Genomic DNA, 57,502 nt, shown 5'->3' with positions numbered 1-57,502 from the left:
TCGATCAGCAACCTATACTTCGATACCCCGCATCATTCCCTGATCCGGACGAGCCTGTCGAAGCCCAAGTACAAGGAGAAGCTTCGGCTGAGGGCTTACGGCGTGACAAGCGGCGACGCGAAGGTGTATCTGGAGATGAAGAAGAAGGTGTTCGGCCTCGTCAACAAACGAAGAACGGGTCTGAAGCTTAGCGAGGCTTACGAGTTCGTGCGGACCGGCAGCAAGCCGGAGCTGCAGCCTTATATGAACAAGCAAGTTCTTGAAGAGATCCATTATTTCCTCAGCCGCTACGAGCTGGAGCCGAAGGTTTATCTCGCTTATGAGCGGAAGGCGATGTTCAGCAAGGCAAGCCGGGATCTGCGCATTACGTTCGACACGAACATTCGGCACCGCCGGCATGACCTGGGGCTAGAGCTTGGCGATCATGGCGAGCTGCTGGATCCCTCGAACAAGTGGCTGATGGAAGTGAAGGCGGAGAACACCGTTCCGCTCTGGCTGTCGCGGCTGCTGTCGGAGCACGGATTGTTCCGCACCAGCTTCTCCAAATACGGCAACGAATACAAGAAGACGGTCAGACACGGCCATGCGCGGCCTTCGCTGCTAGAGCAGACCATGTCGGCCGCTCAGACGACAACACCAACACCATTCATGGAAAGAGAGCGTGTACTCTATGTTTGATTTCGAAACTTTGTTCAACCCGACCACTGCGACAACGACGATGACGCTTGGCAGCTCGATCGTCACGATTCTGATCGCCATCGCCCTTGGCGCCTTAATCAGCTTCACCTATATGAAGACGAACCCGACCGGCTATTCACAAAATTTTACGTTAACGATGGTCATTCTGCCCACGATCGTCGCCATTATTATTCTCCTGATCGGCAGCAATATTGCCCGGGCGTTCAGCTTGGCGGGAGCCTTCTCCATCATCCGGTTCCGAAGCGCGCCCGGCGATCCGAAGGATATCGCGTACGTCCTGTTCACGATGGCGGCCGGCTTGGCCTGCGGCGTAGGGGCGTTCGGCTACGCGGTGCTGTTCACTTTGATCCTTTGCGCGTTGATGTTCGTCCTTAGCAAAACCAACTTCGGAGCGAGAAAGTCGGCTCAGAAGCAGCTGAAAGTGACCATTCCCGAAAGCCTGGGCTACGAAGAAGCGTTCGCCGAAGTATTCGCGACGTTCGGCGTAGCGTATGAGCTCAAGAGGATCCGCACGACCGAGCTGGGCAGCTTGTACGAGCTGGTGTACTACGTAACGCTTGACGCGAACACGAATCAGAAGGATTTCCTTGACGCGATCCGGTGCCGCAACGGCAATCTGGATATATCGCTAACGATGGTTCCCACGGTTGCGGCCGACTATTAAGAAGAGATTGCGAACATGCAAATCAAATTTATTTCCGGAAGGATGATCGATATGAAAACAACAAAAATGAAGCACTTCGCAGGCGTCGTCGCTTTGTGCACCGTGCTGCTGGCTTCGGCCTGCAGCAATGGCGGCAATAATACGGCGGCGACCAGCAACGCGGCGGTCGTAGAGACGGTTTCCGCGGACCAGCAGACGGATGCGGCGACAACGGCGCTGACGATGGACGAGCTCGTGGAGTTCGACGAGGAAGACTACAGCACGGAGTGGAGCGAAGATAGCGCGACGAAGATTGTATTCGACGGCGCGTCGGCCACCGTGACGGGAGCGGGAGCAGCGGCAGGCGATGGCGGTTCGGTGAGCATTACGGAAGCCGGCACGTACGTGCTGAGCGGCAGCCTTAGCGACGGCCAGCTGACGGTGAACGCGCCGGACGGCACGGTGCGACTGGTATTGAACGGCGTAGAGCTGCATCATAACGACAATGCTCCGCTGTATATTTTGGAGGCTGGCAAGGTTGTTATGACGCTGCAGGAAGGCACGGACAATAAGCTGTCGGATGGCGCGGAGTACTCATATGCTGATGCGAACGCCGACGAGCCGAACGCGGCATTGTATAGCAAAGCAGACCTGACCATTAACGGGACAGGCTCGCTGACGGTGGAAGGGAACTTCAATAACGGCATCAACAGCAGAGACGACTTGAAGCTGGTGTCGGGCACGATTACAGTGAAGGCAGTCGATGACGGCCTGCTTGGCAAAGACCGTGTGGCTGCTCTGGAAGGCACGGCGCTTACGGTAGAAGCGGGCGGTGACGGCGTCAAATCGACGAACGCCGAGGAAGAAGGCAAAGGCATTATCGCGATCGGCGGAGGCGTGTTCGATATTACGTCCGGCAACGACGCGCTCCAAGCGGAAACCTCGATGCTGGTGGCAGGCGGCACGTTCTCGCTCGTTACAGGCGGCGGCAGCGTGAACGGCGAGACGCATACCGAGGAGTTCGGCGGAGGCTGGGGCGGAGGCGGTCAAGGCTTCCCTGGAGGAGGAGAGATGCCGGCTGCGCCGGGTACGGGCGATGCGGCAGGCGCCGCAAGCGAAGCAAGCGCTGCGTCCGCGTCGGATGCAGGAGTAACGACAGCGGCGGCGAGCACGACGGACGCGGCGGCAACGACCGCAGAGGCAGCCGAAGAGGAATCGACCAGCGCCAAAGCGCTGAAGGCCGGTAGTGATATTCAAATAGGCGGCGGTACGTTCACGATCGACTCCGCGGACGACTCCGTTCACAGCAATGGCAATCTGACGATCGCGGGCGGCGAATTCTCGCTTACATCCGGCGACGACGGCATTCATGCGGATTCGGCGGTTACGATCGCAGGCGGCAAGATCGATATTACGAAGAGCTACGAAGGCATCGAAGGCTCCGTCATTAAGCTGGCGGGTGGCGAGACCAACGTGACGGCCTCCGACGACGGCGTGAACGTGGGCGGCGGCAACGACGGCTCGTCCGTTAACGGACGAGCCGGGCAGAACACGATTACCGATGGCACGCATATGCTGACCATCAGCGGCGGTACGCATAGCGTAAACGCGAGCGGCGACGGACTGGACTCGAACGGCTCGATCGCAATGAGCGGAGGCACGGTGACCGTAAGCGGTCCGACCAATGCGGGCAACGGCTCGCTCGACTATGACGGCACCTTCGAGATGACGGGCGGCTATCTGATCGCTGCGGGCAGCTCGGGTATGCTGCAGGCGACCTCCGATACGTCGAGTCAGCAATCGGTGCTGATGATGTTCCCGTCGACGCTGGAGGCAGGCACGCTCGTACGCCTCGAGGACGACGAAGGCAATGCGATCGCAACCTTTGCTCCGGCCAAGACGTTCCAGGCGGTGATGATCAGCTCGCCGGACTTGAAGCAAGGCGGCACGTACAAGGTGTTCTCGGGCGGGTCGTCGACCGGCACCGAAACGAACGGCTTGTATGAAGGCGGCGAATACACGGGCGGCACGGAGGTCGTTAGCTTCGAGATCACGAGCGCCGTCACTTGGGTGAACGAGTCGGGCGTAACGACCGCCCAAAGCGGCATGGGCATGGGCGGAGGCGGCCGAGGCGGCATGGGCGGCGGCCAGCGTCCGATGCGAGGCCAAGGTGGTCAGCTGCCGGCGGACGGCACGGCGCCGGGCGCAGGCGACGGCACCGTCCCGGTAGCCCCTCCGGAGGGCGCGGCGGATACGGGCGCTGAGGCGCAATAAACCCAGCACTAAGGAATAGGCTTTAAGGCCATAAGGCTGTCTTCTATGGGAGACAGCCTTGTTTGTTTATTGCAAAGGCAGAAGGGGGAGCATTCGTACAAGTTCGTTTAGCCATTCTTTCGTGGATAAGTGAACCATCTCAGCAAAGCGTCGGCAGGCCCGTTCCAGCCGCGCTTCTCGAGCCAGGCAGCAATCCCGAGACCGGATAACCAGATCAGAACTGCGGTTGCGAACGCCCCGGCGCTGTTAAGCTCGCCTCCCAGTCCGAGGGCGACCGGCGAGAGCAGCAGAATCAGAATCGCTTCTTGATAAATGTAAAAGGTAAGCGACCGTTTGCCGACTGATGCCAGTAAACCCGCCAATTTCGGGGCTGTTCGGCGGGCTGATAAGCTGAACAACGCGATTAGAGCCGAATATCCTAAACCGCCGGCAATGCCGCTCAGAATATGAATAGCTAGAAGCCAGCCGACCAACCCGGATTCCGGTTTCCACATATTTGCGCCGACTAGGGCGTAGGGAAGTGCCCCAATTAGGGATATAAAGATTCCGCCCAAGGCGATCCGCTTCAGCTGAGGGCGGAAGAGATCCGGGCGATCCAGCCACCGTTTACGGGCGGACCAAATTCCGGCGGTTATAATAAGCAGCATCGGAAAGAGAAGCAAATTCATAAGGAGCATGATAGGAAAAGCCATCGCATGCTCGGATGCAAGAAGGAAGTAGGTGTGGGATGGGGTCAGTCCTATGTTCATCTCTTCTCCCGTCAATATCGGATACAACATATTCCAAGCTGGCGGAATAAGGAACAAATAGACGAGACCGGTCATGAATAGAACTCGAATCTGTGTTTTATTCGATTTAAACAGCAGCGAGCCGAGAATTAGCCCGGAAACGCCATACGCGGCAAGGATATCAGCTCCGCCAATAAAGACGAGATGTATAAATCCGAAGATGATCAACAGCCAGGATCGGCGCCGCAACAAGCGTTTCACTTCGACTTCCGGTATGCCTTTATCCAGCTGGCGGGCTGCAACAGACGCCAGCCCATAGCCGAACAATGCAGCGAACATCGGATAAGCCCGGTTATCCACAAATAGCAGGCCGAACAAATTGACGATGTCATCGAGCGCATTCTCGCCCAGTGGACGGGTAAACATAAAATTCTCCGCCGAAAACAAATAGATGGGCGCATGCGCGATCACGATCAACAGGAGCATAAAGCCGCGGCCTAAATCTGGCGCTAGCGATCGATCTTTCCGCGAAACCGGGCCAGGGCCAGTCAATGTGTTGGTTTTTCCGTTACTCAAATGAATTAAACCTCCCGCTAAATATTGATTGACTTAATCAGTCAATAATAATGATAGGTGTGGAAGAGGTTGGATGTCAACTATCAACATAAAAATACCGAAAGGGAGTCATTACGGAATGTAGAGGAATGGGCATTTTCATCTCAAAAATGCCCATGTAACGGGAGGGAGATTCTGTTTCCAGGAATCGCGGATTCAAGTCCTTATTTTTGAATAACCTTGAGCAGCATGCGTATACTCCAATCCAAATTCTGATGCAGCCAGCCCACGTCGTCGGCAATCAATCCGGATAGAATCGTCAAATAGAGATTGGCAAGCTTGTCCGGATCTTCCGCGACGATCTCGCCGCGGCTTTGACCTTCTTTTAGAATGGGCACTAGTAGTAAAACATACTTTTCGCTTGTCTGCATGATCAAGCTCTTCGTCTCTTCGTCCAGATCCGGATGTTTCATGCAGCTTTGAATCATTCGGAACACATCATGGCTCCCTGCGGCAATCGCCGTCCGGGTGAAATGCCCTATTTTCTCAAGAGGTGTCGCGGACGAAGCCCGGACCTCCTCGATTAACTGTTCAGCTCCATCCATCGCCCAGAGCAAGCTGGTCCTCAGCAATTCTTCCTTGGACTCGAAGTAATGGTACATGAGTCCGTGGCTTAAATTAGCAGCTTTGGCGATCATGCTCATCTTCGTGCCCTCGACTCCATATTCCGCGAACACTTTTAGCGAGGCTTTCAATATTTGATCTTTACGTGCCTCTCGTAAGTGCTTGGTTTCCTCTGCTTTGTATCGTGCCATTTTTTTCAGACCCCAATTTATAATGATATATGATCCAGTATAGCATAACGGCCCATGGAGTAGGCTTCATGCAGGCGTGGACCATGAACTACAAAAAAAATCAGGCTATCCGATGTGGACCGCCTGATTGATTCCAGCTAGCTGTTGAGCATAGAAGTACACTGCCCCGATAACCGCTCCATTACGGCGGCCACACAGTCATCCACGGATCTTTCCGCCGTCCGCAACGTAAGATCGGGAGCGATTGGGATCTCGTACGGATCCGAGATGCCGGTGAAAGCCGGTATTTCTCCTCGTCGCGCTTTCCGGTAAAGTCCTTTGACGTCGCGCGCCTCGCAGACCTCGATCGGGCAGTCGACGTAGATTTCCATGAAGCGTGGGAGCTCCGCTCGGGCAAAGTCTCTCATGTCCCGGTAGGGGCTGATCATGGAAACGATGACCGTCACGCCATGACGATTCAATAGGCTGGCAATGTAGACGGCCCGGCGAATGCTCTCGAACCGGTCTTCGCGGCTGAAGCCCAGCGTACCGGCGAATGCGCGCCGCAGCTCGTCGCCGTCGAGCCATTCCAAGCGTTCCCCGCGCCGTCGCAATTCCTCCGCTACCCCGGCGGCAATCGTGCTCTTGCCCGCGCCGGAGAGACCGGTCAGCCAGAGGGTGAGGCCCTGCGACGGGGAAGCTTCATCGATCATCATGACGGCGCACCTCTTTCGGCCGTGCCGCGTTGGTGCATGGATCCGAATGCAACGCTTGTGAGCGCTGCGCCCCGTGACTTCTTCTCGTTGCCGGCTTGAACCGGAATCCGCTCCAACAGCCCGCCTCCATACACGCTCGACAGCTCCAGATGCGGCATATGAATGTAGCCGATATAACAATCGCATACATTCATCCGGCACGCGCGCTTATAAGACAAGCCCTCCAATCCGTCCCGGTACAGGTTGCCGATAATGCCGCGGTCCTTGTAGCAGCGCTTCACCAGTCCCGCGCCTTGCACGTAGAATACGCTGCTGCCTGCGCGGCACTCTTTGCCCAGGCTCTCGTAATCCATCGCATTGATTTCGAAATACGGATCAATGGCCTGCAAGGCGCATCGGTCTTCATCCGAATAATAATTCGGCTGATCCTTGTAGGCGTTCACCCACAAGTAGACGTCGTCCGGCAGCGCGGCCCGCAGGCAGGAGATCGCCGGGATCGCGCTGCGGAGCCCGACGCTGCCGACGCTGAGCGGCACGCCGGCCTCGCGCACCCGCAAGCACTGGGCAAGGAAACGATCCTCCGATACTTGTCCCGGATGGTACGTCGCCCAGAACGCGGCCGTGCCGGGGTTCAGCTCCTTCACGAAATCCAGTCTTGCCGACAAATTCGTCTGAATGGCCACTTTATCGACATGCGCCATATGGGACAGCTCGACCATCGCGTCCCTATACCAGCGGTGGATAAGCGCCTCCCCGTACGGGTTAAAAAATATCGAAAGACGATGCCCCGAGCCCGCTTGCTCCCGAACCCATCCGACGAACCGCTCCGCCTGCTGCCGGTCCTTGGCGAGCGTCTCCGCGCTGTCCTTCGTTTTGCCGAACGGGCAATACGGACAGTCGTAGTTGCAAGAGGAGAGGCTCCCTCGGAAATAAAGCACGGCGTTCATAACACCACGAACCTTTCCATCCGTTCGCGGATCTCGTCCGAGATCAGCCAATCGCCGATCGAATCCGAATAGGCGAGACCCTCCGCAGTAAGCCGAAGCACGCCGTCCTCCACCGTGGCAAGCCCGGACAACGGCAGCATCGACAGCTCGGGGATATCCTCCCACGGCTGCGTCCCGAATCGCGACGCGTAATCCGCGAGCCGCAGCCCTTCGCTATGCAGGAGGGCCTTCAAAATAAACCGCCGCTTCTGCTCCTCCAGACCGAGCACTATGCCGTAGTTGGCCAAGTCGTACCGGTCCGCGGCCACGTAATCCGCGATGATGCTCTCGGTCGCCTTGCGGCTGACGCCGTACCGCGACGCATAATGCACTTCCCGCGTATAGGACCTGGCGCCGCAGCCGAGACCGACCATGCCCTCCTCCTGGCAGCTATAGTCGAGAAGCTTCTTGCCGCTGCCCGACGCGGAAGCCTTCGCGAAGCGCCGCATCGAAGACTGCGCATATCCGCGTTCCGACAGCACCTCGCGCGCCGCGGAATAACAAGCCATGCGAAGATCCGGCTCGCTGCCGATTCGCTCGGGCTTCACGATCGTATGATCGCGGGTGTACAGCGGATAGAGGAAAATTTCCTCCGGTTCGTACTTCAGAGCTTCCACCAGCGAATATAGCCAGCTCTCCACCGACTGGCCTGGCAGGCCGTAGATGAGATCCAGGTTCAGAATCGGGAACGCGTACGATTTCAACAGGTCCAGAGCTTCCCGCACGACCTCGGGCGATTGCGGGCGGTAGATGGCCGCCGCTTCGCCGGCGACGAAGCTTTGGATGCCCATGCTGATCCGGTCGACCCGGGCGGACTTCAGCACATCCAGCTTCTCCGCCGTAATCGTCTCCGGGGAAGCTTCCACGGAAACCGAGACGGACTCGCCGTCCACGCCCATTACGTCGTAAGCAATGCCGAACAAACGCCGGAGCAGCTCCGCGGACAGCAGCGTCGGCGTGCCGCCGCCGATGGCGAACCGGGCATAGGGCTTGCCGGTAATCAGGCCCGCCCATTCCCGGGCTTGCCGCTCGAGCGCGTCGACATAACGAACATGCGCGTCGTCCCGTTTGTCCGGCAGCGTGAACAGGTTGCAGAAGCCGCAGCGGGCGCCGCAGAACGGAATATGCATGTACAGGAAATAGGAAGCCGCCGGCTCCGACTGCCACAGCTCCTTCAGAGACAGAGGGGGATCCAGCTCCCGGTAGGCCGTTTTGTGCGGATAGGAATAGAGATAAGAGCGGTAAGGCTCGGCCGTGATGCGGTTTTTCCATTGGTGAACGTCGTCGGCGGAGATGCCGAAGCGGTCATCGAATTCCATCCGGCTCTCCGAATGCGATATAGGCAAGGTCATGCCGTATCCCTCCTTTCGGAACTTATTGCATGCATCCTCTACAAAATAAACTCCCGATACGGCACGTCCCATACGGTCTCGTGGGCGAGCCGATGCCCGTGGTAGCCGTCTTCGCCGAACGCTTCGCCGTGATCGGAGAAGGCGAGGCAGAAGACCGGGTTTCCGCGTTCGCGGAACGCCTGGAACAACCGTCCCAGCTCCCCGTCGACATAACGAAGGGCGGCTCGCTGGCTTTCCACGGAATCATGGCGCGCTCCCGGCACGTAATGGTGGGACGGGCCGTGGATAGCCGATACGTTCATGAACAGGAACAGCCGCTGATCGGGCGGCGTGCCGTCCAGCACTTTAAGGGCGTGGCTCACCTGATGCTCCGTCGATTTCGGGTTCGTCACGCCGAAGTTCATCCGCCAGTAGCTTTGCTGGAAGTAGCCGGGGAGAACGCGGGCGAGGGGCACTTTTTTGCTGAAAAAAATAACCCCGCCGATACAAACCGTCCGGTACCCTTCGGCCGCAAGCCCCGACACGATATCCGGCGTATCGAACAGCCAGGTGTGAGGATGCGTCTTCATCCCGGTGCGGGCGGAGTGGAACAGCCGAACATGCGTAGACTTATCCGTCGTCGCCGGAGTCGGCAGAAACCCGCCGAAGAAGGCGTGGTGCGCGGCATAGGTGAAGCTGCCCGGCGTGTGCCGCTTCTCCCATGGACCGCTGCCGCATAGATTCGGGCAGTTCGGCTCTTCCAGCACGGCCGCGTCGTAACGAAGAGTGTCCAGCGTAATCATAAGAATGTCGTGCGTGCCGACTATGGCGTTCATGTCTGTCGTCATGTCTGATTCATCCTTTGTCGTGTCTTCCGTTCAAACCGAACAGCGTGCGCATTTCCCATTCATAGGGATCCATGCCTTTATGTTCGACCCCGTAGAGCAGGTCGCCGAACGGGTTGACGTCCGCCACATAGCAGCGGTCCGAGCCCTCGGAGACGAGAACGTCGATGCCTGCCACGGCGGATCGGGGAAAGGCGGCCGCGGCGCTTGCTGCCACATGCTGTACCTGCCGGATAGACTCCTGCGACAGTTCCGCCTGCTCGGGCGGCATGCGCTCGCTGCGCAGGTGCAGGTTCGTAATTGGCGTCGAGCTCACGCGAGCGATGGCATGGCAAGGCTCTCCATCCACGACGAGCTGCCGGATATCGAAGGCCCGGCCTTCGAAGTCCCGTTTGGCGATCCACTGCTCCGCGTAAGCGCCGTGGCGGTACAGCCAGTCGACGATGGCGGCGATGTCGGAGGAGTCGGTATAACGCCTGAGCTTCCCCGCATTATAAAAAGCCGGAGGACGGGCGGCATACCGCTCGATGCCGATCGTCGTCATGGCAATCTCGGCGCCTGTCGTCGGATGGCGCTGGTAGGCGATGACGCCCGACGCGGCGGATCCGGTTGCGAGCTTGATGAAGATGCGGTGCATGCCCGCCTCCTTCATCGCCTCGCGCAGACTGTCGTAATCCCGCGCGCTGTCACTTAGCGGCTTTGGAATGGCGACACCGGCCGCCGCGAGCAGCTGCTGGGTCCGCCGCTTGTCGGTCATCGCCGCGATATCGACGGGGTCGTTCTGCCATTCGGCATCCGGCCGCCACTCGGCCGCTTCGAAGCGCAGCCGCGCGAGCATGCGGCAATAGCCGCGGTACCATTGCGACGGATGGTACAGCCGGCCCGGCGATTCCCGCAGCTGCAGGGCGAACCTCGCGCTCATCGGCTGCGGGTCCGGCAGATGGCCGTACGCATGGAGCTCATCATCGCCGTCATAAGCGGCCGCGTCCGGCGCGCCCAACGCGATAAGCGCCCGCTCGAGCTCGAAGCCGCCGCCCGGCGATTCCATGCGCAGCAGCGGAGCGGCGGCAGGCTCCGGCTGCCGTCTCAGCCAAGACTCCGCCAGCTCCTGCAGCGTTCGTGGACTTTTTAGCAGGTCGGCGTAAGGCGCAATTAGCGCAGGCGGCAAGCCCAGCTTCTCCCTCGCCTTCTGAATGCCATCCGTCCGTTTGTCGCCGGGCACGCCGATGACGATCAGCGGCCTCGCCGCCGTCTTATTCCGTAATGGACGGATAACGCCAGTCTTCGTCGTCATCGGTTTTTTGCTTGTCGCTCACGTCAACCTGCAGCCCGCTCTGCTGCCAGCGCTTCATCATGTCGTCGGACATGTAGTGGTAATGCAGATCAAGCTGCTTCAGCCCTTTGATCCGATCGCTGGCAAGAAGCGCTTCCGCTCCCTCGTCCGTCAGGGTGCCCAGCGACAGGTCGAGCGTCTCGAGCTGCTCCAGAATCGGCGCGTCGGCGACGGCGATCGCGATATCGTCTTGGAGCTCGCTGTTTTTGAGTCCGAGGTATGTAAGGTTAGGGAATCGGCCCGGCTCGATCAGCGGCAGCACATCCTCCAGCCCGCCGTCGAAGCCGTAATCCTCGACGCCGAGATACAGCTCGAGCTTACGCAAATTCGGCAGCCGCGCCCCCGCGATATCGGCCAGCACGGCGCTGCTCAGTCCTCCGGTAATGATGCGCAGCTCCTCCAGCCTGTCGTGCTGCAAGCTGCTGAGGCGCAGCTCGTTCCCGCCCTGGATCGTCAACGATTCCAGCCGAGGGAACGCCTCGAGCAGCGGAGACAGATCGCTTTGCACGATCCACGAAATTTCGCATTCCTCGTAGCTCATTTCGCCGATGAACAGCTTGCGCAGGGCGGGAAAGCTGTCCTTGTGCTGAACCATCGCTTTCACGACATCCTCCGAGCTGTTCTCGTAGGCCTGCCCCCAATCTCCGATGATGAGGCTTGTGATCGCGGCGCTGTCCGAGCCGGCCGCCAGCTTCTCCAGTTCCGTCTCGATGCGTTTGCCTTCTTCATAATCGTCGTAATCGACTTTGAGCTTGATTTCCGCCATGAAGGTTCCCTCCCGCAATAAAAAAAATAAACTGGTACTTCAGCTTAACCCTATCATCTGGAAATAGTTGGCGTCAATTTCTTTAAAGAAGATTAATAGAGCGACTAGATCGGGGCACAATGGTAAAATAAAATTACAATCACACTTATTCATCCGGAGGTCATCCTATGTCCAAAACCATCGTGGAAAAGCTCAATTTGAACAAATTCGGCAAAAAGGCTGTCATATACCGTCCGGAGGGCGAGGATCTGCTCGAGGGACTGGCTTCGTACGACACGGAGCTGGGCGGCGGCAAATACGATCTTATTTTTGCTTTTACGCTCGATATGGGCCAACTGCAGGAGCTGACGAAAAAAGTAACGGAGGGCGACCTGCTGAGCAAAGGCGGCTACTTGTACGCGGCTTATCCGAAGAAGGGCAATAAGGTGTACCCGACCTACATTCATCGGGACGACTTGTTCGCGGGAGTCGGCGCGGACGAAGACGGCTACATAGGAGAGAGCAACGTCAAATTCGCGCGCATGGTCGGACTGAATGACGTGTTTACGGTGGTCGGCTTCAAGGAGGAGGCTCGCAAACGCCAGCCATCGTCGAAGCCGAGCCAATGCGTGGACGATTACCTCGAGATGGTCCCGCAGATCGAGCAGGATTTGCGGAATGTTCCGGAGGTGCTGGCGTTCTACCAGTCTCTGACGCCGGGCTATCGCAAGGATTGGGCCCGTTACGTATACAGCGCCGTGCAGGAGGATACGCGGGAGAAGCGGCGGGAAGAGATGAAGACGGTTCTCGGCGAAGGGTACAAGACCATGGATTTGTATCGCCGCAGAGGCCAATAAACCGATTGAAGGGCGGGTTTCGGGCATGAAGTCGGAGCAAGGATTGGACATGCTGGAGCGGGTACGCGGCATTTGCGCGTCGTTGCCGGAGGTCGAAGAGATCGTCGACGGATTCGGCCATGACGTCATGAAGGTGAGAGGGAAGACGTTCATCATGATGGGCGATGGCGAGGGTAAGGGTCTGCCGGGTTTGCATATCAAGTCGGACAAAGAGCAGCAGTATTTGCTGCTTCAGCAGGGCGGCTATATACGGATGCCGTATCTTGGGCAGCATGGTTGGGTGTCGCTCGACAAGGAGGCGGAGCCGGACTGGGACGAAATCGCCGGCTTGATCCGCACTGCTTATTTGCTTGCCGCGCCGAAGCGGCTGGTGAAGCAGGTGCTGGAGAGCGGACAAGGAGGAGGGAGCGAATGAGTTTGCTCTCTCTTTTGTCATCCGAGGCCGGAGATAAGACGCAGGAGTCCAATGAGCGGGTCGCCGCGCTGTGCCTGGACAACCCTGAGGCGCTTGCCGATATCGCGGCCGGCTTGCTGGCGGTGAAGAAGCCGAAGCTCATAGCGGACTGCGCGGAGGTCATGACCAAAGTAGCGGAGAAGGATGCGCGGCTGGTTGTTCCTTACGCGGAGGAGCTGTTCGGCTTGCTGGGACACCGCGCGACTAAGGTCCGCTGGGAAGCGGCGCATGCCTTGGCTCTCGCTGCATGTCTCATTCCTGCGCGAGTCTTAAGCTCGCTTGCCGGGCTTCGCGAGCTGGTGTCCTCCGACGCCAGCACGATCGTGCGCGATTACACGATCGATATGATCGCGAATGCCGCGAAGGCTGGCGCGGAGGAGGCGAGGCAGGCGCTACCCGCGCTGCGGGAAGCGCTGCTTGTCTGCGAGGGCAAGCATCGAGGCCGTGTGCTGGAGGGGCTTGTCCCTCTTACGGCGGTCGCGCCGGACATCGCGGGCGAGCTCGCGGACATCGCCGGCGCATACACCGGCGATTCGAAGGCGGCCGTACAGAAGGCCGCCAAGAAGCTCGCGAAAGCATGCGGGGCTGTCGGGGTGGCGCCGCGACAGGAATAAGCCGCTAAAACCGGCTTACAGGCTCGAAACCCGCCGCCGCAAGGCCAGTAAGCCGCTAAAACCGGCTTACAGGCTCGAAACCTGCCGCCGTAAGGCCGCTAAGCCGCTAAAACCGGCTTACAGGCTCGAAACCCGCCGCCGCGTGGCCAGTAAGCCGCTAAAACCGGCTTACAGGCTCGAAACCCGCTACCGCAAGGCCAGTAAGCCGCTAAAACCGGCTTACAGGCTCGAAACCCGCCGCCGCAAGGCCAGTAAGCCGCTAAAACCGGCTTACTCCGGCTCATGCGCTTACTATCCTAACCGCCGCGCCTAACCACCTGGGCCTCCCCCAATTTGCAGCCCTCCGCCCCAGCATATCCACTTTTTACATGATTTTTCCTCTAAATATGAAGGTATTCTCTTCCAATTGAGTTATGGTAAAGTTTCTTGGAAGCGTTACCAATAGGTTTGAGGAGGGTTACTGTGTTGAGAAAAGCAAGCCGATTTACCGTACTGATCATGCTCGTGCTCGCGCTATGCCTGCCTACCGCAGCATTTGCCGCTGATGCGCAAAATGAAGTAAAGACGACGCAAGATTACGTGAACGATATGCAGCCAGGGTGGAACCTGGGCAACACGTTCGATGCCGTCGGCGAAGACGAAACCGCATGGGGCAACCCGCGCGTTACGCAAGAATTTATCGAGAACCTCGCGGATCAAGGCTTCAAGAGCATTCGTATTCCGGTTACGTTCGATCAGCGCATGCTGACGGAGGAGCCTTACACGATCGAAGAGGACTTCCTTGATCGCCTCGATCAAGTTATTGAATGGTCGCTGGATGAAGGGCTGTACGTCATGATCAACATCCACCACGACTCGTGGATTTGGCTCGAGAAGGGGATGCATAACGACCACGACGCATCGCTTGCGCGGTTCAAAGCGATTTGGACGCAGCTGGCGGACCGCTACAAGGATATGCCGCAGAAGCTGATGTTCGAGAGCATCAACGAGCCTCGTTTCGAAGGCGAGGATGCAGAGAAGCAGAAGTACATCGACGAGCTCAACACCGCATTCTACAACATCGTAAGAAGCTCGGGCGGCATCAACGACGTGCGCAAAATCGTGCTGCCGACGCTCGACACAGGCTCGGAAACCCACAAGGTGGATGCGCTCTACGACTGGATCAAAGCGCTGGCCAAGCCGGATCCGAACATTATCGCGACGGTGCATTACTACGGCTTCTGGCCGTTCAGCGTGAACATTGCCGGATTCACCACGTTTAACGAGGAGACGCAGAAGGACATCATCACCGTATTCGACCGCGTACACGACAAGTTCGTGAAGAACGGCATTCCGGTCATTATTGGCGAATTCGGCTTGCTCGGCTTCGACACCGACTTGAACGCGATCGAGCAGGGCGAGAAGCTGAAGTTTTTTGAATTCATGATTCATTACGCGCAAGAAAAACAGCTGACCCACATGCTGTGGGATAACGGGCAGCACTTCGGCCGCCAATCGTTCGAGTGGTCGAACCAGCCGTTGTACGAAATGATGAAAGCCAGCTGGTCGGGCCGCTCCGGAACGGCTGACTCGGATTTTATTTACCTGAAGCAAGGCGAAGAAATTGCAGATGTTGTGAAAACGCTTCAATTAAACGGCAATACGTTCGAAGCGCTCGAGCTGAACGGCGAAGAGCTGGAAGCAGGCGCGGACTATGCAGTGGAAGGCGACAAGCTGACCGTCAAAGCAAGCTTGCTCGAGGAACTGGCTTCCACAAGCGGTTTTGGCGAAAAAGCGGAATTGACGGTTGTGTTCAACCAAGGCATGGAATGGACCATCAACGTAATTGAATACGACACGCCTTCTGTTTTCAGCGCGGCTGGAGAAGCAACCGGCTTCGAAATTCCGGCGTTGTTCCGCGGGGACAGCCTGGCAACCATGGAAGCCGTATATACGGACGGCGGCAACGCCGGCCCGCAGAACTGGACATCATTCAAGGAGTTTGCGTACACGTTCACCCCTAACTACGCGAACCAAACGATCCTGCTGAAAGAAAACTTCTTCAAAGAAGTAGAAGAAGGCAAGGAAGTGCAATTGAAGCTTCATTTCTGGAGCGGCGAAGTTCTGGAGTATAAGCTGATTAAGGAAGGTACGTCAGTAACCGGCACCGGAACAACTGCAGGCTCCGCTTCCTTCTCCGATCTCGGGGGCGTGGCATGGGCGCAGGACGGTATTTCGTTCCTGGCCGAGCGCAGCATCGTGCAGGGCGTGGGCGAAGGCATGTTCCAGCCGGAAGGCATGGTCACGCGCGCGGAGTTCATCCAAATGCTGATGAACACGCTGGGTCTGGTGGACGATTCGGCGGTCAGCACCTTCTCTGACGTGAAGGAAGACGCTTGGTATACGGCAGCCGTAGCAAGCGCGGAGAAGCTTGGCATCGTAACGGGCCAAGGCAACGGAAAGTTCGGCGCGAATGCCGAAATTACGCGGCAGGACGCGGCGGTTATGCTGTACCGCGCCATGACGGAGCTGGGCTTTGAAGCGGCGGATGGCGCAGCCGCGGAAGCCTTCGCCGATCAGGATGCGATCAGCGCATATGCCGTCGAAGCCGTAGCTCAAATGCAGCAAGCGGGCATTCTGCAAGGCAAAGGCGGCAGCTTCAAGCCGTTCGACCTCGCATCGCGCGCCGAAGCGGCTGTCATGATCTACCGTTTGTTCGCGGGAATGAACGCTTAATCACTAACGTTTGACTAACAGCGACAGCCAAGGGCGAGGAAGTACGACCCTGGACTGTCGCTGTTTTTTGTTGCTAGCCAAAACAAAGTTCGAATCTCTCCGTTACGGAACTCACAGACCTTATGTGCGGTTAAAATCGCATTTATGGCTTCTTACGGAACCATAGGCCTTTATTCATCCGAGAATGATCCTTGTCCACCGCCGAAACGGTGCAAATAACGGCTCTCAGTTCCATAAAGAGCCACATGCTACCAGAAATCTAGCGAATAACGTCTGCGAGTTCCGTTAGGATAGGTTCCCCTAGCTATCGCTCCTGCGTTGAAGTCGTCCTTCTGCAATCAAATGTGCTTCAACAATCAGTTGCTTCGTTATTTCTGCTTTCTCTCCGACTGGATTAAGAATGCAAACAAAGAATTGACGTGAATATTGGGGATGAGGTAAGAACTCGTTCAATATCGAATAGTCGATGCTTTCTTCCGTCCGTTCAGCAATGAGGTTTTTAAATGTCTGTTTGCTAACTCCAATGTTGAGGCGAAATACGCCTTCTCGATTAAGATTGGACACATGGTCGTAATCATTATCTGATTCAGCGATGGTTACAAACGGCAAGCGCTGATCGTCTCCGACAAAAAAGAACGAATATCCGAAGTTCACTTCTCTGTGCACGTCCTGCAATCCCATAATGAATGCGTCAAAATCCTCCTGCGTCATCGTTCTCCCTCCATCATTTTGGAATTAAACTCGTATTTGCCTGCTTGAACATTTGCCAATATTCTCTCTGTAGTTGCTGCCTCATTCTCAACATAACTAACCCAGATACCAACAAGTTCGGGATTCTTGGAAGGATCAGATGGGAGTTCCTCCATTGGCAAACCCCTCAAGAATTGAATCGATGTTTCTAGTGCAATACGGCGTTTCTGTAAAAGCGCTTCTATTTGCTGTCGTGATAACATGTTCATAAAAGCAATCCCTGCTGAAAACTGCTGAAGGTCAACACTTACAAGTGCCGATTCAAGTAGAGCCATAAATTCGATTTCGCCCTTCTTAGTGACCGTATACTCCTTACGCGATGGACCAGGTTTTACATTGACATCTGAGGTGACGGAGCTTGTCATCCCCTCCGATTCCAGCTTGTCTAAGGCGTGGTAAATGGATCCGGGCTTTACGTTAGTCCAAGTGTCGGCATGCCAGGAAGTGATATCGCTTAAAACGGCATACCCATGACTAGTTCCTCTTCGAAGAATAGAACCTAGAACGAGTAATCTAACAGCGGACATCATTACCTCCCCCTTATTAACTATTCAACTAATCAAACTTGAATAGTGATGCTACATATTATAATTCTATGATCCTCACTAGTCAAATTTGAATAGCTGTTATAAATCGCCAAAATTGAAAGCGACAGCCCCGGACAACCATTGTCCGGAACTGCCGCTTCTTTCATTGGACGGATCTCCGCCTTACGCTATAGAACCGCATGGCTGCTGGAACGCCTTTGATCTCCAGCTTGCCCGCATAGACCAGCTCTCTTACCCGATATTCCAGGTAGGAGTCATTCGTCACCTGCTCGCAATGGCCGAATGCCTGCCCGATCAGCCGGGCCGCCCGGATGAAGCCGTCACTGCCTGCGGGAGGCGTAATACCGTCCAGCGTTTCCAGCAAGTAGTCGTCATAATAATCGGCCGGCACCTCAAGCACCATCCCCTCGCTCCAAATGCGGAGCGCCGCGGCCTTCTCCGACAAGGCCTTCCACTCCTCCGCCAGCCTGGCTCTACCCGATGGGAGCAGAAGACAATCGCTAGGGCTCATGCGAGTTAATGCCTTCTGAAGCGTCTTCGAGGAGAGCTCCCCCGAAGATCTGAAAGATCTTCGGACACGGGCATCGCTGTCCAGCTTCTCGCCTATCTCGGTGGTGTTATAGAGGGACACGGTATTCCCCTTCCCGCCTAGCAAATAAACGGCATGCCGCATACCGGCTTGCTCGAAGGCGTTGCCGCCCGTCCAGACGACCACTTCCGCATGGTCCGGAATGCGCTGAATGCTTCGAAGAAGCTCCTCGTACTCCTCTTCCAAAGAGGCGTAGGCTTCATCAGCCTCTGCAATATGATCGCGAAGCCACTCGTACCTCGCCTGCCGGCCTTGCGGCGAGTCTATTCCCGCGAGCGGTCCTATCGCGTACGGATCGCGAAGTACGATCAGCTTGTGCCGCTCCGACCACCCCAGCTCCTCCAGCGCGTGCTTCATGCTCCCCGCAAAAGAGTCGCCGATGACGACATGCACGTGCGAGCAGTCGGGAACGGGCTCCCAGATGCCGATCTTGTCCGGCAATCCGATTAGCCCGTCATATAACCGAATTAACGGGGCTGTCCCATCCTCCGGCTGCCCCTCCCCTTCCTTAAGACTGCGCACATGCAGCATGGCTAACGCGAGCGCTTGCTTCGCGTCTTCTTCGCTAAGACGGCTAATCGCCTTCTTGATCGCTTGGTGCTCCTTCACCGTCCGTCCTCCCGCATATCCTCGTACCGCCGCAGCAAGCTCGACACATACGCGTCCAGCCGCTCCACCATTAGCCGGGCGGTCAGCCCCGTAACGCCAAGATCGGTCCACCCGGCATACACTTCCGGCTGCCAGAAGGCGAAGTCGATCAACGTGACGAGATCCCAGTAGGGATCGTAGGCGAAAGACTCTTCGGCGTAATGCCGATAACGCTCCAGGAACTCGTCCGCCTGCCGGACGCCATGCAGCAGCGCCAGGTTCACGCGGCAGTGGCCGACGTCGACGCCAGCCGGGCCGATGCAGCCGTTCACCCAATCGACGACGCCGCTTACTTCGCCGTCTTTCCAGAGAACGTTGCAAGGATGATAATCCCGATGGATAAAACGTTTCTCGAAGGCCGGTCGATGCCCGGTCACGATCGCCGAGGCGGTCTTCCACGCTTCCGGTATGCTCGTCCAGCGGGAAGCATCGAGCTTCGACGCGTCGGCATAAGCCCCGAATGTCCACGCGTGATCTTCCGCCTCGATGCCGTGCAGCAGCGCGAGCTCGCGGGCCAGACCGTCCAGCCAGAGGCTCATATCGGCGGGCTCGAGCACCACCCTGCCCTCCAGCCGCGACATCAGCACGGCCGGCATGCCGCTCTGACTGCCGGTTTCGTCATAGGCAAGAAGCGCCGGTGTCCGCCCTCCGCCGGCAAGCAATGCTTTGCGAAGACTCTCCGCCTCCTGGCGCGCAATGTCCGGCTGGCTCTGCAGCCAGTCGGCATTATCGATCTGCCGGAGCACGACATGCCGTTCGTTGCCGTCGGCGAGCAGAGTAATGCCATGGACCACTGAAGAAACGCCGCCCTTCAACCGTTCCGCCGACACTACAGCTGCGCCGGGCTGGATGGAGTCGATCACCCAAGCGGCGGCTTGGTCCGATAAAGTATGGTTACCGGTTGTTGTCACGGAAATCCCTCCTTTTTCCACCATTTGTACCCCATTCCATTCCCCTTCTACATTCACCGCGGCCTCCCCGCAATCCTTGTCCATCCAAACAAAAAAAGCGACCTCCAGCTGCGTTAGCGCTGAAGATCGCTCTATTTTTAAATAAGCTAGATTTTAAACTGGCCGACCATCGTTTTCAGCTGGCTTGCCAGCTCGTTCAAATCAGCCGCCGATTTCGAAATTTCCTCCATCGTCGCCAGCTGCTCCTCCGAGACAGCCGACATTTCCTGGGTTCTGCCGGCGGATGCGTGTGAGATCGAAACGATGTTTTGCATCGAAGCGGTGACCTCTTCGGTTCCGGCCGAGATTTGCTCGGAGGAAGCCGAGATGTCCTGAATCTGTTCCGCGACTTGGTGAACGGAGGCCGCGATCCGACCGAATACGACGCCTGCCTCTTGAATGATGGCCGTGCCGGCCTCCACCTCGCGGTAGCCTCCGTCCATCGCCAGAACCGCTTCCCGGACCGATGCCTGGATTTGCGAAATGATAGCGGCGATCTCCCCGGTCGACTTCTGCGACTGCTCGGCCAGCTTCTTCACTTCGCCGGCCACTACGGCAAAGCCTTTGCCATGCTCGCCCGCTCGCGCGGCCTCGATCGAAGCATTCAGAGAGAGAAGATTCGTCTGCTCGGCGATGCCGCTGATAACCGCGATGATGGCCTCTACTTGCTTGGACTGCTCGCCCAAAGCATGAATGACCCTCGAGGTTTGGCTCGTCGATTCATGAATCGTGTTCATCTGGCGCACGGCTTGTTCGATCGCGCTTCCGCCGTTAATCGCCTCCTGCTCGGCCACCGCCGAATTCTCGGAGACGTCGGAGGCGAACTCGGCAATACGCTGAATGCCGACGGACATCTCCTCCATCGCCCTGCCGGTTTCCTCGGCGCCTTTGAGCTGGGACTCCATGCCGCTCGCGATGTGAGAGACGGCATTGGCGTTCTCCGCGCTCACCGACACGGTCTCCTCCGCCGCCGCGCGCAGCTGGCCGGACGCGGATGCAACCTGATCGGATACATCGACGGTTGTACGGATCATGCCTCTCATCGATTCGGCCATTTGGTTAAAGGATTGACCGACATAGGCCAACTCGTCCTTGGACTCCAGCTTCAGCTGGACGGTCAGATCTCCCGCAGCCATCGCGGAAGCGGCGTCGGCCAGACTCGACACCGCGCGCTTCACGGAATGAGAGAACGCGACGAACAGATACGTCAGAAGGAGCATCGCGACGATGAGAATCGAAGCGTACATAGTCATTTGCCCAGTAAGCTGCTCGATCCGCTGCTCGAACATTTCCGTGAGAAGCGCACTTTGATTGTCGAGAAGCTTATAGGTCGAATCGATGACCGCGCTCGAGACGGCCAGGTAATCGTCGGAAGAAATCGTGATATCATCCGACAGCAGCATCGAGGAATGAAGCTGGTCCAGATAAAGCTCGATCGCGGCGTTCATGTTGTTCAAATCGCTTTGCACCGATTCTTGGCCGGATTCGGTCGAGTTCGATTTTTCAAAGTTGTCTGTGATGCTGGTCAAGGAGGCTTCAATCGAGCCGACCAGCGGGAACAGCTGCTCCTTCTCGCCGGGAGCGAAGAAGCCGCGGGTCGCTGCGCCAATGCCGAGTCCGCGGGCTTTGCCCAGAAGCTCCGTTAATTGCGGAATTTCATCGACGACGTTGTCAACCATATAGTAACGTTGGAGACTCGTGGTCAGCGTCAGCTTGGAATCGTCCGAGGCATCGTGCAGATAATCCAAGATGCCTTCAATCAGCTCGACATGGTTCTCATAGTTTTGCGGGGAGGTGTAGCTCTTGACGCCTTGCTTGATTTCCTCCCATTGCTTCTTCAGCTCGTTCAGCTCTTCCGCATGATAATAATCGGCGGCGTAACCCGACGAGGCTTCTTCGATTGCGGTGATGAAAGCATCGGCTTCCGCCTGTTTGGCAGGCAGCTCTCGCTCTGCGTCCGCATCGCCGCTGATCGCTTTGTTCGCGAGCGCCCGATGCTGCTGAACGGTGCTCATGAAGCCTTTTAGCTCCTGAATGTAGGCAATTCCGTTCTTCCGGCCCTTCGTGTCCTTCAGATCCGCCGTGCTTGTACTGAGCAGCATGTAGCCAAAGGAGCTTAAGGTAAGAAGGATGATCAGTCCGATCACCATAAATTTTTGCGTGTACTTTAGCCTGTTCAGCAGCAGGGCTGCCGGCTTTAGGAAGGCCATGGATAATTTACCGAGCTTCACTATTGTATTCCCCCTGTTGTCATAAAATATGTAGCCAAAGGAGTACATCGGATAGAAGAAGCGGTTATTTTAGCTCGCTGCAGCAGGAAATTATGAGCAGTTACCCGGAAGAAGTATGACAGCTACTTGTCAGATTTAATGGATTATACTAAAGCGCGACAATAAAGGAGGTTGGGCATGAATGATAACAGGGCAAAAGCTGGATTTGGCCAAAATGGATAAGGCCTATTACACCGCTTCGGGCAAGCCGAAAGTCGTTTCGTTTCAGGAGCTGGCCTATTTGTCCATCGAGGGCCAAGGCTCGCCGGACGGTCCGGCGTTTGCGGAATCGACCGAAGCGCTGTATACGGTGGCATACGGCGTGAAATTCCGCTGCAAGGAAGAGGGAAAGGATTTCACCGTAGCCAAGCTCGAGGGCTTGTGGTGGGTCGATTCGGAAGCGTATGGGCTGGATGTGCCAAGAGAGGAATGGCGATGGAGGCTGCTTATTCGGCTCCCCGAATACGTCGACGAAGGTAGGGTGCGGGATGCCAAGGAGCGGGCGGCGGCCAAAAAGAAAGGGCTAGCGCGCGTTCATCAAGTCGAATGGACGAGGCTGCGCGAGGGTCTGTGCGTGCAGATCCTGCACGCTGGTCCTTATTCCGAGGAGCCGAAGACGCTGCGAATCCTGCACGATTTTATGGAAGCGGAAGGGCTTCTCTGGAATGGACCGCATCATGAAGTGTATCTGTCCGACCCGCGCAAAATAACGGATCCGGCCAGAATGAAGACGATTCTGAGGCAGCCGGTTAGGAGGCGGGAAGAGGGCTGACCGTCCGATTGTGTTCCGCCCGCCGCCATGCTATCGTAGACGGGAGTCCTTATCTATTTCGCGGAGGTGGAGCAACAGATGAAAGCGTTGTTTATCGGGGGAACGGGCACGATCAGCTCGGCCATTACGAAGCAGCTGGCGGAGAACGGCTGCGAGCTGTACCTTATCAATCGGGGCAGCCGGAACGAGGCTTTGCCGCCGAACGTGCACATCATTCAAGCCGACATTAACGACGAGGAGCGGGTAGCCCAGCTTATCGAAGGCATGTCGTTCGACGTTGTCGCGGACTTTATCGCGTTCGTGCCGTCCCAGCTCGAGAGGGATTATCGGTTGTTCAAGGACAAGACGAAGCAATTCATGTTCATCAGCTCGGCATCCGCTTATCAGACGCCGCTGTCGGACTATCGGATTACGGAAGGGACGCCGCTGTCTAATCCATGCTGGGAATATTCCCGCAATAAGATCGCGTGCGAGGAATATCTGATCAAGCAGTATCGCGACAACGGCTTCCCGATTACGATCGTCAGGCCCAGCCATACGTACAGCGAACGCTCCATTCCGCTTGGCGTGCATGGCGACAAAGGCTCCTGGCAGGTCGCGAAGCGGATGCTCGAGAATAAGCCGGTTATTATCCACGGCGACGGTACTTCGCTCTGGACGATGACGCATAACAGCGACTTCGCCAAAGGCTTTATCGGACTGATGGGCAATCTGCATGCCATCGGCGAATCCGTACATATTACGTCGGACGAGTCGCTCACCTGGAATCAAATTTACGAAGCGATCGCGTCCGCCCTAGGCGTCAAGCTGAACGCCGTCCATGTCGCGTCCTCTTTCCTGGACGCCTGCAGCCCGTACGACTTCAAGGGCGGCTTGCTCGGGGACAAAGCGAATACCGTCGTGTTCGACAACTCGAAGCTGAAGCGCCTCGTTCCCGAATTCGCGGCGACGACCCGGTTCGACCAGGGCATCAAGCAGACGATCGACCACGTGCTCGCGCATCCGGAGCTCCAGGAGGAGGACCCGGAATTCGACGCCTGGTGCGACAGGGTCATCGGCGCGCTGGAAGCCGCGGCGGCTGCGATTAAGGAATAGCGTGTCATAGGCAACACTCATATGAAAGGTGCAGCCCTCTACATGCTGAGGAGGCTGTGCCTTTCTTTTTGTCTTGGGCAACACCGAAGCATGCGTTGCGGGGCAGGTCGTGTCCGCAAGTTTCTAGTTGCGGTCACGTACACGGTGGCAGTTCAAGTCGCAATCCCAGTTGTATCCGCAGCCCTAGCCCCAGTCCTAGTTGCAATCGTAGTCGCAATCGCATTCGCTGCCCCAACCCCAGCCGCAACGGAACTCAGCGCCCTTATTTCGCGTAAACTCGGCCTTTTTTAAAAGGTAACGGAACGGAGAGCCGTTATTTGCCTGTTTCAATGGTCATTTTGTTGAAATCGTAGGCAATAAAGGCGCTCAGTTCCGCTAGACCCCTAAAAAGCCCCAATCTCCGATGAATAAGGCCTCTCAGTTCCGCAAGCCCCCACCCCCGCCATCCACTTTCCTGTTCTCATCAACTTCCCTGTACTCATCGATATGTCCCCCAAAATTCAAGCTTCCCGCCAATGGCTGCCCGTGCCCCCGGTTTTTGATAAAAAACGATAGTCCAGCATGGAAATCATTTGGTATTCTTAGGTCATGAGCTGCTCTTAACGGAAACGAAGGGATGTGTTGCCCACGAACCACTCGGTTGAGCGCGCGATCGACTATATTGAAGAACGGTTGAATGAACCGTTGCCGCTCGAGCAGATCGCGAAGACGGCGTCCTTATCGCTGCCGCACTTGTACCGGATGTTCTACGCGATGACCGGCCATCCCGTCAAGGAATACATCAGGAAGCGAAGAGTAAGCGAAGCAGCCGTCCTTCTTCGCCATACCGGCTTGCCTGCGATCGATATCGGCTTCCGGTGCGGCTTCGACTCGTATCAGACGTTCATCCAGACCTTCAAACGATATACGGGCATGACGCCCGGCCTGTACCGAAAAGCGGAGCTGGTGTACAGCTTCGAACGCATCTCCCTGTCGGAGCGCGTGGACTACATGGAGAAGCGGGAAGTATCGGAGCGATTCCCCGATGTCAAGGTCGTGCGGCTGGCCGCAAGGCGCGGAGTAAGCAAGGTGTATGCGGCGGAGCAGGAGAAGGGCATCGAAGAGATAGCCTTGCGCTCGGCCGGGGAGGAGCTGGCAAGTCGAGGCATGGATGCTTCCCGGATGGCTTTATTCGGATGGAACGTCGACTCGAATGAGCTGACGGAAGCGCAAGGTTATGAAGTCGCGGTTGTCCCTTCCGACGACGGAGACGAGCTTCTTCCGCTCGATGACGGCTGGCGACCCTGCGAGCTGCCTGGCGGACTGTATGCCGTCACGTATGCGCCTGCGGGAGACGGCGCGGTCATCGAGGCCGCCTGGAACCGGATCGTATCGGAGTGGCTGCCGCAGAGCGCCTTCGAGATGGAACGGCCTTTTTTCCTCGAGGAGTACCAGCAATTTAACGGGAAGATCGCCCGCTTAAAGCTATGTCTCCCCGTCCGGCGGCATGCCCGAATCGAGACGATCCGGTTCGAAGAACGGCAGCCGGAGAGGGCGATCGTCTTTCGCGCCGAGGGAGACGATGGCGTGTCGAAGGCCGATCAGGCTTCCGTCGCATGGCTGGAGCGGAATGGTCTTGCGGACGATGAACGGATCGGCGTCGGGATGAGCTGCGGCTTTCCGCCGGGGGAGGTTACCTATTACGAGGTGATCCTTTTCTTGCCGGACGAAGGGCTACAGCTTATGGAAGGGGAGAGCGTAACCATGCTGGGCGGAGGGTGTTACGCGTGCCTAAGAACGGCGGCAGGGGGATCGATGACCGGCGTGCTGGAGAAGATGCACCGATGGCTCGACACGTCCGCCGATTACGAGCCGGACGGGGAACGGGAATGGCATGTCCGTTACCTGCTGGACGATAGCGAGGATCAGGGAGCATTCGCGGAGTGCAGAGTACCGGTGCGATTGCGCGGGGAGCAGAGGAGATGAAGGCTTGAACCGAAAAACAGCAGGCGATGAAATGCCGGAAAGCTACCGGCCCTTTATGATGCCAAAGGCATTTAAGCTAATTCACGGAGGGAAAACGATGAGCGAGCATTCGCAAGAGCAAGAGGCGGCCGAACGCCGCAGCCCGGTCAAGAACAAAATCGGGAGCGTCTTCATTCCCGTGCGGGATATCGAAAAAGCGAGGAGCTGGTACTGCCGAATCCTTGGGCTGAACGAAGCGGATTGCGCCATTATGAACGGGCATCTGTGCCCGCTGCCGATGCAAGGGACGGGCATCATTCTGGATACGATGCCGGCGTGGGGAGGCCGGGAGCCGGGCGGCGCCCCGTCGATCGAGACGCCAGCTTTCATGCTGTTGACCGAGGACCTGCAGGGCTCGTTGCAGTTCATGAAAGAGCTGGGAGCCGAGCTCGTAACCGAAATCGAGCACGACCACTGGTTTGTTGTGAAGGACCCCGATGGCAACAAGATCATGATCTGCCGCGAGTAAAAATAGATAGAGAGGGGCTGCCCGTTCAGAGTGATGGGCAGCCCTTTCTGTTACAATGGCTTATCCGCCGCCTGCTGCTGCCTGGTAGAGGCGAGCGGCAGGGCGAGAGTCAATGACGTTCCCGCCTCCGTGCTGCGATCGAACGTTAGATCGCCGTGCTGCGCCTGCGCCAGCAGCTTGCTGAACGCGAGGCCGAGACCGAGTCCGCGAGACTCGAGCTTCTTCTTCTCCCCGCGGAAGAACCGTTCGAATACGAGGTTTTGCTCGGACGCGGGGATGCCGACGCCGTTGTCGCAGACCGTGATTTCGGCCGTTCCCTCTTCGTCATGCGCCCTCAGTGTGATTTCGATCTGCAGCGCGCGGTCCGGATGCCGGGCCTGCAGGCTGTTGTTGAGCAGATTGACGATGATTTGCTGGATACGCAGCGAATCGCCTTCGATGTACACCGGCTGCTCGGGAAGCGAGAGCGCCGGCTCGGGAATCAGCTCCCCCTGAAGCAGCCTCCACTGATAGACGATTTCGCCGATGAGAGTGGAAGCGTCTAAGCGATCGTGCTCCAGATGCACGATGCCGGCGGCCAGCGCGTTGTAGTCGAGCAGGTCGGCGACCATTCTCTCCAGCCTAGCCGACTCTTGCAGCGCGATATCGAGAAACTCATCCGCTTCCTCTTGCTGCACCACCTTCTCCCTCACCGCGAAAATAAGTCCCTTCACCGACGTGACCGGCGTCTTCAGCTCATGCGTCAGCCCGGCCAGCATGAAGCTCCGGGAATGCTCCAGCTGCTTCAATCTGCCCGCCATCTCCTTGAAGGAGCGGATGAGCTCGCCGAGCTCGCGTTCCTTGGTCTGGGCGTCGAGCTTGATGTCGTAATGACCTTGACTGATATCGCGGGCGGCGGAGGCTACCATCCGGATCGGGCGCGACAGCTTCTTCGACAGCAAATAAATCGTGAGCCAGCCGAGAGCGGTTAAGCTAACGAGCGCGAGTCCGAATGCCCACCAGACGTCGGTCAGCTTGGTCAGCGGCCGGATCGGCTGCAGAATCGTGACCTGCCCGATCTTCTCCTCGTCATGCGCGATCGGCGCGATAATCGCCTTTATGCCGGGCTCTAGCGCTTTGTCGAGGCTAGCGTTCAGCTTGTAAGGCAGCTCCTCCTGCGTCACCGGATCGGACGCGTACAGCAGCTTGCCCGAGAGATCCGTGACGAGCAGGCAGATACCGGAACCCAGCTGGAAATATTGCGCCCGCTTATTCAGCAGCTTGGTCAAATCCGGCGGCACGACGACCGTGCCGTCCGGCCCGTTCAAGCGGTCGGCGATGTCCTGCGCGAGCACCTCGACGGTCTGCAGCCGACTGTCCATCGTCTGCTGCCTCGTCCACCAGACCGCGGCGGCGGCCAGCACCAGCAGCCCGATGCATAGAATAAAGAAATAACGGGCGGTCCAATAGGATAACAGCGAGGTTTGTTTTTTTAGGCTTCGATCCAAAATTGATACCCCGTTCCCCTTAAAGTCCGTATGTCCCCTTCTTCCGCCGGCCAGTGGGACAGAGCCTGCCGAATCCGCTTGATCGACAGGTCGACCGCGCGGTCGCTCCCCTCGTAATCCGCTCCCCATACATGCTCGAGCAGCTGATCCCGGGTGAAGGTCCGGTTCGGACGCTCCGCAAGGAAGAGCAGCAGCGCCAGATCGCGGGGCATCAGCGTCACTTGAACCCCATTCAGCGTGACATGCTGCGCCTGAAAGTCGATGCCGAGCCTGCCGAACCGCCGCTGCCGCACGCCGTCCGTCCATTGGGAGGGCCTCCGCAGCACGGCTTGCACCCGGGCGACGACCTCCTCGGGGACGAACGGCTTCGGCATATAATCGTCGGCGCCCTGGTTCAATCCGTTCAGCCGGTCATTGATCTCGCTTCGCGCCGTCAGCATGATGACCGGACAGCTGCTCGTTTCTCTGATGCGGCGGAGCACTTCCCAGCCGTCCACATGCGGCAGCATGACGTCGAGCAAGACGAGCGCGGGCGGCGCCTTCGCGAACGAGTCGAGCGCCTGCCGCCCGTCGGCGGCGATGGCGACGCCGAACTGCGCCTTGCGCAAATAGGCGGACAACACGCGGGCAATCGCGGGCTCGTCCTCCACGACGAGTATCGTTTTCATGCGGCAGACGCTCCTTTCCAGGTCAATGTTGCTCCCATTGTAGCAACCCCGGGCATGGGCGGCAATGCCTGTTCGGGTTTATTTTTTTCTCGCGTCTGCCGACATCTGCTCGACACATTGGACAGGTATACTGGGTGCAGCGGATGATCTCCGCGTAGAGAAGCGAACGCATTTGGAGTGGTTTTTATGACAAAGCGGATGCTTCCGAAGCGGTTTTTTCACTGCGTTCCACAAAACAAAGCGGATGCTTCCGAAGCCGTTTTGCTCCACTGCGTTCCACAAAACTTGAGGAGGGAAATAATGAAAAAGAAAACGATCATCGTGTCCGCCGCCATCGCGGTAGTCGTGCTTGGCGGGGCGGGAGCTTATGCAGCTATGAATAATTACTTGGGTAATAACGTCGAAGTGGAATCGGTTATGGCAACGCCTCAGGCGTCCGCGCCGGCGAACGAGTCGGGGACGACCGAAGGAGCGGAGAATGCCCCGGCCACCGCGGCCGTTACGGCGGACCAGCTGAACGGGGCGTGGAATATCGCGTCGGGCTCCAAAGTATATTGGTCGGTTACGACGTCAAAGGAAACGGTCAATTTCGTCAACGAAGCCGTTACGGGCTCGTGGAACGTGGATCTAGGCGACGCTTCGGCCATGACCGGCGAGGGCGTGCTCGACATGACCGCGCTGGACTCCGGCAATGGACAGCGGGACGGCCACGTGAAGGGAGCCGATTTCCTGGCGGTGGATCAATTCCCGCAAGCAACGTTCGCGGCGAAATCGATCAGCGGAGTGCCGACGGAATGGACGGAAGGGGCGGCGGTGCCGATCACGATCGAAGGCACGATGACGGTGAAGGGGATCGATAAGGACGTAACTTTTGAATCGAACGCGATGTACCAAGGCGGCCAGCTGCTGCTGTCCGGCACGACCAAGGTCACGTTCGCCGATTTCGGCATGACGAGCCCGCACACGATCGTGCTCGAAACCGAAAACGATCTGTCCGTGCAGCTCGAGCTGGTGCTGGCGAAGGCGTAAATTGGGGTTGGAGTTATGAGTCGTCAGACTGCGGAGAACTACATAGGTCATGTCTCATTTATCGATAGTAGCGAGTGACTGGAAGGGGATGATGGGGGCTGGAGGGCCGCCCATCATCCCCTTATTCGATACCCAAGCGCATAGGAAAGGACATTTGCAGCCACTTGCCGCCATTCTGCCTGTTCGCCTGTTAATGGCCCCGAATAAGGTAGAAAAGTACCTCTATTTCCTATGAAACAAGCACCGACATAAAAATAGCGGACATACTACCCTTATTCTGAACCAAAACACCCGATATCCGCCAAACCTCCAGTAATAAAGGTACAATCGCCGCTATTTCCTCAATAGTAGGCTTAGAGTGAGAGAATAGGGGTACAATCGCCGTTATTTTCAAAGGCCATTCTAGAAGCAGCAATAACGGTATAATCCCCTCTATTCCCAAAAGCCGGCTTAGAAGTAGTGAATAAGGGTGTAGTCGCTACCGCGAAGCCGGCGCATCCTCGGCCAACGGGCCGGACAGGCTCTTGTTCTTCGACGCCGTGAACAGCGGCTGGATGCGGTAGCGGAAGAAGTAGTATACGACGCCGAGCGCGAGCCAGGACATGCCGAGCCATAACGCCTGGCCGTCAAGCAGGGACAGCAGCCAGCCGATGAAGCCGGCGCCGATGAGCGGACAGATGAGATACATGATCGTATCCTTGAAGGAGCGCTTCTTCTCTTTAATGTACAGCTTGAAGATAACGGACAGGTTAACGAAGGTGAACGCCGTAAGCGCGCCGAAGCTGACGCATTTGACCGCGAAGTCCAGGCTAATGACCAGGGCGAGCATGGAGAAAGCCGCGACGATCACGATATTGATGGCGGGCGTGCGGAATTTCGGATGGAGCGCGCCGAATACCCGTTTCGGCAGAACGGCGTCGCGGCCGAAGACGTACAGCAGACGGGAGACGGTCGTGAAGGACGACAGGCCCTGCGTGAAAATCGCGAACACGAGCACGGTGACGAACAACGCCGATAGTCCGGATCCGCCGACGAGGCGCACGACCTCCATGCCTGCCGTATCCGCGTTGTTGAATGTCATGTTGGGGTGCAGCAGCTGTGTGAGATAAGACGGCGTGAGATAGAGGATGCTGGCCAGCGTAATGATGATGAGGATGGCGCGCGGAATGGTGCGGCCGGGATTGACGGTCTCCTCCGACATGGTCGTGACGGAATCGAAGCCGAGGAAGCAGAAGCAAATGACCGACGCTCCCGCCAGAATGACGGCAATCGGCACGTCGGTTTGGAAGAGCGGCTGAAGGGGGCTCGAGACGGCCTCGGCCTCGGCTGCGAACAGGTTCCTGACGAGGAAGAAGCAGAAGACGGCGATGAAGGCCATCTGGATCCAGACGAACCACTTGCTGAGCAGAGCGGATACGCTGACGCCCAGAATGTTGATGGCGGCCAGCACGGCGTTCAGCCCGACGACCCATACCCACAGCGGAACCGAAGGGAATTGCTCGTGAAGGAACAGGCCGAACGTCAAGCAGGCGATTAGCGGCGAGAACAAATAATCCAGCAGAATAGCCCAGCCGACAAGATAGCCCATGTATGGATGTAAGCTTTTGCCCACATACGTATACGCGGAGCCCGAGGTTGGGAATGTCCTTGCCATGCGCCCGTAGCTCAGCGCGGTAAAAAAGATCGCAACAAACGCAAGGAAGTAAGCTTGTGTCAGCATTCCTCCCGCACTCTCGTAGGCAACGCCATATACCGTGAAATAAATCATCGGCGTCATCCATGCGAGCCCCAAATAAACGATATGCCTTGTCGACAGCGTTCTCTTCAGCGTCGTCTCTGCTGTGCTCATTTTCATCATCCTCCAGTCTCTTATCCAAAAAAATAAAGCCCGGAAGGGATATCTAAGATATCTCTCCCGGGCTTTTGTCCCTCCGTGGACACGGCATGGAAGCCGTGCGTCTTCTCTTGGACCAGCCCGGCGCCCAGCGCCGCGGAACCCTAGAAGACATCGTGTATTCGGTTCGATGTAACGTAATATAACATGAAATTCCGAATTTGAAAAGAGTCTATGTTAGAAAAAATAACAAAAGTATTGACGATAAGATTTATCGATGTTATCTTTAGTCACATCAAAACAAAACCGAATAGCTCAGTTTACTAGGGTTCCGCCGGCGGCAAGCGCCGGGACTGGTCCGAGAGTAAACCGTTCCCGCATGGGAGCGACACGGAAGGATAAAAGCCTGGGAGATATCAACAAGACGTCATGTCTTGGGGTATCTCCCTTTTTGTTTCCCCCAAAACGCAAGCAGAAGGAGAGAATGCCAATGGAAAACGTGAAGTGGAGCATGACCGTCGGCCCGGGCGGCAAATGGTCGGGGGTAATCGGACGCGGCAGCCTAATCCGGTTCACCGCGCTGGAGGCGGGGGCGAACGTATCGCTGCTCCTGTACAACGCGGATGACTTGACGGAGCGGTATAACATGCCGGATACGCTCAAGGCGCAGCATACGGCGCATTTGACCAAAGGAAATACGCTGATGAGCGATAATGGCAGGGTGCTGGCGGCGATCGTGGAAGACAGCCTTGGCTGGCATGACCCTCTCTCCGGCTATACGACAAGGGAGGGAACAGACGAGAAATACGGCATCACCCGCTATCAAGAGCACAGGAACGAATGGCTTCGCAGCGGGGAGGAGAACTTGACCGTCGAGCTGGTGCGCTGCGGGCTTCGTCCGAGGGATCTTGGTCCCGTCGTCAACCTGTTCTCGAAGGTTAGCTGCGATGCGACCGGCGCGCTGCGTTACGACGAGCATCACGGCAAGGCAGGGGCTGCCGTCGTGCTCCGCACGGAGATGGATGTGCTGCTGGTGCTGTCGAACACGCCGAATCCGCTGGATCCGAGAACGGAATACGGCTCGGTTCCCGTTAAGCTGGAGTTCAGCCAAGCGGAGGGGGCGGTCGGCGCCGACGATTATTGTTATGGATTCCGTCCGGAGAACCGCCGGGCATACGAGAATACTTGGAGCTATTACGCGCTGCGCCGCAGCACTTATAACGCTTAACGATGAAGGGGGAAGAGGAATGACGACTTTTAACCGAATCGAGAGTCCGCGGCTGGCCGAGAACGCCGTTTACGATGCCGTCATCGCGGCGGGCGACGGCTGGATGCAAGAGCTGAAGCCGGGGCAGGTGCTGCGAATCGTCGATCTGGAGGGCAACCAAGCGGCGGATACGCTGTTCTATGACGCGGATAATCCGGAGGATCATTACAGTGCCGCGCGCACGATTACGGGACAGGGCAATATTTATCTCACGGCGGGATCGGCGCTGCTGGCGGAATCGGGCAAAAGGCTGCTGACGATCGTCGCGGACACGTGCGGCCGGCACGATACGCTTGGCGGCTCCTGCTCGGCGCAGAGCAACACGGTTCGCTACGCCCACGAGAAGCTGCACATGCATAACTGCCGAGACACGTTCATGCTGGAGCTGGCGAAGCATCCGGAAGGGGAGCGCTATACGAAGCGGGATTTGGCGCCGAACATTAACTTCTTCATGAACGTGCCGGTTACGCCGGATGGCGGGCTGACGTTCGAGGACGGCGTATCCTCGCCGGGCGCTTACGTGGAGCTGAAGTCGGAATGCCGGACGATGGCGCTGATCAGCAACTGCCCGCAGCTCAACAACCCTTGCAACGCGTACAATCCGACCCCGGTGCGGGTCCTGATCTGGAACGAATAGAGAACGGAGAGTGATTGCACATGTTCGACAAAATATTAATCGCCAACCGAGGCGCCATCGCGGTCCGCATCGAGCGGACGCTCCGCAAGATGGGCATCTCGTCCGTGGCCGTGTATACAAAGGCCGACCAAGACAGCCTCCATGTGGATCAGGCCGACGAAGCGGTGCTGATCGGGGACGGCCCGGCCAAAGAAAGCTATCTCGACGCGGAGCTGATCCTTCGGACGGCGGCCGAGACGGGGGCGCAGGCCATTCATCCGGGCTACGGCTTCCTTAGCGAGAATGCGTCCTTCGCAAGAGCGTGCCGGGAGCGCGGCATTGCGTTTATCGGGCCGACGCCGGAGCAGATGGAGACGTTCGGGCTGAAGCATTCCGCGCGGGAAGCGGCGGAGCGCGCCGGCGTGCCGATGCTGCCGGGCACGGGGCTTATCGCCCGGGCGGAGGACGCGGCTTCCGAGGCGAAGCGAATCGGCTACCCGGTCATTCTGAAGAGCACCGCGGGCGGAGGCGGCATCGGCATGCGCGTATGCGAGGACGAAGCGGCGCTGCTGGCGGCGTTCGAGGGCGTCCGGCACCTTGCCGAGACGAACTTCCGCAACGGCGGGCTGTTCCTTGAGAAATATATCGCCCGGGCCCGCCACGTCGAGGTGCAAATCTTCGGCAACCGGTTCGGCGAGGTTGTCGCGCTTGGGGAGCGGGACTGCTCCATACAGCGGCGCAACCAGAAGGTGATCGAGGAGACGCCGGCGCCGAATCTGCCTGCCGAAGTTCGCGCGAGCATGCTCGAATCCGCGCGCAGGCTGGCGGCTGAGACGGGCTACCGCAGCGCGGGCACGGTCGAGTACCTGTACGATCCGTCCACGTGCGAATATTATTTCCTCGAGGTGAACACCCGTCTGCAGGTCGAGCATGGCGTAACCGAGGAAGTGCTCGGCGTCGATCTCGTGGAGTGGATGGTGCGCGAGGCGGCGGACGAACTGACCGGTCTGGAAGCGCTTGTGCCGCAGCCGCAAGGCCATAGCATTCAGGCGCGTATTTACGCCGAGGACTGCTTGCAGGATTTCCGGCCGAGCGCGGGGCAGCTCGACCAGGCGGTCTTCTCCGCGGAGGCCCGCAACGAAACTTGGGTGAAGGACGGACTTACCGTTACCACGCTGTACGACCCCATGCTCGCGAAGGTTATCGTGCATGGCGAGAACCGCGGGGACGCGCTACGCAAGCTGGCGGCGGCGCTGTCGGAGACGCGTTTCTATGGCCTGACGACGAACCTGCAATATGTGGAGGAGCTGCTGTCGCAGGAGGACTGCGTTTCCGGCAACGTCTACACGCGCATGCTAGGCGCCTTCCGGCCGGAGGAACGGGCAATCGAGGTGCTGGACGGCGGCGTGCAGACGACGGTGCAGGACTACCCGGGCCGCGTCGGCTATTGGGACGTCGGCGTCCCGCCATGCGGACCGATGGATACGCTGTCGTTCCGCATCGGCAACAAGCTGCTCGGCAACGACGACGACGCGCCGGGGCTGGAGCTTACGCTTCGCGGCGGCTCCTACCGGCTGCGCTGCGACCTGACGCTCTGCGTAACCGGCGCCGATATGGAGCCGGTGCTTGACGGCGAGCCGATTCCGATGTATCAAGCGGTTCGCGGCAAGCGCGGCCAAGTGCTGGAATTCGGGGAAGCGAAGCTGGGCATGCGGGCTTACCTGCTCGTAGCCGGCGGTCTCGACATGCCGCATATTCTCGGCAGCTCTTCGACGTTCACGCTTGGCGGCTTCGGCGGCCACGGCGGAAGGGCGATTCGGACGGGCGATGTGCTGCAGGTGAAGCGGAATTCCGGCGCGGGAGCGGGCGTAAGCGCGGCCTCGGCCTCGGCATTGGAGGAGCTGGAGCTCTCCAGCCGGCCGGCCATGACGAAAACATGGACGATCGGCGTTGTCCCGGGTCCGCACTGCACGGAAGAGTTTCTGCTACCGGGCTACCTGCCTCAGTTGACGGAAACCGAGTGGGAGGTCCACTTCAACAGCTCCCGGACGGGCGTGCGCCTTAAGGGTCCGGCGCCGCTGTGGGCGCGGGAGGATGGGGGCGAAGCGGGACTGCACCCCTCCAACCTGCATGACAATGCATACGCGGTTGGTACGCTCGATCTGACGGGCGACATGCCGATTCTGCTTGGACCGGATGGCCCGAGTCTAGGCGGCTTCGTCTGTCCGGCGACGACGGCGACGGCCGAGCTATGGAAGCTGGGACAGCTGCATCCGGGCGACAAAATCAAGTTCCAGCTCCTGACGCTGGAGGAAGCGGACGCGCAGCGGGCGGAGATGGAACGTTATCTCGACGCGATCGGCCGGGGCGAGCGGAAGGAATTGACGCGCTCGCAGCTGCCGGCATTGACGGCGGCCGACTTCCGTACCGATTATCCGGTGCTGGTCCGGGAGACGGAAGGCCGCGCCTTCCCAATGACGATACGCTGCTGCGGCGATCAATACGTGCTGGTCGAATACGGCCCGATGGAGCTGGACCTTAAGCTGCGCTTCCAGGCGCACGCGCTCATGTCGGCCATCCGGGAGGACGGAAGTCTGCCCGTTCTTGATCTGACGCCGGGCATTCGTTCGCTGCAGATCCATATTGATCCGGCGCGGATGACGGTTCGCGAGGCTTGCCGGCGCATCGCTGACATAGACGCGAAGCTGCCGCCGCTGGAATCGATCCGGGTGCCGTCCCGCATCGTGAACCTGCCGCTCTCCTGGGACGATCCCGCCACGAGGGAGGCGATCGACCGCTATCAGCAGAACGTGCGTCCGGATGCCCCGTGGTGCCCAAGCAATATCGAATTCATCCGCCGGGTCAACGGGTTGGATAGCATAGAGGATGTAAAGCGCATCGTCTTCGACGCCAATTACCTGGTTCTCGGACTTGGCGACGTCTATCTCGGCGCGCCGGTCGCGACGCCGACCGATCCGCGCCATCGTCTGGTTACGACCAAATATAACCCGGCGCGGACGTGGACCCCGGAGAATGCCGTCGGCATCGGCGGCGCGTACATGTGCGTCTACGGCATGGAAGGGCCGGGCGGGTATCAATTCGTCGGCCGCACGGTGCAGATGTGGAACAAGCTTCGCCCGACGGCGAGCTTCAAGCCGGGTCAGCCGTGGCTGCTGCGCTTCTTCGACCAAATCCGGTTCTATCCGGTATCCGCCGAGGAGCTGCTGACGATGCGGGAGGACTTCCTGCGCGGCCGGTTCGAAGCGGATATCGTCAAGACGGAGTTCGACCTCGGCGAATACCTGCAATTCCTGGATTCCATCGAGGACAGCGCTTCGGCGTTCCGGTCCACGCAGCAAGCGGCATTCCAAGAGGAGCGCGACAACTGGAAGAAGCTTGGCCTGGCGGAATACGTATCCGAGCAGGATGCCGCTCCGCCTGCCGAAGAGGAGGAGCTGCCGGCGGATGCGGTTGCGGTGAGAAGCAATATGCCGGGCAGCGTATGGAAGGTCGTCGCCTCCGCGGGACAGCGCGTCCGGAAGGGCGATACGCTGCTCATTCAGGAGAGCATGAAGATGGAATTCGCGCAGCAGGCGCCATGCGACGGGGTAGTCGGCTCCGTATTCGTCGGACCTGGCGAAGCGGTGCAATCGGGACAGCTGATCGTGAGTATTTTGAAGCAGACGGGATAGGGGGGATAGCGATGCGAGCAGCGAAATTACCTGCGGTTCTGACCTTCGAAAGCTTGCGCGGGTTGTACCGGAGCGGCGAGGCGACGCCGAGGGAGGTTGTGCTGGAGATTATTCGGCGATCCGATGCCGACGCGAGAATGAACATTTGGATTACGCCTCCAGAGCTTAGGCGAATTGAGCCCTACCTGCGAGGGCTCGATAGCCGAAGCGTCGACGAGCTCCCGCTCTGGGGCATGCCGTTCGCGATCAAGGACAATATCGACTGGACGGCGGCGCCGACGACGGCGGCTTGTCCGGCTTACGCCTACGAGCCGGCCGAAGATGCGGAGGTCGTAAGGCGGCTGATCGCGGCCGGCGCCATTCCGGTCGGCAAGACGAACATGGATCAGTTCGCGACGGGCCTCGTCGGTACGAGAAGTCCGTACGGCGAGACGCATAACGCGCTCCGTCCCGAGCTGATCAGCGGCGGCTCCAGCAGCGGATCCGCCGTCGCGGTCGCGCGAGGGCAAGCGGCGTTCGCCCTCGGCTCCGATACGGCCGGCTCGGGCCGCGTGCCCGCGCTGCTGAACCGGCTTGTCGGCTACAAGCCGAGCCTAGGCGCCTGGCCGGTCCATGGCGTCGTGCCCGCCTGCGAGAGCCTGGACTGCGTAACGGTATTCGCCGCGGAGCTTGACGACGCGATGGCGGTCGACCGCATCGCCCGCGGGCGTCACGAGGAAGATCCGTGGTCGCGCGAGCTGCCGGCCTTCGCGGCCGGCATGCCTGAGCGTATCCTGATCCCTTCGGCGGATTCGCTGGCGTATTATGGGCCGTTCGCCGAGCCATATCGCGCCGCATGGGGAGGGGCGGTCGAACGACTACGCGGAACGGGCCTTCCCGTCGAGGAAGTCGATATTAGCTTTTACAAGGAAGCTGCGCTCATCCTATACGAGGGTCCCTATGCGGCGGAGAGATGGGCGGGGCTTGGCGACTTCGTCGAAGACCATCCGGGAGACGTGTTCGACGTAACTGAGAAGGTCCTGCGTTCGGGCGCGGACCCGCGCCATACGGCGGCAGCCTTGTTCCGGACGATGCACAAGCTGCAGGCGATGAAGCTCGAGGCTAGGCGCCGGCTGGAGGGCGCGGTGCTGGCAATGCCGACGGCCGGGGGAACATGGACGCGCGATCAGGTTCGCGAGGATCCGATCGGAACGAACAGCGCCATGGGGCGGTATACGAACCATTGCAATCTGCTCGATCTGTGCGCGGTCGCGGTGCCGGCAGAGGACGCGGCGGACGATTTGCCTTTCGGCATCACGCTGTTCGCGGCGGCCGACCGGGAGGCGCATATACGCGGGGCGGCTCAAGCCTTCTTGGCCACGGGCGTGGCTGGTGCCCGGCCCGGCAAGCTTGAACCGACTAAGGGAGGGGCCTAAAATGTCAACCGAGAATTTAACCATTCCAATTGCGGTATGCGGCCTGCATATGCGGGGCTTCGCGCTGGAGAAGCAGATGCAGGGGCATGGAGCCGTCTTCCTGCGCGAAGCGGCGACGGCGCCGCGGTACCGGATGGTGAAGCTCCCGACCGTGCCGGCGAAGCCGGGGCTGATCAAGCTGCCGTCCGGCGGCGGCTCGATCCAGCTCGAGGTGTGGGAGATGCCGCTGGCCAGACTTGGCTCCTTCACCGCGGGCATTCCGTCTCCGCTCGGCATCGGCAAGATCGAGCTGTACGATGGCACGGAGGTAGTCGGCTTCATTTGCGAGGGCTATGCGGCAGAGCTGCCGGGCGCGGAGGACGTGACGGAGTCCGGCGGATGGCGGAACGTTGTCTAGACGTCAATCGAAGCGACGTTCAAACATAAGAACGGCGGCAGCTGTTAAGGCTGTCGCCGTTGTCATTTTGTTTGGAGAGTTAGGGTGAAATAGCGGAATAAATACTGTTATTTCCAAGCAATGATAAGCGTCTCATTCGAATAGCGGCATAAACGGCACTAATTTCTTCGGGAATGAGAGGATTCATCATGAGGAAGCCTATTAACGGTATTTGTCCGTTATTTCGGCGTAATGTTGGCGTTCAAGCCAAAATAGCGGTAGAATCGCCGTTATTCTACAGCAGCTAAAGGGTAGCCCCGGCTTTGTCTGCTCTAGTCGGTGTTTTCCTTATTGCCGCGCAGCTCGTTCAAAGCTTGCTCCAGTTTAACAATTCTCCTGTGGTTGGACTGGATCGCTCCATACAGTACCCCGATTGCTCCGCCAATTATCGCACCTGCGGGACCGAGAAAGAGCAAGCCAACCACTCCGGCAACGATGGCGTACATGAATGTCATCATCTATCGTTCATACCCCGCTAATCATTTAATCCCTTACCATCGAGAATTTGCGGCAAATATTTTTCGATCCTCGACTCCCGGGTTTTGGACTGCTTGGGCTGGGAGAAATAGAAGAGGTACGCTCGTTGCCGTCCTGGCGTCAAAGCTTCAAAAGCCGTTTTCAGGTCGGGGATTTCAACGAATTTATTTTCCAGCTCCTCGGGAACCTCGTATTCGGTATGCTTCTTATATTCTACCTGCAGGCCGGCTTTTTCAACCTCGATCGCTTCGTCGATATAATCCTTCAGCATCAGCTGCATTTCCTCGATTTGTTGAACGCCGGTGAACCGAATTTGACGGGCGGCTTGCACATTCTCCGTTTGCTGGACCAGAATGCCATGAGGATCCTTGAGCAGGGCTCCTTTGTGGAACAGAAGGGCGCAGTACTCCTTGAACCCGTGGATCAGAACGATGTTTTTGCCCTCATGCGTGTAGCAAGGGTGCATCCATTTGAAATCCTCGGTCACCTCGCAGTCCAGCGCGATTTCTCTCAGCGCCTCGAATTCTTCCTTCCACTGCTTGGCCTTTCGAAAAAACGGATCAATCTTCGTGTTCCTTACGCCCTTTGTCACGGGATACACCCCTCTTCCATAATTTGAACGACAGCGCCGCCGTTCATTCTTCTTCCTCTAATAATTGCTGCAAGCGCAGCATATTGCCGCGCCAGAATTTGCTGTAATAAGCGACCCAATCCTGAACTTCTTGCAGCGGGGAAGCGTTCAGCCTAAACCGCGTTTCCCTGCCGGCTTTCCGGTCCAGCACCAGTCCCGCCTCTTTGAGGACGGTCAAATGCTTGGATACCGCCGTCCGGCCTATCTCGAACTCTGCGGTTAATTCGTGAAGCGGCACCTCATCCTCCGACTCTGCCAACAGATGAATCAACTGGCGCCTCGTCGGGTCCGCAATCGCGTCGAACACATCCCGCAGCGGGTTGTTCTCGTTCATAGAAAGCCCCCCTTCAAAAATCATCATACTCAGGAGCGTAAGTCTATAGCATGCGTGAAGGGACAGCTTGTCAATTCACTGCTGCCTTGAATAGCCTTTATCGGACACCGTTCAGTGTCACTTAATTATAGGACAACGATTGGGTGCCGTGTCAATGGCGGATTGGCCGCGCCAAAAAAAAGCGGCCCGCAGAAGCTGCGGGCCCAAGTCGTTCTATATAATAGTGGGGGTTGTGGTTCTTATTATGAGGACGAATCCTTAAATGAATCTGAAAGGGACATTACAGGGATATTATTTTTATATCCCTTTATTCTTTCTGTTCCCCGTCCTCGAGCACGACCTCCTCGAGCCGCTTCGTCAGGCTTTCAAGCTCCTTGAACCCGCTCACGATGTCCTCGGTCATCTTCGTCTGCTCTTCGACGCTGGCAAGCACCTGCTCCACGCCGGCCGAGGTTTGCTCGGTTACGCCCGACACCGAATTCATCTCGTTCCCTTATATCAATGTGTACTATTTATCGGACGAAGACTATGGCGGTTTGTTAATCAATTAATGGAAATTCCATGAAGTGGTACAATAGTGAATATCCCTTGTATTCAAAGAGCGGCGAGCAAATGATATGATGTTGTTGCCAGATGTCAGGATCGATCGAATAAAGGAGAGCGTTCTTTTGCGCAAAATAGTGCTTGCCGTACTCGGCATCATATGCCTTACGTTATGTTATTTCACCTTCTTGTCGGCGGACAAAGCCTTTCGTTCCGACTGGCAGCTGCCGCAGACGGCGGCTTCCGGGCAGACGCAGCATCGGCTGGTGCTCATCACGCAGGAGCTGGACACGTCGTTCTGGGACAGGGTCGGCCAGGGAGCGCTTGAGCAGGCGCGGAAGGACGGGGCGAGCCTCGAGGTATGGGGCAGCTACGGGAGAAACCAGGAGGAATTTCTGAAAAAAATCGAAATCGCCATCGATTCCAAGGTTGACGGCATTATCGTGCAGGGGCTGGACTCCGAGGCGTTCAAGAGCCTGACGAAGATCAAAGCCGCCTTCTACGGCATTCCGATCGTCACGGTAGCGAATGACGTGCCGATGGCGGAGAGCCTTCGGCGGACTTATGTCGGCTCCGACCAATATGCGGCGGGGCAGATGATCGCGAAGCAGCTGATCGCGGATATGGGTCAGGCGGGCAACGTGATTTTGCTGGGGGACACGTACCAGGAATACTACCAGAAGCAGCGGCTCGCCGGGATTCAAGACGTGCTGCAGGATTATCCGGATATCCGGACGGCTTACGAAGAGACGGAAGCGACGAGGGAGCAGGTCATCGCCACGACCAAGGATCTCATGAACCGGGTGCCGGACGCCGACGCTTTCATCGCGGTGAACGCCAACATGGCGGAAGCGATGCTGCACGAGATCGGCAGGCGCTCGCGGATCGAGCCCTACCACGTGTATTCGTTCGACGACGGCCGCGACTCCGAGACGTTGTTCGCGCAAGGCAAGCTGGACGGCATGATCGAGCAATCCCCCGAGCAGATGGGCGCGCTCAGCGTGAATCTGATGATGCAGTGGCTGCGAGGAGAGACGGTCCCTCTCGAGATGGACGGTTATCTCACCGAAATTCGGATGGCGAAGGCGATGGACGCGCGATGAACAACAGTATACAGAAGAAGATATGGACGCTTGCGGCGATCGTGCTGTTCATTATGGCGACGATTTGGATAGCGCTTACTTACTATAATCAGAAGACGCAGGACCGGTACAACGATATTCTGCAGCGCTACCTGCGGATGAACGAAGTGACTGCGGCCAGCCAGCAGATGATTACGTCGCTGAACAATTACCTGCTGAAGCCGAGCCCCGCTAATCTGACGATCCTCGACGAGAGCAGGGAGAGCATCCTGCGGGCGAAGAACGAGGTGTACATGCTCCGCAACGCCGATAACGCGTTTGCCTTGACCAGCTATATGAATCTGATCGACAGTCTCGTCGAGACGACGGACCGCTCTCTTATTTTCCAATCGGAGAAAGAGACGGAGGCCTCCACCCAGGCGTTCGACGAGGCGACGCGCATCTCCAAATACATCAGCGAGATGACGCTGACGCTGATCGACACCGAGCTCAGGACGTACGACCGCTTCTACCGCGGCATTATCGAGCAGTCCAAGGAGCTGAAGGAGCTGGGCATCTGGCTGCTCCTGCTTATCACGTTCCTCCTTGCGGTGTTCACGTATTGGTTCTCGCTGAGCATCACCCGACCGGTGCTGAAGCTGACCCAGGCGGCCAAGGAGCTGTCGCGCGGGCGCTTCGATCTGGAGGTCGAGGTCGAGTCCAACGACGAAATATCGTTCTTGGCGAAGATGTTCGACCGGATGCGGATCAATATCAACAACCTCATCTCGGAAATCCAGCAGAAGGCGCAGCTCGAGAACGAGCTTCAGCAGAACAAGCTGCTGCTGCAGGAGAGCCAGCTGCGCAGCCTGCAAAGCCAGATCAATCCGCATTTCCTGTTCAACACGCTCGATACGCTGTCCAAGAAAGCGTATTTGGAAGGGGCGGAGGAAACCAGCGATATGATTGTCAGCGTGGCGGGGCTGCTGCGGTACAACCTGAAGCGGCTGGACCGCTCGGTCACGCTATATGATGAAGTGAAGGTTATGCGTCAATATATCGATATCCAGAAGGCCCGGTTCACGGAGCGGCTCCGCCTGCATATGGATATCGACGACTCGTGCCTGCATGTTCAAATTCCGGGCCTCACGCTGCAGCCGATCGTCGAGAATGCCGTCATTCACGCGGTCGAGCCGGAGGAGGAGGGCGGCAACATCTGGTTCCGCGTCATGGACGGAGAAGACCGGATTACGATTGAGATCGAGGACGACGGCCCCGGCATGACGGAGGAGAAAATCCAGAGCATCCTGGAGGAGCATGCCGTCGAATCGGGCGGGCACTCTACGGGCATCGGCTTCAGCAATGTCGTGAAGCGTCTCCGGCTGTTCTACGGCCTTGAGGATGTCATCGATATCGAGAGCGGCAGCGGACGCGGCACGAAGGTCATCATGAAAATACCGAAAACAAGGGGAATCGAATCCTATGATAAAGCTCCTGATCGTCGATGACGAACAGATCGAGCGCGAAGGCCTGCAGGCGATATTGCGCAAGGGGTATCCGGACCTCGACATCGCGCAAGCGCAGAACGGGAAAATCGCGGTGCAGATGGCGGACGAGTTCGAGCCGGACTTGATCCTGATGGATATCAAAATGCCGGGCATGACCGGCCTGGAAGCGGTGGAACAGATCAAGGCGAAGCATCCCCGCATCAAATACGTCATGGTGACGGCCTACGACGCGTTCGACTACGCGCGGCAGGCGATCAAGCTCGGCGTGAAGGATTATTTGCTCAAGCCGAGCAAGGCGAGCGAAATCATCGCGACGGTCGGCAAGGTGCTGGGGGAGATCGAGGAGGACCGCCAGCAGCGGGAGGCGAACCGTATGCAGCAGGACGCGCTCCAGAAGGCGCTGCCGCTCATAGAGACCGATGTCGTGACGCAGCTGCTGTTCGACCACGTGCACGACGTGCATGTCGACGAGCTGGTCGGCCTCCTCGACATTCGGACGGCGAACGAAATGTTCGTCATGCTCGTTCTGCTGCCCGCGGGGGCGGAGAGCTTGTATACCGCGGTCAAAGAAAAGGTGCGGCAGGCGGGGGGCGGCTTGCTCGGGGCGCTGTACGGCCGCCAGCTTCCTATCATCGTTGGCCGGGACCCGGAGCGTTCGTTCCGCACGCAAGCGATTTCCCTTGCCCGCGATATCTTGTCCGTCGCGAAGCCGGACGCCGGAGCGGGCTGGTTCGTCGGCATCGGCAATGTATGCGGATCGCTGGAACAGATCCGGCAATCGTACCAGGAGGCGCTTGTGGCGTCCATGGATACGTCGCTCCCGGTCAAGTACCGGTTCTACTCGGACGTGCCTACGCTCGGCGCGGCGCAGGACGGGCACCTCGCCAAGCAGCGGGAGAAGCAGTTTTTCGATCAGATCCGGCTGGGCCAGTGGGAGCAGGTTCGCGGGGGTCTCATGGATTTCATCCAGCAGTACGAGAACGAAGGCGCGGATCTGCTGCAGACGCAGCAGCGCGTGCTCGAGCTGCTCTGGGTCGCCTCCCGCGTGCTCAGCGAGATGGGCATCGAGGCGGAGACGCCGCTGTTCTCGTTCCAGGCGCAGGACGGCCGCCAGCTGCGGGCCGAGACGGGACGGCTGCTGGACCGGATGAAGCAGTCCTACGCCGAGCATTACGAGCGGGTGGAGCCGGACACGATTCAACAGATCAAGGTGTACATCTCGGAGCATTCCCACGAGGATATCTCGCTCGACGTCATCGGGAAGCGCGTGGGTCTTAGTCCGTTCTATATCAGCAAGATGTTCAAGGACCAGCTCGGCATCAACTATATCGACTTTCTGACGGAATGCCGCATCGAGAAGGCGAAGAAGCTGATGGCCGATCCGGAGAAAAGCCTGAAGGAAATTACGTTCGAGGTTGGGTACCATGACCCGAACTACTTCAGCAAGGTGTTCAAGAAGATGGTCGACGTCACGCCGAAGGAATACCGCAAGACGCTGCTTGGCGGCAGGAAGCCGGCGGACGATGAGAGCTGACGGGAACGAAGGAGCGATGAGCGTGAACCGAATACGTAGGAGAAATCTGCTTGTGCTGCTTTCGTTCATCCTGGTTCTGGTCATGGCCGCCTGCGAGAATGCCGGCAACGGCGGCGTTAGCGGGAACGCGGACGTGCCGGAGGCGGCCCCGTCGCCTTCCTCGGCCGTTGACGGAGCGGGCGGAGACGCGGACGCGGATATGACCGAGAAGCCGGTAAAGATCGGCTTCGCCATGGATACTCTGGTCGAGGAGCGCTGGCTGAAGGACCGGGATTTGTTCCGGGAGTCGGTGGAGGCGCTTGGCGCCGAGGTCGAGATTAGCGCCTCGAACGGCGACGACGCGGTTCAGATCATGCAGGCGGAGTCGATGATCAGCGCGGGCATCGATTTGCTTGTGATCGTGCCCCACAATGCCGAAGCGACGGCGGCGATCGTGAAGAAAGCCCACTCCTCCGGGGTGAAGGTGATTGCATACGACCGTCTGGTGAAGAACGCGGAGATCGACCTGTACGTTTCCTTCGACAACGTGCGGGTGGGCGAGCTGCAGGCGCAGGCGATCACGAAGCTCGTGCCGAAGGGGAAATACGTGTACATCGGAGGCGCCGAGACGGACAACAACGCCCATCTGTTCAAGGATGGCGTGTTCAACGTGCTGCAGCCGATGATCGACAGCGGCGACATTACGGTCGTCTACGATCAGTGGACCACGGACTGGACGCCGGCTAACGCCAGGGCCAATATGGAGGAAGCGCTGAGAGCGAACAACAACCAGATCGACGCGGTCATTGCGGCGAACGACGCCACGGCGGGCGGCGTCATCGCAGCGCTCGAAGCGCAGGGCCTTGCCGGCCGCATACCGGTTGCCGGGCAGGACGCCGATCTGGCGGCGGCGCAGCGTATCGTCGGGGGCACCCAGACGATGACCGTCTACAAGCCGATCCACACGTTGACGCTGAAGGCGGCCGAGCTGGCCGTCATGATGGCGAAGGGCGAGATTCCGGACACTGACCGCAAGGTGAACAACGGGAAGATCGAGGTGCCGTCCGTGCTGCTCGCGCCGATCTCGGTCGACAAGAGCAATATGGACGCGACGATTATCGCGGACGGCTTCCATGCCAAGGAAGACGTATATCGGCACGCGGAATCCGAATAAGGATTAGGGATAAGATTAGGTGGCTGAGGAGGCTTTTATGGATGGATAGGATAGATTTTCGGCAGCATGCGGTTCATTCTTTGGAGGAAATTAGGGAGAAGGTGGGGACGCCTCACGAGGCCGTCGTCAAGAAAAGCATCTCCATGATCGACGAGCAGGCCCGATCGTACATCGCGATGTCTCCGATGATGTTTCTGGCTACCTCGAACCGCGAGGGACAGTGCGACGTTTCGCCGCGCGGCGACGGGCCGGGCTTCGCGTATGTCGCCAATGAGAAGCAGCTTATTATTCCGGATCGGCCGGGGAACCGGCGGGTCGACTCGCTGCAAAATATTTTGAGCAATCCGCACGTCGGTCTATTATTCCTCATTCCGGGCATGGAAGAAGTGCTGCGCGTGAATGGACGGGCGGCCGTCATCAAGGACCATCCGGTGCTTGAGAAGCTGGCGCTCAAGGACAAAGCTCCCGCGCTCGGCATAGTTGTCGAAGTGGAGGAGTGCTTCATCCACTGTCCGCGTGCGCTGAAGAGCTCCGGCATTTGGGACCAGGGCAGCTGGCCGTCCAAGGAAGAGCGGCCGTCGTCGATGGACATCTTCCACGCGCACCTGCGAATTAACGGGTACCCGCTGGAATAGCGGGGATGGGCCGATCGGATCGAATCGGCTTCAAGCTACGAAGGGCAGCTGCGAGTTGTGAACGGCAAGCTGTAGGCTAGAAACGCAAGCTGCGGTTGGGAGGTGGGCTGTAGCTGTTGCCGTGAGCTGCAGCTGCGGCGGCTGCTCAAATAGCGGCGAAAACGGAGTTATTTTTCCGGGATCGGCCAAGTTTCCATGAATAGCGGCAATAATACCGCTAATCCTGCAAGGAAACGGGTGACAGGCTAATTTTTATCCGAATAAGGGTAGAATCGCCGCTATTTTTGACGAGAGCGCGATGCAGGGGGAAATAGGGGTAAATATGCCGCTATTTCAATTCCGTACTGTGAATCTGCGGCTCAGCCGGATGGGTTGATGAATTGAAAAAGGCCAATGAGGACCAGCAGGACGACGAACGTAATCATAAAGCCAATGCCGAATCTGGCCAAGTGGGATGATTTCGGTTTGCTTCGGGATTGCTGCTGCTCGAGCTCCGCTACGCGCTCCTTGAGTTTCGCGATTTCTTTCTCTTGGTCCATGCAATTTTACCTCCTAGCCTTCTATTTCGTCTTTGCGCAGGATGAATACCGGAAGATCCTTTTCGGGTTGGTTCTCGCATCCATTCAGTATGTACATGTAGTGTTCGCTTGTTTCGGTGAAACGGATATTCTGGCACTGAAATTCCTGCTTTCCCTGATCGGAGCTCATTCCGTCCCTTGTATTGTCAATGGTCCAGGTAATCTCGCTTCCGTTGGAATGTACATCATGAATCCAATAACCGCCGTCTACGACAGGCGGAATGAGCAGGAGATAGCCGCCACTACCGTCCTGATGGCGCTGCACCATTTCGTTTAACCGAGCGAGATCCGTTCTGTCGAACTGATAGAGTATCGTCTCGTCCCTGTCAGGTAATTCGGCGTTTTTGAGCAACATCATGATTAATGCCACAGTTACTATTACGCAGACGCCAGCTAAACTACCAATTAAAATCTTTAATCGCAACACGAGCGTCTCCCCCCTCATAATGAAAGACGCATGCCAGAGGGGCAGCGTTGCAAGAAAAACAGCGGCGGCCGAGGATACAGTCCAAGGCTGCCGCTGTTTTTTCGCCTGCTACCATTACTTCTCTCTAAAATGCCGGCATACAAAATCGATGAAATGATGGGCGGCCTTGGATAGATAACGTTTGTTGTGCCATACGATCCGGAATTCCCGCTTGTAGACCGGGTTAATAGGAAGCAGATGGAAGCGGGAATTCGGGCCGCCGCAGTTTCCGACGAGCGCAACGCCTAGTCCCGCAGTGACAAGCTGGGCGATGGAGGCTGCGTCGTCTACCCGGCACACAAAGTTCGGCGTAATGCCGGCGGATTGGAGGAATGCTTCGTTCATAAGCTGGAAGTGGAACCCCTCCTTGTAGCCGATAAACGGTTCATGAGCCGCCTCCTCTATTCGAACGCGCTCCTGCCCGGCCAATCGATGGCTGGCGGGAACCGCCAGATAGACCTCCTCCTCCAAGACGGATACCGAGCTGAAATCCGCACGGTCCATCGCGCAGGGGGTAAAACAAATATCGACCTTCCCGGTCTCGATAAGCTGTCCCATCTCCCCTATCGATGCTTGCGTAATCCGGAATTGCACGTTCGGATACAGCGCGACGAACGCGTTAAGCGGCTCGGACAGGCGGTCAAGCGTCGGCGTTGCCAGATGAATGCTTCCTTGCTCCATGCCCGCAAGATCCGCGACTTCCCGCTGACCCTCCTCCAGAAGGGCGAGCGCGCCTTCTACCTTTTGCAAGAACGCTTTGCCGAATGTGTTAAGGCGAATATGCCGGCCTTCCCGGTCGAACAGCGGCACGCCCAGATCCTTCTCCAGCCGGGCGATCGTCTTGCTGAGCGCAGGCTGGGCGATCATTAATTCCTGCGCGGCCTTCGACATGTGCTCCAATCTCGCGACGGTGCGAAAGTATTGCAGCTGCAGCAGCTCCATTATACGCGCCCTCCTTATATACTCAAAGGAATGAATGTTATGTACTAAAATGTATTTTTGTATATCGATTATCCGCTATACAATAAGGATATGCAAGCGGCGCTTCAGCCGATAGAAAGCAAGGTGAAGAAAGTGAAAAACGGTGCCGGGAGGGAAGCCTCCGAACGTGTCATTCGAATTCTAGCGCTCACGCTTCTCATCTCCGTCATGAGCGCGACGACGTTTACGATCGTGCTTCCCGAGATTCGCGCGGAGTACCGGCTTACTTACGCTCAAGTCAGCTGGGTGACGACAGCCTATCTGCTCCTATACGCCATCGGGACGGTCATCTACGGGAAGCTTGCCGATCATTACAGGTTGAAGAATTTACTGACCTTCGGACTGATCTTCTTCTCCTTCGGATCGATGATCGGCCTGGCTGCGCAAGCGTACTGGATGGTCCTGCTCGGAAGGGCCCTGCAGGCGGCGGGGGCGGCGGTCATTCCGGCGGCAGCCGGCATTATTCCGGTGCGCTACTTCCCTCCGGAGCGTAGGGGAAGAGCGCTTGGGATCGCGATGACCGGCTTGGCCATCGGCGGCGCGGCCGGTCCGATGATAACCTCCTTATTCATGAGCATCGTCCATTGGCGTTTTTTGTTCTGCATTCCGCTGATCACGCTGATCGCGATCCCTTTTTACCGCAAATATTTGAATGATGCCCCTAGGGAAAAAGGCTCTATCGACTGGCTGGGCGGCGGACTGCTGGGCGGATCGGCCGCGTTACTCCTTCTGGCCATTACGAATGAAGCGTGGCTGCCGGGTGTGGGCTCGGTTGCCCTATTCCTTCTGTTCCTCCTTCGAATCCGCTTCGCAACGAATCCGTTCATCCGCCTGGAGCTCTTCCGGAATAGAAGCTATTCGCTAGTGCTCATAATCGCGATTCTGAATTCCGGCGTCGGATACTCGCTTGCTTTCCTAAGCCCGCAGCTCCTGTCGCAGGTCCATCGCTTGGCCCCGCATTTGGTCGGCTACGTGATGGTACCGGCGGCCATCGCAACCGCGATATTAAGCCGGAAAGCGGGTAAGCTGGCGGATGACAGAGGGAATCCGTTCGTCTTCTATGTCGCTTCGTCGTTATTGTTGGCCTGCTTCCTTCTTCTGTCCTTGTCCGTGGGCGCCCCGCCGTTCTATATGGCCTTGACCCTGATCCTCGGCAACGTGGGGCAATCCTTTATGATGATCGTTCTGTCGAATACGCTCTCCCGGTCCTTGCCGCAAGAGCAGACGGGGGTGGGAATGGGCTTGCTGTCGATGCTGAATTTCATCTCGGGCGCCATAGCCGCAAGCATCTACAGCGCGATTATCGACCGAGGGGCAAGCTCGGGCTGGTTGGGGGTCACCGCGAACCCGGCAGCATTCGTTTACAGCAATCTCTATCTCGTTCTTGCTCTCATCCATGTGCTTCTATTCGCGTACTATTATGTGTTTTTCGGCCGAGCCGAAAGCAGAAGCAAAAGGCAAAATGCTCGATTCGTTCAAGAAACAAGTCAGCAAAAATAAAAGGGAGGAAAAAGACATGAAAGCAGCAGCATTCTCTGTATTCGGAGGACCGGAGGTCATGCGCCTGATGGAGGTACCGGATCCCCATGCGGGTCCGGGCCAAGTTCGCGTGAGGGTCAAAGCAGCCGGCGTACAGCATTACGATTGCGCCATTCGCGGAGGATGGACGCCGTCTTATGGCGTGAAGGTGGAGCTGCCGCAAATTCCAGGCAATGAGTTTGCGGGTATCATCGACGAGATTGGGGACGGCGTCACGGGCTTCGAGCTTGGCAGCGAAGTGCTTGGCTTTGCCTTGTTGAACTGCTATGCCGAATATGTGGTTGTGGGGGCGGATCAAATTGTGGAGAAGCCTGCGGGCATGACCTGGGAAGAAGCCGGCGGCCTGACCGGCAACGGCCAGGGGGCGTATATGGCGCTCGAGGCGATCGGCGTCGGGCCCGGCGACACGGTTCTAATCAACGGAGCGGCCGGTTCGCTGGGCTCCATCGCCGTTCAGTTGGCGAAAGCATGGGGCGCGGAGACGGTGATCGGCACGGGGAGCGAGCGGAATCATGATTTCATCCGATCACTGGGAGCCATACCGGTTACCTACGAGGAAGGCTTAGCCGAGCGGCTCAGGAAGCTTGCGCCTGAAGGCATCGACTGCACGTTCGACACGGCAGGCGGCGAAGGGCTGGACGCGGCGGTCGCGCTTGTTCCTGACAAGATGCGCGTCTGTACCTTCTTCGCGTACGATCGGATCGAGGAGCTCGGTCTTCGTATCGTCCGAGGCGATCGCTCGGCTGCCCGTCTTGCCAAGCTTGTGGAGCTGCATGCAGAGGGCAAGCTGCATCTCCATATTCGACAGACATTCACGCTGGAACAGGCCGGAGATGCGCATCGGGCGATTGAAAGCAGGCATGGCCGGGGAAAGATCGTCTTGAGGGTGGATTGAACCGATATATAAGCTGCACACAAAAGAAGGATCTCCCGAGCCGGGGAGATCCTTCTTTTTCTTCCGAGCGACGAGCTTTACCCCGCCTCTTTCCTCGGGAAGCACCAATATACGACGACGATGCCGAACAGAAGGAAGAAGACGCCGCCGAGAATTTCGCCGAGCTTATCCGCCATGCTTAAGATGCCGATGCCGAACACGATCGCGACCAGACCGATCCACGTGCCGAAAGAAGCTTTCGCATAATGAAATATATAGATGAAGAAGGCGATAAAGCCCCATTTTTTCTCTTCGGCCGCATGCTTAATCGCGAGAAGCAAGCTCCAGACTAACAGTGCCTGGATTCCCCAGATAAAGACGATTCCGAATAGTTTCTCTACCATGCAAGTCACCTCGTTGAACAATTTCCCATCTTTCCTTTTACGCCATTATGGGACTCAAAGTTACGCATCGCAAAAAAATGCTAGGCACCGCAAATTTGTCTACCAATTTGTTAGGTCGGTGTCGAACCAAGTCGAGTAATATTTGGGGAGGAAGGGAAGCAGAACAAATCATTAGGGGGATAAACGGATGATAAAGATACGAGAATGGAAGAACGTTCTCCGGCGGGGCGTTCGCTTTCGCATGAACGGGCGGTCGCTGCGGGTCAAGTGGATGGCGCTGATCTCAGCGGCGGTTCTTCTCGCGCTGCTCGGCTCGACCGCGATGAACTTCGGAATTATGCAAGCTTCGCTGGGGGAGACATTCGCGGACGGGAACGCGATACAAGTTGAAAGCGCTACCAGGGAGTTCCGCATGTTCGCCGAGCAATACGAGAAGTCGGCCGAACGGATGGCGGGGGAGATCGGCCGGATCAGTCAGCGTGCGGGCTATACGGATTCGGATATCGCGAGCATGCTGCAGGAAGTGAAGGCTCAGGACCAGTCGCTGCTGGGAGCCTTCTATATTTCCGCAGCGACGGGACAGCTGCTCATGACTCACGAGACCGGCCATGCGGGCGACGCGAGGGAGATGCCTCTCTATAAGCTTGCAGAGCAGAAGAAGGATACCGCCTGGACGGATGTTCGGATGGACGACATCTCGGGCAAGATGACCGTTTCGATCGTTACGCCCGTCTTGATCGGCGACGAGTGGCGCGGCGTGGCGGGCTTCGATATCGACCTGAACGGAATCGGGCTGCTGCGGGAATCGAACGAACGGTTCGGTGATAAGAAGCTGATCATCTACGATAATCAGGGGCTGATCATTTCATCGTTCATGCAGGGGCTGGACGGAACCAACATCGACCCGAACGCAAGCGGCAAATTGCCGGGCGTGGCGGATGCGCTCGCCGAAGCAGCCGACATGAAGCAATCGTTCGGCTGGGTAGCGGACGTGGCAGCGGGAGAGAGAAGCGGCATCGACTTCAAGTGGGACGGCGTCGGCTACAAAGGCGAGGTTTCATTCGTGTATTCGATGAATTGGACCGTCGTTTCCTTCATGGACAAAAAAACGCTGACCGGAAGCCTATTCGAGTTCTTGGGCACGAGCCTGATCGCGCTCGCGATCGGCCTTGTTATCGGAGCACTGGCGGCCTACTATATCGCAACGGGATTGCTCAAGACGATCAACTCTCTTCGTTCGACGATCGCGAAGACTTCCGAAGGCGACCTGGTTACGGAGTTTCGTTACGACAAACAGGATGAAATCGGAGAGCTGGCTAGCAGCTATAACGCGATGCTCGGCAGTATGCGGGGGCTAATCCGGAGGGTTCATGCAAGCGTAGAGGCCGTAGAAGAAACGGCTTCCGGCGTCGAGTATGTGTCCGGCGAGAACGCGGTCTCCGGCAAAGAAGTGGCGCGTTCCGCGGAAGAAATCGCGCGCGGCGCGTCCCATACCTCGTCCGAAATCGAGAAGAGCTCCGAAGCCGTTCACGCGTTAAGCCGTGATATCGAGACGTTAATCGGCCAATCCGACGAGATGAAGCTGGTGCTTGCGGATTCGAGCCGCGATCTTGAAGGCGGCAACAGCCAAGTGGTGCGGCTCGAGCAGTCCTATGTCCGGCTGGAGCAGGCGTTCGGGCAGGTATCGGCCATGGTGGACGAGCTAAGCCGGCAGTCGCAATCGATCTCGTCGGTCACGAAAGCGATATTCGAAATTACGCAGCAGACCAATCTATTGTCGATCAATGCTTCTATAGAAGCCGCGCGGGCGGGCGAACACGGCAAGGGCTTCGCGGTTGTCGCGAACGAGGTGCGGAGTCTGGCGGATCAGGCCAAGCTATCGGCGAAGCGCATCCAGGAGACGATCAACGGCATGCTGGCGCAAACGGCAGAGCTCGTAGCCGTCGTTGGCGCAACGAACGCCATGAACGAAACGCAGCGGACGGCGGTAGCCGAGGTCAGCAAAGCGATGGGAAGAATGAACGATTCGCTCGGACGGATGCAGGCTCATATGCAAGGAGAGCTCGGTACGATCTCCGGCATCGAAGCGCAGAAGGAGAAAGTAGTCGCCTCGATTCAGACGATTCTGGCCGTCTCGGAGCAGACAACGGCTTCCACGCAGCAGATTGCATCCACTATGGATATGCAGACCGAATCGATCGCCGTGGTGTCTCAGCATGCGGGTCGTCTTGTGGAGCTCGTGGCCGAGCTGAAGGACGCGGTTGCCCAGTTCCGAATCGAAGCCGGACAAGACGCACCTTAAAAAAGTATAGGCAGTTATAAAAGAGTGCTATTGTATAACGCTTTCACGGTCCGGTTTCGGTGCTATATTTAGACACGTAAGCAACAGATACATTTTGAGAGGGGTATACAAAATGAAAAAGAGCTTCAAATCGATTTCTCTCCTGCTTGTCGTGATGATGTTCGCCACCATTATGGCGGCTTGCAGCAGCAACGGCGGAGGCGAAGTAAGCGTCGGTATCGTATTGCCGACCAAAGACGAGCCAAGATGGGTACAGGACGAGCAACGCTTTAAGGATGCCCTGTCCGGCACGAAATATACAACGGAAATCCTGTTCAGCCAAGGCACTTCCGCTAAGGAAAAAGAAAACGTAGAAACGCTGATCAACAAAGGCATCGACGTTCTTATCATCTGTCCTCAAGACGGCGCGGCTGCTGCAGCTGCAGTAGAAGCGGCGGCAAAAGAAGGCATCAAGGTTATCGCTTACGACCGTCTGATCACAGGCACGGACGCGGTTGACTATTACGTAACCTTCGACAGCGAAGCAGTAGGCGCGGCGCAAGCTCAATACCTGGTTGATAACGCAAAAGGCCCAGGCCAACCGCTGTACCTGTACGCGGGCGCAGCTTCCGACAACAACGCGTTCCTGTTCTTCTCCGGCGCTTGGAAAGTTCTTCAACCAAAAATCGCTGACGGCACTTTCGTGATCGCAAACTCCAGCGAAGCGGTTGCTCTGCAAGACAAAGCTGAACTGTCCCGCGAAGAGCTGGGCAAAATCATCGGCCAAGTAACTACAAACTGGGATCCGAACGAAGCTAAAAACAAAGCGCAAACGCATCTGACTTCCGCTGCTGCGGACGCAAAAGGCGATGTTCTGATTCTTGCTCCGAACGACGGAACGGCTCGCTCCATCGCGGACGTATTCGGTACGGACAGCGCGGTATCCAGCTTCATCGTAACCGGTCAAGACGCTGAGAAAGCTTCCATCCAGTACATCATCGACGGCAAACAATCGATGACGGTATTCAAAGACGTTCGTACGCTTGTAACAGACGCAATGGGTATGGCTGTAGCGATCCTGGACGGCAAAACTCCTGAAACAACTGGCTCGTACGACAACGGCAACAAAGAAGTACCGGCTAAGCAAACAGACGTTATCGTAGTTAACAAAGAAAACGTGAAAGCAGAGCTTGTAGACTCGGCTTACTACAAAGCGGAAGACTTCACAGGCCTGCAATAATGCGGGCAGCATAAGACGGTCGGAATCGTGATGGAGATCTCCATCACGATTCCGCAATTGTAACCGTTGTTTGGTTAAGGGGGCAAAACGATGAGCGAATATATACTGGAGATGAAGAATATCTCCAAGGAATTTACGGGAGTCAAAGCGCTCACTGATGTCAGCTTCAAGGTGGAGAAAGGCGAAATTCATTGCCTGATCGGCGAGAACGGCGCCGGCAAATCCACGCTGATGAAGGTGCTGAGCGGCGTCTATCCTCATGGCACGTATATAGGCGACATCGTATTCGAGGGCGGCGTGCAGCAATTCGGCCGGATCAGCGACAGCGTGAAGGCGGGCATCGCCATTATTTATCAAGAGCTGGCGTTGTTCCCGGATTTGACCGTATACGAGAATATTTACGCCGGCAACGAAGTGAAACGCGGCGGCGTGATCGATTGGAATCAAACGATCGTTCAGGCGAAGCAAATGCTGGAGAAGGTAGGACTCGACGTCAATCCGGAAGTGCTTATCAAGGACCTCGGCGTCGGCAAACAGCAATTGGTCGAAATCGCGAAGGCGCTCAGCAAGAACGTCAAGCTGCTCATTCTGGATGAGCCGACGGCGGCGCTGAACGAAAACGACAGCGAAAATCTGCTCGAGCTGCTGCGAGAGCTGAAGAAGCAAGGCATTACCTGCATCATGATTTCCCACAAGCTGAAAGAAGTCATCTCCATCGCGGACCGGGCGACGGTCATCCGGGATGGGCGCACCATCTGTACGCTCGACGGTTCGAAGGGCGAAATTACGGAAAACTCGATTATTAAGAACATGGTCGGTCGCGAAATCGACGACATCTATCCGAAGAGACCGAACAAGAAATTCGGCGACAAAATTTTAGAGCTGAACAACTGGTCCGCTTATGACGCGCAGCTAGGCCGCCATGTTGTCAAAAATGTAGATTTTCACGTTAAACAAGGCGAAATCGTCGGCATAGCCGGCTTAATGGGCTCGGGACGCACGGAGCTCGCGCTCAGCATCTTCGGCAATCCGAAGTCCTATAAACTGCAGGGCGACTTATTCGTGGACGGCATGCCCGCGAAATTCCATCATACGAGCGACGCCATTAAGGCGGGTATCGCTTACGTGACCGAGGATCGCAAGGGCGACGGACTGTTCCTGGCCCAAGATATTAAGAGCAACGTTGTTGCCGCTAACTTAAAAGGGATCTCGAAAAACGGCGTTATCAACGATAACGAAGAAGTAAAGATCGCGAACGAATATAAGACCTCGATGCACGTCAAAGCTCCTTCCGTGGAACAAATCGTCGGCAAGCTGAGCGGCGGCAACCAGCAGAAGGTATCCATCGGCAAATGGCTGTTCGTCGGGCCGAAGCTGCTCATTCTGGATGAGCCGACGCGCGGTATCGACGTAGGCGCCAAGTTCGAGATCTATACGATCATGAACCAGCTGATCAGCGAAGGCATGAGCATCATCATGATCTCTTCCGAGCTCGGGGAAGTGCTTGGCATGAGCGATCGCGTGTACGTTATGGCCGAAGGCGCGATGAAAGGCGAGTTGCCGATCGAAGAGGCCACCCAAGAAAACATTATGCAGCTTGCAACGCAATAGGAGGAAGACCGATGAACCTTTTTAACGAAGCGAAGTCGCTTGTCAAAGTGAATATCCGCGACTACGGCATGTATATTGCCCTGTTTGTCATTATGCTTACCTTCACCATTATGACGGACGGATTGTTCATGTCCTCGCGTAATATTAGTAACCTGCTCGACGCTACGGGCTATATCGCGGTATTGGCCGTCGGCATGACGCTGGTTATCGTCATTCGCGAGATCGACTTGTCCGTCGGCTTCGCCGCCGGCTTCATGGGCGCGATCGCCGCGATATTGATGACCCAGATGGGCGTACCGGTGTATATTACGATTCCGGTTATCCTGGTGCTTGGCGTTCTTGCCGGCCTGCTCAACGGCGCGCTTGTAGCGAAGATCGGCATTCCGTCCTTCGTCGCATCCTTGGCTTTGATGCTTATTTTCCGGGGGGCGCTGCTTCAAGTAACGGAGAAAACGGGAACGATCAACGTCAATGACGATTTCTTCAATGCGATCGGTAACGGCTTCATCCCTTCGCTTGGTGAAGTGGCCGGTCTGCACGTGTTATCCCTAATTCTTGGTTTGCTCTGCATCGTGTTCTACATTTACAGCGAGATCACCCAGCGCGCTAACAAGAAGAAATACCAATTCGACGTCATGTCGACAGGCTTGTTCATCGTTAAGCTGATCTTCATCTCTGCTATCATTGCTTATATTACTTGGATTCTTGCCGGCTACAACGGCTTCTCTTGGACGGTTATCATCATGCTCGGCGTGGTTGCGCTGTATCACTTCCTGACGACGAAGACGGTTCTCGGCCGCCACATCTATGCTGTGGGCAGCAAC

At 57.5% G+C, this 57,502-nt stretch carries 52 protein-coding genes and 2 riboswitches (2 of these 54 only partly in view); of the genes, 28 read left to right on the top strand and 24 right to left on the bottom strand.

Annotated elements, in window-relative coordinates:
• The 3 genes in view from NQZ67_RS24100 to NQZ67_RS24090 are tightly spaced (at most 51 nt apart) and all read left to right on the top strand, a layout consistent with a single transcriptional unit that may run on beyond the window.
• Positions 1-678, top strand: the 3' portion of a protein-coding gene (locus NQZ67_RS24100) for a polyphosphate polymerase domain-containing protein (protein WP_257450989.1). It extends 129 nt beyond the left edge of the window; the window shows 678 of its 807 coding nt (coding positions 130-807); its start codon lies beyond the left edge, outside the window; the stop codon is at positions 676-678.
• Positions 671-1,363 (top strand): DUF4956 domain-containing protein, encoded by a 693-nt coding sequence (locus NQZ67_RS24095; protein ID WP_257450987.1) that lies wholly within the window; start codon positions 671-673, stop codon positions 1,361-1,363. Before NQZ67_RS24100 ends, NQZ67_RS24095 begins: the two co-directional genes overlap by 8 nt.
• 51 nt (positions 1,364-1,414) lie before the next feature.
• Entirely contained in the window at positions 1,415-3,616 is a 2,202-nt protein-coding gene (locus tag NQZ67_RS24090) for a carbohydrate-binding domain-containing protein (protein WP_257450985.1), read from the top strand.
• 107 nt (positions 3,617-3,723) lie between these two features.
• On the opposite strand, the gene NQZ67_RS24085 is transcribed toward NQZ67_RS24090, so the two are convergent.
• The 8 genes from NQZ67_RS24085 to NQZ67_RS24050 all read right to left on the bottom strand — a co-directional run bounded on the left by NQZ67_RS24085 (position 3,724) and on the right by NQZ67_RS24050 (position 11,670).
• Complete coding sequence (locus NQZ67_RS24085) at positions 3,724-4,770, bottom strand: DUF418 domain-containing protein (RefSeq protein ID WP_257450983.1); 1,047 nt, start codon at positions 4,768-4,770, stop codon at positions 3,724-3,726.
• A 353-nt stretch (positions 4,771-5,123) separates the two neighbouring features.
• On the bottom strand, positions 5,124-5,714 hold the full coding sequence (locus tag NQZ67_RS24080) for a TetR/AcrR family transcriptional regulator (RefSeq protein WP_257450981.1): 591 nt from the start codon (positions 5,712-5,714) through the stop codon (positions 5,124-5,126).
• Between the two features lie 137 nt (positions 5,715-5,851).
• On the bottom strand, positions 5,852-6,409 hold the full coding sequence (gene cysC / locus NQZ67_RS24075; RefSeq protein WP_257450979.1) for an adenylyl-sulfate kinase: 558 nt from the start codon (positions 6,407-6,409) through the stop codon (positions 5,852-5,854).
• A complete protein-coding gene (locus tag NQZ67_RS24070; RefSeq protein WP_257450975.1) occupies positions 6,406-7,356 on the bottom strand; it encodes an STM4011 family radical SAM protein in 951 nt (316 codons plus the stop codon). The genes cysC and NQZ67_RS24070 overlap by 4 nt, the downstream gene beginning before the upstream one ends.
• Positions 7,353-8,714, bottom strand: coding sequence for an STM4012 family radical SAM protein (locus tag NQZ67_RS24065; protein ID WP_257451021.1), 1,362 nt, complete (start codon positions 8,712-8,714; stop codon positions 7,353-7,355). Before NQZ67_RS24065 ends, NQZ67_RS24070 begins: the two co-directional genes overlap by 4 nt.
• Positions 8,715-8,785: 71 nt before the next feature.
• Positions 8,786-9,574 (bottom strand): STM4013/SEN3800 family hydrolase, encoded by a 789-nt coding sequence (locus tag NQZ67_RS24060; RefSeq protein ID WP_257450972.1) that lies wholly within the window; start codon positions 9,572-9,574, stop codon positions 8,786-8,788.
• Between the two features lie 7 nt (positions 9,575-9,581).
• Positions 9,582-10,865 carry an STM4014 family protein gene (locus NQZ67_RS24055; RefSeq protein ID WP_257450970.1) on the bottom strand — a complete coding sequence of 428 codons (1,284 nt, stop codon included), beginning with the start codon at positions 10,863-10,865 and terminating at the stop codon, positions 9,582-9,584.
• On the bottom strand, positions 10,825-11,670 hold the full coding sequence (locus NQZ67_RS24050) for an STM4015 family protein (protein WP_257450968.1): 846 nt from the start codon (positions 11,668-11,670) through the stop codon (positions 10,825-10,827). Before NQZ67_RS24050 ends, NQZ67_RS24055 begins: the two co-directional genes overlap by 41 nt.
• Positions 11,671-11,837: 167 nt before the next feature.
• Between NQZ67_RS24050 and NQZ67_RS24045 the strand changes: the two genes are divergently transcribed.
• The 4 genes from NQZ67_RS24045 to NQZ67_RS24030 all read left to right on the top strand — a co-directional run bounded on the left by NQZ67_RS24045 (position 11,838) and on the right by NQZ67_RS24030 (position 16,289).
• Complete coding sequence (locus NQZ67_RS24045) at positions 11,838-12,506, top strand: YdeI/OmpD-associated family protein (RefSeq protein WP_257450966.1); 669 nt, start codon at positions 11,838-11,840, stop codon at positions 12,504-12,506.
• 25 nt (positions 12,507-12,531) lie between these two features.
• Positions 12,532-12,921: an MmcQ/YjbR family DNA-binding protein gene (locus tag NQZ67_RS24040; protein ID WP_257450964.1), complete on the top strand. Its 390-nt coding sequence runs from the start codon at positions 12,532-12,534 to the stop codon at positions 12,919-12,921.
• Positions 12,918-13,574 carry a hypothetical protein gene (locus tag NQZ67_RS24035; protein WP_257450961.1) on the top strand — a complete coding sequence of 219 codons (657 nt, stop codon included), beginning with the start codon at positions 12,918-12,920 and terminating at the stop codon, positions 13,572-13,574. The genes NQZ67_RS24040 and NQZ67_RS24035 overlap by 4 nt, the downstream gene beginning before the upstream one ends.
• A gap of 462 nt (positions 13,575-14,036) precedes the next feature.
• Entirely contained in the window at positions 14,037-16,289 is a 2,253-nt protein-coding gene (locus NQZ67_RS24030) for a cellulase family glycosylhydrolase (protein ID WP_257450959.1), read from the top strand.
• Between the two features lie 300 nt (positions 16,290-16,589).
• On the opposite strand, the gene NQZ67_RS24025 is transcribed toward NQZ67_RS24030, so the two are convergent.
• The 5 genes from NQZ67_RS24025 to NQZ67_RS30730 all read right to left on the bottom strand — a co-directional run bounded on the left by NQZ67_RS24025 (position 16,590) and on the right by NQZ67_RS30730 (position 22,005).
• Positions 16,590-17,000: a DUF6194 family protein gene (locus NQZ67_RS24025; RefSeq protein WP_257450958.1), complete on the bottom strand. Its 411-nt coding sequence runs from the start codon at positions 16,998-17,000 to the stop codon at positions 16,590-16,592.
• Entirely contained in the window at positions 16,997-17,566 is a 570-nt protein-coding gene (locus NQZ67_RS24020; RefSeq protein ID WP_257450957.1) for a PadR family transcriptional regulator, read from the bottom strand. The genes NQZ67_RS24025 and NQZ67_RS24020 overlap by 4 nt, the downstream gene beginning before the upstream one ends.
• 163 nt (positions 17,567-17,729) lie before the next feature.
• Complete coding sequence (locus tag NQZ67_RS24015) at positions 17,730-18,785, bottom strand: DUF1835 domain-containing protein (protein ID WP_257450956.1); 1,056 nt, start codon at positions 18,783-18,785, stop codon at positions 17,730-17,732.
• Entirely contained in the window at positions 18,782-19,735 is a 954-nt protein-coding gene (locus NQZ67_RS24010; RefSeq protein WP_257450954.1) for a phosphotransferase family protein, read from the bottom strand. The genes NQZ67_RS24015 and NQZ67_RS24010 overlap by 4 nt, the downstream gene beginning before the upstream one ends.
• Positions 19,736-19,881: 146 nt before the next feature.
• Entirely contained in the window at positions 19,882-22,005 is a 2,124-nt protein-coding gene (locus NQZ67_RS30730; protein ID WP_257450953.1) for a methyl-accepting chemotaxis protein, read from the bottom strand.
• 181 nt (positions 22,006-22,186) lie between these two features.
• On the opposite strand from NQZ67_RS30730, the gene NQZ67_RS24000 reads away from it, so the two are divergent.
• The 4 genes from NQZ67_RS24000 (at position 22,187) to NQZ67_RS23985 (ending at position 26,384) form a co-directional block, all read left to right on the top strand.
• A complete protein-coding gene (locus tag NQZ67_RS24000; RefSeq protein WP_257450952.1) occupies positions 22,187-22,816 on the top strand; it encodes a GyrI-like domain-containing protein in 630 nt (209 codons plus the stop codon).
• A gap of 78 nt (positions 22,817-22,894) precedes the next feature.
• A complete protein-coding gene (locus tag NQZ67_RS23995) occupies positions 22,895-23,911 on the top strand; it encodes an SDR family oxidoreductase (protein ID WP_257450951.1) in 1,017 nt (338 codons plus the stop codon).
• A gap of 621 nt (positions 23,912-24,532) precedes the next feature.
• Positions 24,533-25,876, top strand: a complete 1,344-nt coding sequence (locus NQZ67_RS23990) for an AraC family transcriptional regulator (RefSeq protein ID WP_257450950.1) — start codon at positions 24,533-24,535, stop codon at positions 25,874-25,876.
• Positions 25,877-25,973: 97 nt separating this feature from the next.
• Positions 25,974-26,384: a VOC family protein gene (locus NQZ67_RS23985; protein ID WP_257450948.1), complete on the top strand. Its 411-nt coding sequence runs from the start codon at positions 25,974-25,976 to the stop codon at positions 26,382-26,384.
• A 50-nt stretch (positions 26,385-26,434) separates the two neighbouring features.
• Here the strand turns inward: NQZ67_RS23985 and NQZ67_RS23980 are convergent, their stop codons facing one another.
• Both NQZ67_RS23980 and NQZ67_RS23975 read right to left on the bottom strand, forming a co-directional pair.
• Entirely contained in the window at positions 26,435-27,871 is a 1,437-nt protein-coding gene (locus NQZ67_RS23980) for a HAMP domain-containing sensor histidine kinase (RefSeq protein ID WP_257450946.1), read from the bottom strand.
• Positions 27,856-28,539 (bottom strand): response regulator transcription factor, encoded by a 684-nt coding sequence (locus NQZ67_RS23975; protein ID WP_257450944.1) that lies wholly within the window; start codon positions 28,537-28,539, stop codon positions 27,856-27,858. Before NQZ67_RS23975 ends, NQZ67_RS23980 begins: the two co-directional genes overlap by 16 nt.
• Before the next feature lie 300 nt (positions 28,540-28,839).
• Between NQZ67_RS23975 and NQZ67_RS23970 the strand changes: the two genes are divergently transcribed.
• Positions 28,840-29,568, top strand: a complete 729-nt coding sequence (locus NQZ67_RS23970) for a YceI family protein (RefSeq protein ID WP_257450942.1) — start codon at positions 28,840-28,842, stop codon at positions 29,566-29,568.
• A 478-nt stretch (positions 29,569-30,046) separates the two neighbouring features.
• On the opposite strand, the gene NQZ67_RS23965 is transcribed toward NQZ67_RS23970, so the two are convergent.
• Positions 30,047-31,417: an APC family permease gene (locus NQZ67_RS23965; protein WP_257450939.1), complete on the bottom strand. Its 1,371-nt coding sequence runs from the start codon at positions 31,415-31,417 to the stop codon at positions 30,047-30,049.
• Positions 31,418-31,478: 61 nt separating this feature from the next.
• Positions 31,479-31,581, bottom strand: a riboswitch (guanidine-I (ykkC/yxkD leader).
• A gap of 133 nt (positions 31,582-31,714) precedes the next feature.
• Positions 31,715-31,817, top strand: a riboswitch (guanidine-I (ykkC/yxkD leader).
• A gap of 75 nt (positions 31,818-31,892) precedes the next feature.
• Here NQZ67_RS23965 and NQZ67_RS23960 point away from each other — a divergent pair.
• From NQZ67_RS23960 to NQZ67_RS30435, 5 genes are read left to right on the top strand one after another with little or no spacing between them, the layout of a single operon-like run.
• Positions 31,893-32,630 (top strand): urea amidolyase associated protein UAAP1, encoded by a 738-nt coding sequence (locus tag NQZ67_RS23960; RefSeq protein WP_257450937.1) that lies wholly within the window; start codon positions 31,893-31,895, stop codon positions 32,628-32,630.
• 19 nt (positions 32,631-32,649) lie between these two features.
• Complete coding sequence (locus tag NQZ67_RS23955) at positions 32,650-33,306, top strand: urea amidolyase associated protein UAAP2 (protein ID WP_257450935.1); 657 nt, start codon at positions 32,650-32,652, stop codon at positions 33,304-33,306.
• Between the two features lie 20 nt (positions 33,307-33,326).
• On the top strand, positions 33,327-36,977 hold the full coding sequence (gene uca, locus NQZ67_RS23950; protein WP_257450933.1) for an urea carboxylase: 3,651 nt from the start codon (positions 33,327-33,329) through the stop codon (positions 36,975-36,977).
• 11 nt (positions 36,978-36,988) lie between these two features.
• Positions 36,989-38,392, top strand: coding sequence for an allophanate hydrolase (locus NQZ67_RS23945; protein WP_306813043.1), 1,404 nt, complete (start codon positions 36,989-36,991; stop codon positions 38,390-38,392).
• 1 nt (position 38,393) lies between these two features.
• Positions 38,394-38,789 (top strand): allophanate hydrolase-related protein, encoded by a 396-nt coding sequence (locus NQZ67_RS30435; protein ID WP_306813042.1) that lies wholly within the window; start codon positions 38,394-38,396, stop codon positions 38,787-38,789.
• A 311-nt stretch (positions 38,790-39,100) separates the two neighbouring features.
• Here NQZ67_RS30435 and NQZ67_RS23940 read toward each other — a convergent pair whose 3' ends face one another.
• The 4 genes from NQZ67_RS23940 to NQZ67_RS23925 form a co-directional block, all read right to left on the bottom strand.
• Positions 39,101-39,286: a hypothetical protein gene (locus NQZ67_RS23940; RefSeq protein WP_257450931.1), complete on the bottom strand. Its 186-nt coding sequence runs from the start codon at positions 39,284-39,286 to the stop codon at positions 39,101-39,103.
• 17 nt (positions 39,287-39,303) lie between these two features.
• Positions 39,304-39,897, bottom strand: coding sequence for a YdeI/OmpD-associated family protein (locus tag NQZ67_RS23935; RefSeq protein WP_257450929.1), 594 nt, complete (start codon positions 39,895-39,897; stop codon positions 39,304-39,306).
• Between the two features lie 43 nt (positions 39,898-39,940).
• Positions 39,941-40,270, bottom strand: coding sequence for an ArsR/SmtB family transcription factor (locus NQZ67_RS23930; RefSeq protein ID WP_257450927.1), 330 nt, complete (start codon positions 40,268-40,270; stop codon positions 39,941-39,943).
• Positions 40,271-40,577: 307 nt separating this feature from the next.
• A complete protein-coding gene (locus NQZ67_RS23925; RefSeq protein WP_257450925.1) occupies positions 40,578-40,754 on the bottom strand; it encodes a hypothetical protein in 177 nt (58 codons plus the stop codon).
• A gap of 184 nt (positions 40,755-40,938) precedes the next feature.
• Here NQZ67_RS23925 and NQZ67_RS23920 point away from each other — a divergent pair, with 184 nt between their 5' ends.
• From NQZ67_RS23920 to NQZ67_RS23900, 5 genes are read left to right on the top strand one after another with little or no spacing between them, the layout of a single operon-like run.
• A complete protein-coding gene (locus NQZ67_RS23920; RefSeq protein WP_257450923.1) occupies positions 40,939-41,916 on the top strand; it encodes a sugar ABC transporter substrate-binding protein in 978 nt (325 codons plus the stop codon).
• The gene (locus NQZ67_RS23915) at positions 41,913-43,382 is read left to right on the top strand and encodes a sensor histidine kinase (RefSeq protein ID WP_257450921.1); all 1,470 of its coding nucleotides are present in this window, start codon (positions 41,913-41,915) and stop codon (positions 43,380-43,382) included. The genes NQZ67_RS23920 and NQZ67_RS23915 overlap by 4 nt, the downstream gene beginning before the upstream one ends.
• Positions 43,357-44,916 (top strand): response regulator, encoded by a 1,560-nt coding sequence (locus tag NQZ67_RS23910; RefSeq protein WP_257450919.1) that lies wholly within the window; start codon positions 43,357-43,359, stop codon positions 44,914-44,916. The genes NQZ67_RS23915 and NQZ67_RS23910 overlap by 26 nt, the downstream gene beginning before the upstream one ends.
• Before the next feature lie 22 nt (positions 44,917-44,938).
• On the top strand, positions 44,939-46,069 hold the full coding sequence (gene xylF / locus NQZ67_RS23905) for a D-xylose ABC transporter substrate-binding protein (RefSeq protein ID WP_371825354.1): 1,131 nt from the start codon (positions 44,939-44,941) through the stop codon (positions 46,067-46,069).
• A gap of 41 nt (positions 46,070-46,110) precedes the next feature.
• Entirely contained in the window at positions 46,111-46,704 is a 594-nt protein-coding gene (locus NQZ67_RS23900) for an MSMEG_1061 family FMN-dependent PPOX-type flavoprotein (protein WP_257450916.1), read from the top strand.
• 359 nt (positions 46,705-47,063) lie between these two features.
• Here NQZ67_RS23900 and NQZ67_RS23895 read toward each other — a convergent pair whose 3' ends face one another.
• The 3 genes from NQZ67_RS23895 to NQZ67_RS23885 form a co-directional block, all read right to left on the bottom strand.
• Complete coding sequence (locus NQZ67_RS23895) at positions 47,064-47,243, bottom strand: hypothetical protein (protein ID WP_257450914.1); 180 nt, start codon at positions 47,241-47,243, stop codon at positions 47,064-47,066.
• A gap of 13 nt (positions 47,244-47,256) precedes the next feature.
• On the bottom strand, positions 47,257-47,709 hold the full coding sequence (locus tag NQZ67_RS23890) for a DUF4362 domain-containing protein (RefSeq protein ID WP_257450912.1): 453 nt from the start codon (positions 47,707-47,709) through the stop codon (positions 47,257-47,259).
• A gap of 114 nt (positions 47,710-47,823) precedes the next feature.
• Complete coding sequence (locus NQZ67_RS23885; protein WP_257450910.1) at positions 47,824-48,690, bottom strand: LysR family transcriptional regulator; 867 nt, start codon at positions 48,688-48,690, stop codon at positions 47,824-47,826.
• 90 nt (positions 48,691-48,780) lie between these two features.
• Between NQZ67_RS23885 and NQZ67_RS23880 the strand changes: the two genes are divergently transcribed.
• Complete coding sequence (locus NQZ67_RS23880) at positions 48,781-50,229, top strand: MFS transporter (RefSeq protein ID WP_257451018.1); 1,449 nt, start codon at positions 48,781-48,783, stop codon at positions 50,227-50,229.
• 16 nt (positions 50,230-50,245) lie between these two features.
• Entirely contained in the window at positions 50,246-51,163 is a 918-nt protein-coding gene (locus NQZ67_RS23875; RefSeq protein WP_257450909.1) for an NADP-dependent oxidoreductase, read from the top strand.
• 77 nt (positions 51,164-51,240) lie between these two features.
• Here the strand turns inward: NQZ67_RS23875 and NQZ67_RS23870 are convergent, their stop codons facing one another.
• Positions 51,241-51,546 carry a hypothetical protein gene (locus NQZ67_RS23870; RefSeq protein WP_257450907.1) on the bottom strand — a complete coding sequence of 102 codons (306 nt, stop codon included), beginning with the start codon at positions 51,544-51,546 and terminating at the stop codon, positions 51,241-51,243.
• Between the two features lie 187 nt (positions 51,547-51,733).
• Here NQZ67_RS23870 and NQZ67_RS23865 point away from each other — a divergent pair, with 187 nt between their 5' ends.
• The 4 genes from NQZ67_RS23865 to NQZ67_RS23850 form a co-directional block, all read left to right on the top strand.
• Entirely contained in the window at positions 51,734-53,848 is a 2,115-nt protein-coding gene (locus tag NQZ67_RS23865; protein WP_257450904.1) for a methyl-accepting chemotaxis protein, read from the top strand.
• 112 nt (positions 53,849-53,960) lie between these two features.
• Positions 53,961-55,067, top strand: coding sequence for a sugar ABC transporter substrate-binding protein (locus NQZ67_RS23860; RefSeq protein WP_257450901.1), 1,107 nt, complete (start codon positions 53,961-53,963; stop codon positions 55,065-55,067).
• Between the two features lie 90 nt (positions 55,068-55,157).
• Entirely contained in the window at positions 55,158-56,678 is a 1,521-nt protein-coding gene (locus NQZ67_RS23855; RefSeq protein WP_257450899.1) for an ATP-binding cassette domain-containing protein, read from the top strand.
• Between the two features lie 11 nt (positions 56,679-56,689).
• Positions 56,690-57,502, top strand: the 5' portion of a protein-coding gene (locus NQZ67_RS23850) for a sugar ABC transporter permease (RefSeq protein ID WP_257450897.1). Its footprint extends 363 nt past the window's final position; the window shows 813 of its 1,176 coding nt (coding positions 1-813); it begins with the start codon at positions 56,690-56,692; its stop codon lies off the right edge, out of view.

It is taken from the genome of Paenibacillus soyae (genome assembly GCF_024623455.1).
Taxonomy (GTDB): Bacteria; Bacillota; Bacilli; order Paenibacillales; family Paenibacillaceae; genus Pristimantibacillus; species Pristimantibacillus soyae.
Note: the sequence above shows the minus strand (reverse complement) of the source record. Positions and strands in the feature narration are given on the sequence as shown.

What these genes read in the sequence shown, in the direction of transcription:
- NQZ67_RS23870 (WP_257450907.1), bottom strand. Translation starts at nt 51,546, where the DNA reads ATGGTAGAGAAACTATTCGGAATCGTCTTTATCTGGGGAATCCAGGCA.
- NQZ67_RS23930 (WP_257450927.1), bottom strand. Translation starts at nt 40,270, where the DNA reads ATGAACGAGAACAACCCGCTGCGGGATGTGTTCGACGCGATTGCGGAC.
- NQZ67_RS24065 (WP_257451021.1), bottom strand. Translation starts at nt 8,714, where the DNA reads ATGGAATTCGATGACCGCTTCGGCATCTCCGCCGACGACGTTCACCAA.
- NQZ67_RS23925 (WP_257450925.1), bottom strand. Translation starts at nt 40,754, where the DNA reads ATGAATTCGGTGTCGGGCGTAACCGAGCAAACCTCGGCCGGCGTGGAG.
- NQZ67_RS24060 (WP_257450972.1), bottom strand. Translation starts at nt 9,574, where the DNA reads ATGACGACAGACATGAACGCCATAGTCGGCACGCACGACATTCTTATG.
- NQZ67_RS23955 (WP_257450935.1), top strand. Translation starts at nt 32,650, where the DNA reads ATGACGACTTTTAACCGAATCGAGAGTCCGCGGCTGGCCGAGAACGCC.
- NQZ67_RS24055 (WP_257450970.1), bottom strand. Translation starts at nt 10,865, where the DNA reads ATGACGACGAAGACTGGCGTTATCCGTCCATTACGGAATAAGACGGCG.
- NQZ67_RS24090 (WP_257450985.1), top strand. Translation starts at nt 1,415, where the DNA reads ATGAAAACAACAAAAATGAAGCACTTCGCAGGCGTCGTCGCTTTGTGC.
- NQZ67_RS23970 (WP_257450942.1), top strand. Translation starts at nt 28,840, where the DNA reads ATGAAAAAGAAAACGATCATCGTGTCCGCCGCCATCGCGGTAGTCGTG.
- NQZ67_RS24080 (WP_257450981.1), bottom strand. Translation starts at nt 5,714, where the DNA reads ATGGCACGATACAAAGCAGAGGAAACCAAGCACTTACGAGAGGCACGT.
- NQZ67_RS23995 (WP_257450951.1), top strand. Translation starts at nt 22,895, where the DNA reads ATGAAAGCGTTGTTTATCGGGGGAACGGGCACGATCAGCTCGGCCATT.
- NQZ67_RS23910 (WP_257450919.1), top strand. Translation starts at nt 43,357, where the DNA reads ATGATAAAGCTCCTGATCGTCGATGACGAACAGATCGAGCGCGAAGGC.
- NQZ67_RS23945 (WP_306813043.1), top strand. Translation starts at nt 36,989, where the DNA reads ATGCGAGCAGCGAAATTACCTGCGGTTCTGACCTTCGAAAGCTTGCGC.
- NQZ67_RS24095 (WP_257450987.1), top strand. Translation starts at nt 671, where the DNA reads ATGTTTGATTTCGAAACTTTGTTCAACCCGACCACTGCGACAACGACG.
- NQZ67_RS24085 (WP_257450983.1), bottom strand. Translation starts at nt 4,770, where the DNA reads ATGTTTACCCGTCCACTGGGCGAGAATGCGCTCGATGACATCGTCAAT.
- NQZ67_RS23875 (WP_257450909.1), top strand. Translation starts at nt 50,246, where the DNA reads ATGAAAGCAGCAGCATTCTCTGTATTCGGAGGACCGGAGGTCATGCGC.
- NQZ67_RS24070 (WP_257450975.1), bottom strand. Translation starts at nt 7,356, where the DNA reads ATGAACGCCGTGCTTTATTTCCGAGGGAGCCTCTCCTCTTGCAACTAC.
- NQZ67_RS23900 (WP_257450916.1), top strand. Translation starts at nt 46,111, where the DNA reads ATGGATAGGATAGATTTTCGGCAGCATGCGGTTCATTCTTTGGAGGAA.
- NQZ67_RS24000 (WP_257450952.1), top strand. Translation starts at nt 22,187, where the DNA reads ATGATAACAGGGCAAAAGCTGGATTTGGCCAAAATGGATAAGGCCTAT.
- cysC (WP_257450979.1), bottom strand. Translation starts at nt 6,409, where the DNA reads ATGATGATCGATGAAGCTTCCCCGTCGCAGGGCCTCACCCTCTGGCTG.
- NQZ67_RS23960 (WP_257450937.1), top strand. Translation starts at nt 31,893, where the DNA reads ATGGAAAACGTGAAGTGGAGCATGACCGTCGGCCCGGGCGGCAAATGG.
- NQZ67_RS23865 (WP_257450904.1), top strand. Translation starts at nt 51,734, where the DNA reads ATGATAAAGATACGAGAATGGAAGAACGTTCTCCGGCGGGGCGTTCGC.
- NQZ67_RS23885 (WP_257450910.1), bottom strand. Translation starts at nt 48,690, where the DNA reads ATGGAGCTGCTGCAGCTGCAATACTTTCGCACCGTCGCGAGATTGGAG.
- NQZ67_RS24040 (WP_257450964.1), top strand. Translation starts at nt 12,532, where the DNA reads ATGAAGTCGGAGCAAGGATTGGACATGCTGGAGCGGGTACGCGGCATT.
- NQZ67_RS23965 (WP_257450939.1), bottom strand. Translation starts at nt 31,417, where the DNA reads ATGAGCACAGCAGAGACGACGCTGAAGAGAACGCTGTCGACAAGGCAT.
- NQZ67_RS23860 (WP_257450901.1), top strand. Translation starts at nt 53,961, where the DNA reads ATGAAAAAGAGCTTCAAATCGATTTCTCTCCTGCTTGTCGTGATGATG.
- NQZ67_RS23940 (WP_257450931.1), bottom strand. Translation starts at nt 39,286, where the DNA reads ATGATGACATTCATGTACGCCATCGTTGCCGGAGTGGTTGGCTTGCTC.
- NQZ67_RS23975 (WP_257450944.1), bottom strand. Translation starts at nt 28,539, where the DNA reads ATGAAAACGATACTCGTCGTGGAGGACGAGCCCGCGATTGCCCGCGTG.
- NQZ67_RS30435 (WP_306813042.1), top strand. Translation starts at nt 38,394, where the DNA reads ATGTCAACCGAGAATTTAACCATTCCAATTGCGGTATGCGGCCTGCAT.
- NQZ67_RS24020 (WP_257450957.1), bottom strand. Translation starts at nt 17,566, where the DNA reads ATGTCCGCTGTTAGATTACTCGTTCTAGGTTCTATTCTTCGAAGAGGA.
- NQZ67_RS23855 (WP_257450899.1), top strand. Translation starts at nt 55,158, where the DNA reads ATGAGCGAATATATACTGGAGATGAAGAATATCTCCAAGGAATTTACG.
- NQZ67_RS24025 (WP_257450958.1), bottom strand. Translation starts at nt 17,000, where the DNA reads ATGACGCAGGAGGATTTTGACGCATTCATTATGGGATTGCAGGACGTG.
- NQZ67_RS23895 (WP_257450914.1), bottom strand. Translation starts at nt 47,243, where the DNA reads ATGGACCAAGAGAAAGAAATCGCGAAACTCAAGGAGCGCGTAGCGGAG.
- uca (WP_257450933.1), top strand. Translation starts at nt 33,327, where the DNA reads ATGTTCGACAAAATATTAATCGCCAACCGAGGCGCCATCGCGGTCCGC.
- NQZ67_RS24035 (WP_257450961.1), top strand. Translation starts at nt 12,918, where the DNA reads ATGAGTTTGCTCTCTCTTTTGTCATCCGAGGCCGGAGATAAGACGCAG.
- NQZ67_RS24050 (WP_257450968.1), bottom strand. Translation starts at nt 11,670, where the DNA reads ATGGCGGAAATCAAGCTCAAAGTCGATTACGACGATTATGAAGAAGGC.
- NQZ67_RS23880 (WP_257451018.1), top strand. Translation starts at nt 48,781, where the DNA reads ATGCAAGCGGCGCTTCAGCCGATAGAAAGCAAGGTGAAGAAAGTGAAA.
- NQZ67_RS23985 (WP_257450948.1), top strand. Translation starts at nt 25,974, where the DNA reads ATGAGCGAGCATTCGCAAGAGCAAGAGGCGGCCGAACGCCGCAGCCCG.
- NQZ67_RS23915 (WP_257450921.1), top strand. Translation starts at nt 41,913, where the DNA reads ATGAACAACAGTATACAGAAGAAGATATGGACGCTTGCGGCGATCGTG.
- NQZ67_RS24045 (WP_257450966.1), top strand. Translation starts at nt 11,838, where the DNA reads ATGTCCAAAACCATCGTGGAAAAGCTCAATTTGAACAAATTCGGCAAA.